The sequence below is a fragment of the Shewanella sp. Isolate13 genome, assembly GCF_022398325.1.
Lineage (GTDB): Bacteria > Pseudomonadota > Gammaproteobacteria > Enterobacterales > Shewanellaceae > Shewanella.
Genome location: NZ_JAKEVD010000019.1, coordinates 1 through 57671, shown reverse-complemented (window position 1 = coordinate 57671; position 57671 = coordinate 1). Strand labels below are relative to the sequence as shown.

At 43.8% G+C, this 57671-nt stretch carries 52 protein-coding genes (1 of these 52 running past the window's edge); 33 read left to right on the top strand and 19 right to left on the bottom strand.

Annotation, left to right across the window (positions count from 1 at the left end; all coding sequences use genetic code 11):
* A protein-coding gene (locus L1D44_RS13215) for a pteridine reductase (protein WP_239891302.1) crosses the window boundary here: on the bottom strand, positions 1–118 show its beginning. 620 nt of this gene lie to the left of the window's left edge; the window shows 118 of its 738 coding nt (coding positions 1–118); the start codon lies at positions 116–118; its stop codon lies off the left edge, out of view.
* A 679-nt stretch (positions 119–797) separates the two neighbouring features.
* Between L1D44_RS13215 and thrS the strand changes: the two genes are divergently transcribed.
* From thrS to rplT, 4 genes are all read left to right on the top strand, one after another.
* Positions 798–2726, top strand: coding sequence for a threonine--tRNA ligase (thrS, locus tag L1D44_RS13210; protein ID WP_239891300.1), 1929 nt, complete (start codon positions 798–800; stop codon positions 2724–2726).
* Positions 2727–2729: 3 nt separating this feature from the next.
* Positions 2730–3272 carry a translation initiation factor IF-3 gene (gene infC / locus L1D44_RS13205; RefSeq protein ID WP_239891350.1) on the top strand — a complete coding sequence of 181 codons (543 nt, stop codon included), beginning with the start codon at positions 2730–2732 and terminating at the stop codon, positions 3270–3272.
* 87 nt (positions 3273–3359) lie between these two features.
* A complete protein-coding gene (rpmI, locus tag L1D44_RS13200) occupies positions 3360–3554 on the top strand; it encodes a 50S ribosomal protein L35 (protein ID WP_011865828.1) in 195 nt (64 codons plus the stop codon).
* 18 nt (positions 3555–3572) lie between these two features.
* On the top strand, positions 3573–3932 hold the full coding sequence (gene rplT, locus L1D44_RS13195) for a 50S ribosomal protein L20 (RefSeq protein WP_012155496.1): 360 nt from the start codon (positions 3573–3575) through the stop codon (positions 3930–3932).
* Between the two features lie 499 nt (positions 3933–4431).
* On the opposite strand, the gene trxB is transcribed toward rplT, so the two are convergent.
* Positions 4432–5385 (bottom strand): thioredoxin-disulfide reductase, encoded by a 954-nt coding sequence (gene trxB, locus L1D44_RS13190; RefSeq protein WP_239891298.1) that lies wholly within the window; start codon positions 5383–5385, stop codon positions 4432–4434.
* Positions 5386–5673: 288 nt separating this feature from the next.
* Here trxB and L1D44_RS13185 point away from each other — a divergent pair, with 288 nt between their 5' ends.
* Genes L1D44_RS13185 through L1D44_RS13175 form a run of 3 tightly spaced genes read left to right on the top strand, consistent with a single transcriptional unit; the run spans position 5674 to position 7439 of the window.
* On the top strand, positions 5674–6801 hold the full coding sequence (locus tag L1D44_RS13185) for a M14-type cytosolic carboxypeptidase (RefSeq protein ID WP_239891297.1): 1128 nt from the start codon (positions 5674–5676) through the stop codon (positions 6799–6801).
* A gap of 42 nt (positions 6802–6843) precedes the next feature.
* Complete coding sequence (locus tag L1D44_RS13180) at positions 6844–7161, top strand: zinc ribbon domain-containing protein (RefSeq protein WP_220770194.1); 318 nt, start codon at positions 6844–6846, stop codon at positions 7159–7161.
* A complete protein-coding gene (locus L1D44_RS13175; protein WP_239891294.1) occupies positions 7158–7439 on the top strand; it encodes a DUF1315 family protein in 282 nt (93 codons plus the stop codon). Before L1D44_RS13180 ends, L1D44_RS13175 begins: the two co-directional genes overlap by 4 nt.
* A gap of 78 nt (positions 7440–7517) precedes the next feature.
* Here the strand turns inward: L1D44_RS13175 and ansA are convergent, their stop codons facing one another.
* Together ansA and sppA are read right to left on the bottom strand one after the other, a co-directional pair.
* The gene (ansA, locus tag L1D44_RS13170; RefSeq protein ID WP_239891293.1) at positions 7518–8534 is read right to left on the bottom strand and encodes an asparaginase; all 1017 of its coding nucleotides are present in this window, start codon (positions 8532–8534) and stop codon (positions 7518–7520) included.
* A gap of 310 nt (positions 8535–8844) precedes the next feature.
* A complete protein-coding gene (sppA, locus tag L1D44_RS13165; RefSeq protein WP_239891291.1) occupies positions 8845–10686 on the bottom strand; it encodes a signal peptide peptidase SppA in 1842 nt (613 codons plus the stop codon).
* A 155-nt stretch (positions 10687–10841) separates the two neighbouring features.
* On the opposite strand from sppA, the gene L1D44_RS13160 reads away from it, so the two are divergent.
* Both L1D44_RS13160 and L1D44_RS13155 read left to right on the top strand, forming a co-directional pair.
* Positions 10842–12857 (top strand): NADPH-dependent 2,4-dienoyl-CoA reductase, encoded by a 2016-nt coding sequence (locus L1D44_RS13160; protein ID WP_239891289.1) that lies wholly within the window; start codon positions 10842–10844, stop codon positions 12855–12857.
* Between the two features lie 293 nt (positions 12858–13150).
* A complete protein-coding gene (locus L1D44_RS13155; protein WP_239891287.1) occupies positions 13151–13513 on the top strand; it encodes a NirD/YgiW/YdeI family stress tolerance protein in 363 nt (120 codons plus the stop codon).
* Positions 13514–13652: 139 nt separating this feature from the next.
* Here the strand turns inward: L1D44_RS13155 and L1D44_RS13150 are convergent, their stop codons facing one another.
* From L1D44_RS13150 to ubiG, 6 genes are all read right to left on the bottom strand, one after another.
* Positions 13653–14525 (bottom strand): hypothetical protein, encoded by an 873-nt coding sequence (locus L1D44_RS13150; RefSeq protein WP_239891285.1) that lies wholly within the window; start codon positions 14523–14525, stop codon positions 13653–13655.
* A 151-nt stretch (positions 14526–14676) separates the two neighbouring features.
* On the bottom strand, positions 14677–15060 hold the full coding sequence (yfaE, locus tag L1D44_RS13145; RefSeq protein WP_239891283.1) for a class I ribonucleotide reductase maintenance protein YfaE: 384 nt from the start codon (positions 15058–15060) through the stop codon (positions 14677–14679).
* Positions 15029–16159 carry a class Ia ribonucleoside-diphosphate reductase subunit beta gene (gene nrdB, locus L1D44_RS13140; protein WP_239891281.1) on the bottom strand — a complete coding sequence of 377 codons (1131 nt, stop codon included), beginning with the start codon at positions 16157–16159 and terminating at the stop codon, positions 15029–15031. The genes yfaE and nrdB overlap by 32 nt, the downstream gene beginning before the upstream one ends.
* Before the next feature lie 72 nt (positions 16160–16231).
* On the bottom strand, positions 16232–18520 hold the full coding sequence (nrdA, locus tag L1D44_RS13135; protein ID WP_239891279.1) for a class 1a ribonucleoside-diphosphate reductase subunit alpha: 2289 nt from the start codon (positions 18518–18520) through the stop codon (positions 16232–16234).
* Between the two features lie 454 nt (positions 18521–18974).
* Positions 18975–19658, bottom strand: coding sequence for an HAD-IA family hydrolase (locus tag L1D44_RS13130; RefSeq protein WP_239891277.1), 684 nt, complete (start codon positions 19656–19658; stop codon positions 18975–18977).
* Entirely contained in the window at positions 19651–20361 is a 711-nt protein-coding gene (gene ubiG / locus L1D44_RS13125; RefSeq protein ID WP_239891276.1) for a bifunctional 2-polyprenyl-6-hydroxyphenol methylase/3-demethylubiquinol 3-O-methyltransferase UbiG, read from the bottom strand. Before ubiG ends, L1D44_RS13130 begins: the two co-directional genes overlap by 8 nt.
* A gap of 280 nt (positions 20362–20641) precedes the next feature.
* Here ubiG and gyrA point away from each other — a divergent pair, with 280 nt between their 5' ends.
* The gene (gene gyrA / locus L1D44_RS13120; RefSeq protein ID WP_239891274.1) at positions 20642–23353 is read left to right on the top strand and encodes a DNA gyrase subunit A; all 2712 of its coding nucleotides are present in this window, start codon (positions 20642–20644) and stop codon (positions 23351–23353) included.
* 140 nt (positions 23354–23493) lie between these two features.
* Here the strand turns inward: gyrA and L1D44_RS13115 are convergent, their stop codons facing one another.
* A complete protein-coding gene (locus L1D44_RS13115) occupies positions 23494–24654 on the bottom strand; it encodes a serine hydrolase domain-containing protein (protein WP_239891273.1) in 1161 nt (386 codons plus the stop codon).
* 363 nt (positions 24655–25017) lie between these two features.
* On the opposite strand from L1D44_RS13115, the gene serC reads away from it, so the two are divergent.
* Positions 25018–26109 (top strand): 3-phosphoserine/phosphohydroxythreonine transaminase, encoded by a 1092-nt coding sequence (gene serC / locus L1D44_RS13110; protein WP_239891271.1) that lies wholly within the window; start codon positions 25018–25020, stop codon positions 26107–26109.
* Positions 26110–26200: 91 nt separating this feature from the next.
* On the opposite strand, the gene L1D44_RS13105 is transcribed toward serC, so the two are convergent.
* Complete coding sequence (locus tag L1D44_RS13105; protein ID WP_239891269.1) at positions 26201–27394, bottom strand: amino acid aminotransferase; 1194 nt, start codon at positions 27392–27394, stop codon at positions 26201–26203.
* Between the two features lie 410 nt (positions 27395–27804).
* On the opposite strand from L1D44_RS13105, the gene aroA reads away from it, so the two are divergent.
* The 14 genes from aroA (at position 27805) to L1D44_RS13035 (ending at position 40109) form a co-directional block, all read left to right on the top strand.
* Positions 27805–29085: a 3-phosphoshikimate 1-carboxyvinyltransferase gene (gene aroA / locus L1D44_RS13100; RefSeq protein ID WP_239891267.1), complete on the top strand. Its 1281-nt coding sequence runs from the start codon at positions 27805–27807 to the stop codon at positions 29083–29085.
* A 180-nt stretch (positions 29086–29265) separates the two neighbouring features.
* Positions 29266–29958, top strand: coding sequence for a (d)CMP kinase (gene cmk / locus L1D44_RS13095; RefSeq protein WP_220770177.1), 693 nt, complete (start codon positions 29266–29268; stop codon positions 29956–29958).
* A 96-nt stretch (positions 29959–30054) separates the two neighbouring features.
* Complete coding sequence (gene rpsA, locus L1D44_RS13090; RefSeq protein ID WP_220770176.1) at positions 30055–31722, top strand: 30S ribosomal protein S1; 1668 nt, start codon at positions 30055–30057, stop codon at positions 31720–31722.
* A gap of 72 nt (positions 31723–31794) precedes the next feature.
* Complete coding sequence (ihfB, locus tag L1D44_RS13085) at positions 31795–32082, top strand: integration host factor subunit beta (protein ID WP_202722230.1); 288 nt, start codon at positions 31795–31797, stop codon at positions 32080–32082.
* 122 nt (positions 32083–32204) lie between these two features.
* Positions 32205–32522, top strand: coding sequence for a lipopolysaccharide assembly protein LapA domain-containing protein (locus L1D44_RS13080; RefSeq protein ID WP_239891265.1), 318 nt, complete (start codon positions 32205–32207; stop codon positions 32520–32522).
* A gap of 1 nt (position 32523) precedes the next feature.
* Complete coding sequence (gene lapB, locus L1D44_RS13075; RefSeq protein WP_239891263.1) at positions 32524–33684, top strand: lipopolysaccharide assembly protein LapB; 1161 nt, start codon at positions 32524–32526, stop codon at positions 33682–33684.
* A gap of 68 nt (positions 33685–33752) precedes the next feature.
* Positions 33753–34448, top strand: coding sequence for an orotidine-5'-phosphate decarboxylase (gene pyrF, locus L1D44_RS13070; RefSeq protein ID WP_239891261.1), 696 nt, complete (start codon positions 33753–33755; stop codon positions 34446–34448).
* A 59-nt stretch (positions 34449–34507) separates the two neighbouring features.
* Entirely contained in the window at positions 34508–35329 is an 822-nt protein-coding gene (locus L1D44_RS13065) for an SDR family oxidoreductase (RefSeq protein ID WP_239891348.1), read from the top strand.
* 39 nt (positions 35330–35368) lie between these two features.
* The gene (locus L1D44_RS13060) at positions 35369–35911 is read left to right on the top strand and encodes a DUF2058 domain-containing protein (RefSeq protein ID WP_239891259.1); all 543 of its coding nucleotides are present in this window, start codon (positions 35369–35371) and stop codon (positions 35909–35911) included.
* A 50-nt stretch (positions 35912–35961) separates the two neighbouring features.
* Positions 35962–36102, top strand: coding sequence for a hypothetical protein (locus L1D44_RS13055; protein ID WP_239891257.1), 141 nt, complete (start codon positions 35962–35964; stop codon positions 36100–36102).
* Between the two features lie 330 nt (positions 36103–36432).
* Complete coding sequence (locus L1D44_RS13050) at positions 36433–37320, top strand: hypothetical protein (protein WP_239891255.1); 888 nt, start codon at positions 36433–36435, stop codon at positions 37318–37320.
* 2 nt (positions 37321–37322) lie between these two features.
* A complete protein-coding gene (locus tag L1D44_RS13045; RefSeq protein WP_239891253.1) occupies positions 37323–38999 on the top strand; it encodes an FAD-binding oxidoreductase in 1677 nt (558 codons plus the stop codon).
* Positions 39000–39167: 168 nt separating this feature from the next.
* On the top strand, positions 39168–39653 hold the full coding sequence (locus tag L1D44_RS13040) for an AAA family ATPase (RefSeq protein ID WP_239891251.1): 486 nt from the start codon (positions 39168–39170) through the stop codon (positions 39651–39653).
* A 105-nt stretch (positions 39654–39758) separates the two neighbouring features.
* A complete protein-coding gene (locus L1D44_RS13035; protein ID WP_202722221.1) occupies positions 39759–40109 on the top strand; it encodes a DMT family protein in 351 nt (116 codons plus the stop codon).
* 107 nt (positions 40110–40216) lie between these two features.
* Here the strand turns inward: L1D44_RS13035 and corA are convergent, their stop codons facing one another.
* Positions 40217–41164 (bottom strand): magnesium/cobalt transporter CorA, encoded by a 948-nt coding sequence (corA, locus tag L1D44_RS13030; RefSeq protein ID WP_239891249.1) that lies wholly within the window; start codon positions 41162–41164, stop codon positions 40217–40219.
* A 326-nt stretch (positions 41165–41490) separates the two neighbouring features.
* Between corA and L1D44_RS13025 the strand changes: the two genes are divergently transcribed.
* Positions 41491–43251 carry an acyl-CoA dehydrogenase family protein gene (locus L1D44_RS13025; RefSeq protein WP_239891247.1) on the top strand — a complete coding sequence of 587 codons (1761 nt, stop codon included), beginning with the start codon at positions 41491–41493 and terminating at the stop codon, positions 43249–43251.
* A gap of 128 nt (positions 43252–43379) precedes the next feature.
* Here L1D44_RS13025 and dacB read toward each other — a convergent pair whose 3' ends face one another.
* Together dacB and L1D44_RS13015 are read right to left on the bottom strand one after the other, a co-directional pair.
* The gene (dacB, locus tag L1D44_RS13020) at positions 43380–44819 is read right to left on the bottom strand and encodes a D-alanyl-D-alanine carboxypeptidase/D-alanyl-D-alanine-endopeptidase (RefSeq protein ID WP_239891245.1); all 1440 of its coding nucleotides are present in this window, start codon (positions 44817–44819) and stop codon (positions 43380–43382) included.
* A gap of 38 nt (positions 44820–44857) precedes the next feature.
* Positions 44858–45034, bottom strand: coding sequence for a hypothetical protein (locus L1D44_RS13015; RefSeq protein WP_220769225.1), 177 nt, complete (start codon positions 45032–45034; stop codon positions 44858–44860).
* Positions 45035–45289: 255 nt separating this feature from the next.
* Here L1D44_RS13015 and L1D44_RS13010 point away from each other — a divergent pair, with 255 nt between their 5' ends.
* From L1D44_RS13010 to L1D44_RS12995, 4 genes are all read left to right on the top strand, one after another.
* Entirely contained in the window at positions 45290–45622 is a 333-nt protein-coding gene (locus L1D44_RS13010) for a DUF1904 family protein (RefSeq protein ID WP_239891243.1), read from the top strand.
* Positions 45623–45632: 10 nt separating this feature from the next.
* Positions 45633–46946 (top strand): CDP-diacylglycerol--serine O-phosphatidyltransferase, encoded by a 1314-nt coding sequence (gene pssA / locus L1D44_RS13005; RefSeq protein ID WP_239891241.1) that lies wholly within the window; start codon positions 45633–45635, stop codon positions 46944–46946.
* Between the two features lie 95 nt (positions 46947–47041).
* A complete protein-coding gene (locus tag L1D44_RS13000) occupies positions 47042–47803 on the top strand; it encodes a DTW domain-containing protein (RefSeq protein ID WP_239891239.1) in 762 nt (253 codons plus the stop codon).
* Positions 47804–47881: 78 nt separating this feature from the next.
* On the top strand, positions 47882–48193 hold the full coding sequence (locus L1D44_RS12995) for a hypothetical protein (protein ID WP_239891237.1): 312 nt from the start codon (positions 47882–47884) through the stop codon (positions 48191–48193).
* Positions 48194–48337: 144 nt separating this feature from the next.
* Here L1D44_RS12995 and L1D44_RS12990 read toward each other — a convergent pair whose 3' ends face one another.
* The 3 genes from L1D44_RS12990 to L1D44_RS12980 all read right to left on the bottom strand — a co-directional run bounded on the left by L1D44_RS12990 (position 48338) and on the right by L1D44_RS12980 (position 52153).
* Entirely contained in the window at positions 48338–48934 is a 597-nt protein-coding gene (locus L1D44_RS12990; protein ID WP_239891235.1) for a response regulator, read from the bottom strand.
* Position 48935: 1 nt separating this feature from the next.
* Complete coding sequence (locus L1D44_RS12985; protein ID WP_239891346.1) at positions 48936–50717, bottom strand: PhnD/SsuA/transferrin family substrate-binding protein; 1782 nt, start codon at positions 50715–50717, stop codon at positions 48936–48938.
* Between the two features lie 212 nt (positions 50718–50929).
* Complete coding sequence (locus L1D44_RS12980; protein ID WP_239891234.1) at positions 50930–52153, bottom strand: FAD:protein FMN transferase; 1224 nt, start codon at positions 52151–52153, stop codon at positions 50930–50932.
* Between the two features lie 403 nt (positions 52154–52556).
* Here L1D44_RS12980 and L1D44_RS12975 point away from each other — a divergent pair, with 403 nt between their 5' ends.
* The 3 genes from L1D44_RS12975 (at position 52557) to L1D44_RS12965 (ending at position 56318) form a co-directional block, all read left to right on the top strand.
* Positions 52557–53900 carry an FMN-binding protein gene (locus L1D44_RS12975; RefSeq protein WP_239891232.1) on the top strand — a complete coding sequence of 448 codons (1344 nt, stop codon included), beginning with the start codon at positions 52557–52559 and terminating at the stop codon, positions 53898–53900.
* Between the two features lie 83 nt (positions 53901–53983).
* Entirely contained in the window at positions 53984–55024 is a 1041-nt protein-coding gene (locus L1D44_RS12970) for a porin (RefSeq protein WP_239891230.1), read from the top strand.
* Positions 55025–55568: 544 nt separating this feature from the next.
* A complete protein-coding gene (locus L1D44_RS12965) occupies positions 55569–56318 on the top strand; it encodes an RluA family pseudouridine synthase (RefSeq protein ID WP_239891344.1) in 750 nt (249 codons plus the stop codon).
* On the opposite strand, the gene L1D44_RS12960 is transcribed toward L1D44_RS12965, so the two are convergent.
* A complete protein-coding gene (locus tag L1D44_RS12960; RefSeq protein ID WP_239891228.1) occupies positions 56315–57427 on the bottom strand; it encodes a tyrosine-type recombinase/integrase in 1113 nt (370 codons plus the stop codon). The genes L1D44_RS12965 and L1D44_RS12960 overlap by 4 nt on opposite strands.
* Positions 57428–57671: the final 244 nt, after the last annotated feature.

Below are 57671 nucleotides of genomic sequence, written 5' to 3'. Positions count from 1 at the left end.
CTTCATCTACAGATTGCCCGTAGTGGATCACGATATTGTAGTCATCCTCATGAAGTTGAGTTGCAATTGCGCGTCCAATCCGTTTCGCTGCGCCCGTAACTAATGCCCACGTTGTCATATTGAAGCCTTTTAGATAGCAGATGAAATGAGGCTAAAATATAACAATTGTTAGCTATTAGCCCAGTATAAATACATCATAGCCAGAGCAAGCAAAGAATAGAAGTCGCAGCAAAATACACTCCTGCTAGGGAGTCGCTTGAGAAGATTTGTTATGACTCAATCGACTGTCTATTGTCGGGGTAAACTCTGCAATCCAAGTGGGGACGCTGTTGGCTTCTAATCTATTACATTCGTTGAGTAAGTCCTGTGTCATCAGCGAGATTGAAGCATCAAGCTGAGACTCTATTTAGGCAACAATGGCTTGTTTGTTCATTATTAGCGTATCTGGCTGCTCTTTGCCTGCGAATTCTGGCTGAAAAAGTGCCGCGGTTAACATCAATGTTTTAATCATCAGGACCTCCTTATTAAGTCGCGGCCATGTTAGGAGTAAAACGTGAACAAACTGTGACATTAACTTGTTAGTTTCATTACATTTGCCCGCGGTTGATCAGGTTCCTTGATAAGAAAAACTAATCGGATGGAAAGCTTGCATCATGCACTCGCTATCAACTAGAATTAGCGGCTTGCACGCTGGAAAACACAGACCACTGTATGGTCTAGTCCCAGTAGTGCGCACCCATACTTAATTTAAAACCAAGTGGCCCTACGTAGGGGTCACCACTGGAAAAGGAATAATCATGCCTGTTATTACACTTCCTGACGGAAGCAAACGTGAGTTTGCTAACCCTGTTTCTACTTTAGATGTTGCTGCTGATATCGGTCCAGGTCTTGCTAAAGCCTGTATCGCGGGTCGCGTGAACGGCGAGCTAAAAGATGCTTGCGATATGATTGAAGCCGACTCAGATCTTTCTATCATCACAGCTAAAGATGAAGAGGGCGTAGAAATTCTTCGTCACTCGTGCGCTCATTTGTTAGGTCATGCGATCAAGCAACTGTTCCCAGAAACTAAGATGGCTATCGGTCCAGTTATCGATAATGGTTTCTACTATGACGTTGACCTAGACCATAAGTTGACTCAGGAAGACATCGATGCGTTAGAAAAGCGCATGACAGAGCTTGCAAAGACTAATTACAACGTCGATAAGCGTGTTGTTAGCTGGCAAGAAGCGCGTGATACCTTCGAAGCCCGTGGCGAAAGCTACAAGATGGCGATTCTTGATGAGAACATCAGCAAGGACTCAACACCTGCGCTTTATCACCATGAAGAATATATCGACATGTGTCGTGGTCCTCACGTACCTAACATGAAATTCTGCCAAAACTTCAAGTTAATGAGTGTTGCAGGTGCCTACTGGCGCGGTAACTCAGACAACAAGATGTTGCAGCGTATTTACGGTACGGCTTGGGCGGATAAGAAAGCACTTAAAGTCCACCTTAACCGTCTTGAAGAAGCGGCTAAGCGTGACCACCGTAAGATTGGTAAGCAGTTAGACCTTTACCATATGCAAGAAGAAGCACCAGGTATGGTGTTCTGGCATAACGACGGTTGGAGCCTGTTCCTAGAACTTGAGAAGTTTATTCGTCAAAAGCTTGGCCAATACACTTATCAAGAAGTAAAAGGTCCATTGATGATGGACAGAGTATTGTGGGAACGCAGTGGTCACTGGGACAAGTACTCAGAAGCCATGTTTACTACGAGCTCTGAAAACCGCGAATACGCAGTTAAGCCAATGAACTGCCCAGGTCATGTACAGATCTTTAACCAAGGTCTTAAGTCTTACCGTGATCTACCACTTCGTATGGCTGAGTTTGGCTGTTGTCACCGTAATGAGCCATCGGGTTCACTACACGGCCTAATGCGTGTACGTGGCTTTACTCAAGATGACGCCCATATCTTCTGTACTGAAGAGCAAGTTCAGCAGGAAGTGAGCGCTTGTATCAAGATGGTTTACGATACATACGCTACATTTGGCTTTAACAGCATCGTGGTTAAGCTATCGACTCGTCCTGAAAAACGTATCGGTGATGATGAGATGTGGGACAGAGCTGAAGAAGCACTTAAACAAGCGCTGAAAGCTAACGACATCGAATTTGAAATTTTACCGGGCGAAGGTGCCTTCTACGGACCTAAGATTGAATTCACATTACATGACTGTCTAGACAGAGCGTGGCAATGTGGTACAGTGCAGCTCGATTACGCTCTACCTGGTCGTTTAGGTGCAACCTATGTTGCTGAAGATAACAGCCGTCAAACACCTGTTATGATCCACCGTGCGATCTTAGGTTCACTAGAGCGCTTCTTGGGTATTCTAATTGAAGAATACGCAGGTAAATTCCCAGCTTGGTTGTCACCAGTTCAAGTTGTTGTAATGAATATTACCGATAAACAGTCTGATTATGTGGACAATGTCGTTAATTTATTCAAAGAACATGGAATTCGTGCAACTAAAGACTTGAGGAATGAGAAGATAGGCTTTAAAATACGCGAACATACCTTAAGGCGTGTGCCTTATCTATTGGTCGTTGGTGACCAAGAGATGGAAAATAAGGAAGTAGCGGTGCGTACCCGTGAAGGCGTTGACTTAGGTAAGATGCAGATCGAAGAATTTGCTACTAAGCTCAAGAACCAGATTTCGCTCCGTAGTCTCAATTTGTTGGAGGATTAGGTCATAAAGATCAAGAAAACAGCAGGGCGCCAGGCGGCCCCGAACAGAATTAACGAACTCATCATTGGTGTGCCAGAAGTCCGTCTAAACGGTCTTGACGGTGAGCAATTGGGAATCATGAGCATTAGAGAAGCTCAAGAGATCGCTGACGAAGCTGGCGTAGATCTTGTAGAAATCAGTCCTAATGCTGAGCCGCCAGTTTGTCGTGTTATGGACTACGGTAAGTTCCTTTTTGACAAAGCCAAAGCTCAAAAAGAACAAAAGAAGAAGCAGAAAATTGTACAGGTGAAGGAAATTAAATTCCGTCCCGGTACAGACGAAAACGATTATCAGGTAAAACTACGCAACCTGACTCGTTTTCTAGAAGACGGCGACAAAGCGAAAGTAACGCTGCGTTTCCGTGGTCGCGAGATGGCTCACCAAAGTTTAGGTATGGATCTTTTGAACCGTATCAAGACTGATTTGGAAGCAATTGCAGTCGTGGAGTCTTTCCCTAAAATGGAAGGTCGCCAAGCTGTTATGGTTCTAGCGCCGAAAAAGAAATAGTAAGGCAACCATAAAAGTAGCAGGGGCCTGTTAAGGTTTCCTGCTCGCCTTGCGTTTTATTAATTGTCCCAATGCGGAGTTTTAGCAATGCCTAAAATGAAAACAGACAAGGGTGTACAAAAGCGTTTTAAGAAAACCGCTAATGGTTTCAAGCGCAAGCAAGCCCATTTACGTCACATTTTGACCAAGAAGAGCACTAAGCGTAAACGTCACTTACGTGCTAAATGTTTAGTAGCTAAGTCTGATGTGCCAGCAATTGCACGTCAACTACCATACGCTTAATTAGAGGAGTAAAGAACAATGCCTAGAGTTAAGCGTGGTGTAACCGCTCGTGCTCGTCACAAGAAAGTACTTAAATTAGCTAAAGGTTATTATGGCGCTCGTAGCCGTACTTACCGCGTTGCTGTTCAAGCAGTAACTAAAGCTGGTCAATATGCTTACCGTGACCGTCGTCAAAAGAAACGTCAATTCCGTCAACTATGGATTGCACGTATCAACGCGGCATCTCGTCAAAATGGCCTATCTTACAGCCGTTTCATTAATGGTTTGAAAAAAGCATCAATCGAAATCGACCGTAAGATCCTAGCTGACATCGCTGTTTTCGATAAAGTTGTATTCGCAACTTTAGTAGAAAAAGCAAAAGACGCTTTAGCTAAGTAATTAGTTTAGAATCTTTTTAGAAAGGGAGCCCTAGGGCTCCCTTTTTTTATATTTCCCCAAAAGCATCAACATTGTAGATAGATTCTTTACTGGGAGATTTGTAGTCTAGCTTCTTATACCAATCTGTATAAAGACTTGCTTGCTCTGCAAGATTTTAGTGCTGCAGAGGCAAGGTCATTAATTTCCCCTTGGTAACTGCGACAGCGTTACTCTCGATAACCGCAGTTGCATTATTTTGCCTTCATTTTTCCTTGTTCTGCTGCCTAATCTATCTGACTTCCAAGGAAAGGAATAAATGTTTTATGTATGTGGGAATGCACAAGAGCGTGTGGCTCGTAACGAGTGAAGCGCAGCGTCATTCTTTCGGCTATTCGCGTGAGCCAGTTTGTCAAAACCGCTCTGTGTAGATCATTTTCTCATACAGATAGGCATTAAACGTACAGGCACAAAAAAGCAGGCTTGACGCCTGCTTAATAATATTCGGTTTAAGAAGTCTTCTTTACTTCTGTGCGTCTAAGTAACGCTCTGCGTCTAATGCAGCCATACAGCCTGTACCTGCAGAGGTAATTGCTTGGCGGTAATGTTGGTCCATCACATCGCCTGCAGCAAACACACCTTCGATACTTGTCTGAGTCGCGTTGCCATCGAGACCGCTTTGGATCTTGATATAGCCATTATTCATCTCTAGTTGGCCTTCAAACATCTCAGTGTTCGGCTTATGACCAATGGCAACAAAGACACCTGCGACCTCTAGATCTTTAATGCTGCCGTCCTTTGTGCTCTTCATCTTAAGACCGGTAACACCCATCTGATCGCCAACCACCTCTTCGAGAGTGTTGTCTAAGTGGAGGATGATATTGCCGTTCTCAACCTTGTCCATTAGGCGCTTAGTTAAGATCTTTTCACTGCGGAAACTATCACGGCGGTGGATCAGGTGAACTTCCGATGCGATGTTGCTCAAATAAAGCGCCTCTTCAACGGCAGTATTACCACCACCGATCACGGCGACCTTTTGATTACGGTAGAAGAAACCATCACAGGTTGCACAGGCCGAAACGCCGCGACCTTTGAAGGCCTCTTCAGACTCAAGCCCTAGGTACATAGCCGATGCACCAGTCGAGATAATAAGTGAGTCACAGGTAAACTCGCCGTTGTCGCCTTTTAGCTGGAAAGGACGAACATTTAAGTTCACTTCATTGATGTGATCGAAAATGATCTCGGTTTCGAACTTTTCAGCGTGTTTTTGCATACGCTCCATAAGTGCAGGACCTGTTAGATCTTCTGCATCGCCAGGCCAGTTTTCAACTTCAGTCGTTGTGGTTAACTGTCCACCTTGCTGCATTCCTGTGATCAATACAGGCTTTAAGTTTGCGCGTGCAGCATAAACTGCAGCAGTGTAGCCTGCTGGGCCAGAACCCAGAATAAGTAGTTCACAATGTCTAGCTTGGGTCATTAGTCTCTCCGTTCTTTAACGAATGCGGTACTGCAAGAGGAATCGTTTCTCTCTTGTTTTAACAATTGCAGCGATTGTAGGGAATTTAACGGGAGGGGTAAAGCTCTGTATTCGGCTTTAGGCTGCTTCTAAGTGAGCATGCTTGTGATATTTGGCGGTTTTTGTTGGGTTTAGGCTGCTCCTTATCACATTTTGGTTTATTCTATAGCGCAAAGATCGACAGTTGGCTTGTTTGCTGCTGCAAACTGTAAGAGTCAAATCGTATAAGCAAAAGTAAAAGGAAGTGTTATGCGTATTACCGCGAATTTTGATAGTGGCAACATTGAAGTTATCAATTTAGATAATAAAGATGACGTGCAGTTAGCGATCCGTCCCGATGAAGGCGGAGAATTTTTTCAGTGGTTTAACTTTAAACTAGAAGGTGTGGTGGGTAACCAGTACACACTTAACATCGTTAATGCAGATAAGGCTTCTTACACTAAAGGTTGGGAAGATTACCAAGCGGTAGCGACTTACGACAGACAAAATTGGTTTAGACTGCCAACGGAATATAAAGATGGCAAATTAACGATTCATGTTGATCTCGATTGTGATGCCATTCAGATTGCCTATTTTGCGCCTTACAGCTACGAGCGTCATCAGGATCTGCTCGCCGCTGTTCAAGTGCATCCACAAGTTAGCCTTGAGCACCTAGGTCTAACGCTAGATGGCCGCGATATGACCTTGGTTAAGATTGGTGACGGCGACGAAGAGAAAGCCAAGATCTGGATCACCGCACGTCAGCATCCAGGCGAAACCATGGCGGAATGGTTGGTTGAAGGCTTGATGAACAATCTACTCGATAGTGACTGTCCTACGGCTAAGGCGCTGTTAGACAAAGCTAACTTCTACATTGTGCCGAACATGAACCCAGATGGAAGTGCCCGTGGTCACCTGCGCACCAATGCCGTTGGAACCAACCTTAACCGCGAATGGAGCACGCCTTCGCTAGAGAAGAGCCCTGAAGTGCTTTATGTGGTTAATAAGATGAAAGAGACCGGCGTGGACCTTTTCTATGACGTACATGGTGATGAAGGTTTGCCATACGTGTTCCTCGCTGGGTGTGAAGGCGTACCAGCCTTTACCAAGAAAGATGCTGAGCGCCAGCAAGCCTTTGTCGATGCACTATTGATGGCGAGTCCTGATTTCCAAGATAAATTTGGTTACGATAAAGATCAACCTGGCCAAGCTAACTTAACCGTTGCTTCAAATTGGGTTGCACATACTTTTGGTTGCCTATCAAACACCCTAGAGATGCCATTTAAAGATAACGCGAATATGCCTGACTTAATGGCGGGTTGGTCACCAGAGCGCTGTATTTATCTTGGCGAAGCGTCATTAATTGCAATGAACGCAGTGGTTGATAAACTTAAGTAAGACATTATTGTGCAACTTAAGGCATAAACTAAGAGGTAGCCAATGGCATTAGTTAATTGTCCTAGCTGTAATAAACGCATTTCGAGTATGGCGAAGGAGTGTTCATATTGTAAGGCGAAGATCTCGTCTGATAATGAGAGCCTAAGAGTCATTAGCCATATCAAGCGTTCGAATCAGTTAATGAATCAGAGCTTTTTAGCGCTGACGCTGTTTATCGCTGGTGTAGTGATTTGGTTTTGGGGAGGCGAGCCCGCTGAAGGCCTGAGAGCAAATATAGCTGTTGGTGCATTTTCACTTGGCTTTGTTGGCTACCTAATTACTCGAATTCAGATAGTTCTGCATAAACGGAAAAAAGTATGACCGATATAAACAAAGTTATCGACGAAATGCCCGATGAAGTTTATCAGCGTCTACTGAGCGCTGTTGAACTGGGTAAGTGGGAAGATGGTACCGTGTTAACGCCTGAGCAACGTGCATCGACTCAACAGGTTGTTATGCTTTATCAAGCTAGAAGACTAAAGCAAACCGATCACTTCACAATAAACAGTGAAGGTCAGGTCAATGAATTATCAAAGTCTGAACTTAAAAGGCAGTTTAGAGGCGAATCTATTGCAGAGTTTAAGCAAGAAGAGCTTTAACTCCTGATAATAAGGTTCGTGAGATGAATAAAAAAGCCCGAAGCGATTAACGTTTCGGGCTTTTTGTTTTTGTGTTGATTAATCTGTTGTTAACTCGCCAGCGATAGATTTTTTCATTGCTGCTCGAATTTCATCTGGACTCATGTCGGTAGACAATAAGTAGTGCAGTTTAGTCAAGGCTGCTTCTGTCGTCATGTCATAGCCACTTATGACACCAGCCTCGGCAAGCGCGTTACCCGTTGCATAGCCGTCCATATTGACTCTACCTTGCATGCACTGTGTTAGGTTAACGAGTACGATGCCCCGTTCGTGTGCATCTTTTAAGGTTTTGAGCAATTCGGGGGTTTGTGGAGCGTTGCCAACACCAAAAGTTAATAAGATTAGTGCTTTGACTGGTTGCTGCAGTACGTTCGCAAAGATCTCGGTGTTGATTCCGGGGTAAAGCGTTACCACACCAATTGGCTGTGGACTGATTTTAGCCACTTTGAGAGGCAAATTAGGATCAATTTTTGCTCGTTGACCTGCATGCCAACGGATCTTAATTCCCGCTTCTAACAGTAGTGGAAAATTGGGCGATGCAAAGGCATTGAAACCATCGGCATGAGCCTTGGTGGTTCGGTTACCTCGAAAGAGTTTGTTATTGAAGAACAAGCAAACCTCGGCTACTGGGTAGTTAGCAGCAATATATAAAGCGTTAAGTAGGTTTGTTTGGCCATCAGATCTAAGCTGAGCGAGAGGGATTTGAGAACCGGTAACGATAACGGGCTTTTGCAGGCCTTGTAGCATGAAGGAGAGGGCTGATGCGGTAAACGCCATGGTGTCGGTACCATGGAGGATCACAAAGCCGTCATACTTATCGTAGTTAGCTTTAATGTCGTCAGCGATCATTTGCCAATGGGTCGGTTTCATATTCGACGAGTCAATCAGCGGAGTATATTCACTAATCACAAAATCTGGCATTTCGTCGTGGTAAAACTCGGGCATTGCTTTAACGCAGCCGGTAAGGAAGTCGGCAACTGGGGCAAAGCCGTGTTCGGTCTTTTGCATACCAATGGTGCCACCAGTGTAGGCTACATAGATAGATCGTTTAGTCATTTGATTTTGTTTTTTAGTTTTAGATTAAATCACGATGCAGGGATTATATACCTAAAGTGGTGATAGATGCAGGCAATAAGACGCAATTATCCTATATAAGACGCACTAAAATACTGTTTCATCAAACGAGTAGGTTAAATCCTATAAAGCTTAGATTAAGGATTTGCAACCATATGTAGCTGAGTTGATACAAAAGGAATGTTTAGTATGAATATAATCTTTAGCTTAAGTATGTCGTTTGTTTTGCGTATAAAAAAGCCCAGCGTGTGCTGGGCTTTATTATTCTGCTAGCTGTTGCTTCAATTGACGATTAGTAATTACAGGTATCGCAATACAGATAAACGCCATTTGGATCGTCGAACGCTTTAAATTCTTCAATCACACCTGACCACTTTGACAGCAGACTTTCAAGTACGCTTGATTGAGTCATGCTCTGGGGCAGGTAGCTTGACGCAGAAGCAAACATCTCTTGGATGAATTGCTCTTGAGGCGATAACTCTCTCTCTATGACCTCAGTATCGAAGGTATCGAGTGACGCCATTTCAGCGGCTTTAGTCACCGCATCTTCAAGTTCACCTAAATCATCGACTAGACCAAGTTCCAGTGCCTTTCGGCCGGTCCAGACGCGACCTTGGGCGATGTTATCAACCTGCTCAAGACTCATATCACGCTCTTTTGCTACAAGCGAGATGAAGTCGAGGTAACCACGTTCGATATGACGCTGGATTATTGCCTTAATTTGAGGTGTTAGGCCTTTAGTCACCGAGAAACCTGCCCAATCAGAGGTGCCCACGCCGTCGGTGTGAACTCCAATGCTCGCTAGTGAGTCTTCAAAAGTGGTGACCATACCGAAGATCCCAATAGACCCTGTAAGGGTCGTAGGCGTTGCGTAGATATAATCGGCGCTGGCGGAGATCCAATAACCACCCGATGCGGCGTAGCTCCCCATACTGACGATCACAGGTTTGTTCGCTGCTTTTAATGCAAGCACTTCTTGCCTGATCTGCTCGGAGGCAAAGGCACTGCCACCAGGGCTGTCGACACGAAGTACAACTGCTTTAACTGAATCATCGAAACGCGCTTTTCTCAGTAGCTCCGAGGTACTCTCGCCGCCAATTTGCCCAGCCGGTTGCGAACCATTGAGGATGTTTCCTTTGGCTACAACGATTCCGACTTTGTCATTGAGTAATAAAGCTGGGTAGGTCTTAGCTACAGATAGATAATCATAGAAGTCGATATGCTTATAGGATTCTCCATCGGCAGACTTACCGACGGCATCAACCATAGATAATCTAAACTCTTCAGCAGATTTAAGGCCATCGACCCATTTCATATTAAGAGCCATTTCTGAAGACTTGCCATCGGCTTTATCGAGCTGAGCCAGATAGTCATCTGCACTTAGCGATAAGCTGTCACTGCCGATACCGCGATTTGCGGCGACGGTGTCGGCGTAGCTTTGCCATAGATCGTTTAATAGGACTAAATTAGCTTCTTTCGCTGCGTCAGACATATCATCACGGATAAAAGGCTCAACCGCAGATTTGAATGTGCCCACTCTAAAGACGTGAGCATTAATCTGAAGTTTCTCTAATGCAGATTTAAAATAGAGGCGATAGCGACCTAGGCCTTCAATCTCGACACTACCTTGCGGATTTAAGTAAATCTTGTCGGCAAAGCTGGCGAGAAAGTATTGGTTTTGCCCATACCAGTTAGCATTGGCAACAACGCTCTTGCCTGTAGCTTTAAAAGACTCAATAGCATTGCCAATAGATTGTAGCTTGCTGATCCCTGTGCCTCTTAACATGCCAAGATCTAATACCATCTGATTGATCCGCTTGTCTGCGGCGGCATTGTTAATCACTAATAGCACGTCTGAAAGTAATATCTCGCCAGTTCCATCGGCCTCTGAACCACTTTTCATCGCAGCTTCAATTGGGTCGACTTGACGTTTCTGATCAACAATAACCCCTGAAAGGTTCAGTACCAGCGCAGCACCATCTTCGACTTCTACACCATCATCTGCGGTTAGGCTAACGATAATAATGGCAATAAGCCCGAAGAAAATAAGATTAAGAAAAAGCTTCCTTAATCCATTGACTGTATTCCATGTAAGTAGGAACATCCTTTTAAATATTGAGGGTTTAGTGGGCATCAGCCACTCCTATATAGCGTAGTTGATATAATGCTAACTGAAATCTTGCCCGAAAGGAAAACTCAATTGTAAAGGAATCTATTCATCCGCTTATTGAGCTTATTGTTTACTCAGGGTATGCTGGATTAAATCACTTGTTTAAAAAGGATGTTTGAATGTCGTTTCCGCATTTATTAGAACCCTTAGATCTGGGATTTACCCAGTTAAAAAACCGAGTATTGATGGGATCGATGCACACAGGTTTAGAAGAAGAAAAGGGCGGCTTTGAGAAACTGGCAGCGTTTTATAAAGAACGTGCACTCGGTGGTGTTGGATTAATCGTTACTGGTGGAATATCGCCTAACCTACGTGGTCGTCTAGCGCCCAATGCCTGCCAACTGAGTTTTCCCTGGCAGGTTAAGAAACACACCATAGTGACCAAGGCGGTACATGAGGCAGGCGGCAAGATCTGTATGCAATTACTGCACGCAGGACGTTACGGTTATCATCCATTCTCTAGTGCACCGAGCAAGATAAAATCCCCAATAACCCCGTTTACCCCGTCGGCGATGTCAACAAGACAGGTCGCTTGCACGATTAAAGACTACGCCACCAGCGCGGCTTTAGCTAAAAAAGCTGGCTATGATGGTGTAGAAGTGATGGGAAGTGAAGGTTATCTGATTAACCAATTTATTAGCTCTCGTACCAATAAGCGAACCGATAAGTGGGGCGGAGCATTTGAGAATCGCGCCCAGTTTCCACTTGAAATTGTAAAACAAATCCGAGCTAAGGTCGGTACTGATTTTATTATCATCTTTAGATTATCTATGCTGGATCTTGTCGATAATGGATCAACGTGGGAAGAGGTTGTTCAACTCGCTAAGTGGCTAGAGCAAGCCGGCGTGACGATAATCAATACCGGTATTGGCTGGCATGAAGCCCGCGTACCAACGATTGCGACTAGCGTACCGCGTGGTGCCTTTGCTTGGGTGACCGAGCGCCTGATGAAAGAGATGTCTATTCCGCTTATTGCCACTAACCGTATTAACACTCCTGAAATAGCCGAGCACATTATCTCATCGGGTCAGGCGGATATGGTGTCCATGGCACGCCCATTCCTCGCCGACTCTGAGTTTGTTAATAAGGCTGCGGCTAATACGCCGGAGCTAATCAACACCTGTATAGGCTGTAACCAGGCATGTCTTGACCATACCTTTTCACTAAAACGCGCTACTTGCCTCGTTAATCCTCGGGCGTGTTATGAAACTGAGCTTAACTTCACTCCGGTACAAAAGAAGAAGCGCATTGCGGTGATGGGGGCGGGTCCTGCTGGCATGGCATTCTCTATTTATGCCGCGAGTCGCGGCCATGAAGTGGTGTTATTTGAGGCTAAATCGGAAGTGGGTGGTCAGTTTAATCTTGCCCGTAAGATCCCCGGCAAAGAAGAATTTAATGAAACTATCCGTTACTTTCTGAATCAGATGAAGCTTCATAAGGTGGAGCTACGTCTAAACACTCGCCTCGATGCCAGTGTTGTCCGTGATGAGAAATTTGATGAGATTGTTATGTCGAGTGGCGTTAAGCCAAGGCCAATTAATCTACCCGGTTTCGATAGCCCTAAAGTCGTCGATTATCAGCAAGTACTCAATGGCGAGGCCGAAATTGGCCAAAAGGTGGCACTCATAGGTGCCGGTGGAATTGGGTTCGATATGGCCCATTTCCTGTGTGAGTCTGAGTCTTCAACACTTGATCTAAACCGTTGGTTAAAACAGTGGGGTATCGATAAGGACTATAAAGAGGCTGGCGGTTTGACTGAGCCTGTGCCTGAAGATAAGCATCGTGAAGTGTACTTGCTACAACGCAAAACGACTAAGATGGGTAAAGGCTTAGGTAAGACAACGGGCTGGATCCATCGGTCAGTACTTAAACAGCATCAGGTTTCGATGAAAACGGGCGTCAGTTACGAAAAGTTTGACGAACAAGGGCTACACATTAGTGTGGAAGGCGACAAATCGGTATTGGATGTTGATAATGTCATCTTGTGCGCTGGCCAAGTATCAAATACTGAGCTTGTGGATGAGATGAAATCAACTGGCATACCTGTTCACCTTATCGGCGGCGTCGATGTCGCGGCCGAGCTTGATGCTAAGCGAGCTATTAGGCAAGGTGCAGAGTTAGCTATCGCACTTTAATCTGTTGTAGCTTCCAAATAAAACCTGCTTCTGCTTCATGCTTTAGCAGGTCTTTTTATTGTTGCTTAAAGGTGCAGCATGGAGAGCAAGAGGCAAATAGATACCATTGTTGTGGCTGTTACAAGGGATTGTATCGCTTCCTTATGCTGTTTTACTCCTAAGACCAAATTTTACCTTTTAATTCTCTCGTTATTTCACGCTTTTTTCACGAGTTATCAACTATGGTATTTAGAGAAATATGAGCATTGAAGTTCGCATGTACTACAGTATGAATTTTTAAAGGAAATAATGGCATGAACAAAGTCTTATTAGTAAGTGTATTGGTACTCGCATCATCTAGTGTATTCGCAGATCAAACGACTGAAAAGAAGGGCGGATTTATAGGCCCTAGTAACGTAAAGGTTCAGACGGTTGCTGTGGCTTTAGAAGCGAAAGATGACACGCAAGTTATGCTAACCGGTTACATTGATGCGAGCTTAGGCGACGAAGAATATAAATTCAGAGATGATACCGGTGAGATTATTATTGAGATTGACGATCGCGATTGGAATGGCGTAGAGGCAACACCTGAAACCAAAATAGTTATTCAGGGTGAAGTCGATAGCGGCTGGTCATACACAACTATCGATGTTGATACGGTGCGATTGGCGAAATAGCGTTATATCTGTCCTGAGCTAACGCGTATAGACGCGACTAGACCAGTAGCATTCGCTGCTGGTCTTTTTTGCTTTATATCGCTTAGGGTATAGCCGGCTGGCCTGTTTGGCAGAGAAATAGCGGGTCTAACGTGTGTTGTTAAAACCGGTTTTGCTTTGCGGGGCTCATTTGTTGACAATACGCTAGTCGATATCGAATGCCATCTAAATATTGAGAGGCGTGATTATTATTTAAATACCAGAAACCTGAATTCTTATCAGGTGTTTGATTAAAAAATATCTGCTCGCTAGCTAATAACTTTTGCTGACTAGAATGCTGTAACCAGCTTTCAATGGGGCTTGTTGCTAGATAAATTAGGATCGCCAACATCTCCTGCGGTGAAGCTGTTTTATCTAAAGTTTGCTGACGTAATTTAGCAAGCGATTCAAAAGGGCAATGGGGGAGCAAGTCTGCCGTATTAGATGTGGTATGGGGATCTATACCTGTGTCTGATGAAGGCGGATCTAAATATAATTCTGGCCAGTTAAGGTTAGCTTCTAAATCTAATGCAATTCGACGTTCACCAAGCCAATTGTGCACTATGCAAGGTAAGTGCGCATCACTCGCCATGGTGAGATCACGCTTAAGGCTTGGCAATAGTGACATACGTTTTACATCTAATTGGGCCGCAAGTCTTGCCATCAATACTGTGGTTACCAAGCCTGTAGAAGGCCAACAATGAAGCTGTTTTTCTAATGACTCTGCTACCTCAATAAGTTGCAGGGTTAATGACTCTAGTTCATTTTTAGCAAATGGCCCTGACACAACAAAAGGACAGTTTGAGCCTGCAAATGGGCCATTACTTATGTTGATGAGTGCACTGTTTTTTGAGTTCGGTTGGTTGGGAGATTTTGTGCCGTTAAAAATGAAGGTGGCGCCGTCCGTTGGAACTTGCCATTCTCCATTCGCGTTACCTATGATGGTCACTTTCGTTAATATTGATAATAGTTGGGGTTTGCTGTCTGCTTGCATGCTAACCTTTAGAGTGAGTTCCTTTCGTCGGTCATTATACCCAGTAGAGCAAAAAATGCTCGTCACAACTGTCTTGTACTAATTTAGCGGTAGTTTTTATAGTATTAAATACACCACGCAAGGGCGTAGCCAATATTATAAGCGAGCAGAGTTAAATGCCTTTTGTAACAGCTGATTTATCGCTGGGCATACGTACAACCATCTCAGCCCCCTCGGCTGAAAGGGCCAAATCGATGTCGCCGTCAGGGGCGCAGCAGCAGGGCAGGCATTCATCTGCTTCTAACGATACAAGTGGTTCACGGATATAAGTTACTTTTCCGCTTTTGATCTTAGTTTTGCACTGGCCACAATAGCCACTTCGACACTCGGAGAATATCTTTACTCGTTTTTGTTCCAGTGCTTCAAGCAAGGTTAAGTGTTGCTGATTAAACAGCAACACAGGCATGCCCTGAAGGCTCACGATAGGAGCCTTCTTAAAGCTTGCTTGACTAAAGTTAACAGGCTTAAAGGTCAAAGTCTGAGAACTCATCATCATCGATAGAAGAGTCGATTTGACCCACTAGGTAAGATGAGACTTCTACCTCTTGTGGGGCAACTTGCACGGAATCGCTCTCTAACCAGTTTTTCATCCAAGGAAGCGGGTTGCTTTTCTCTTCATAAGGAGAGGCAAGGTTAACCGCTTTCATGCGCTCGTTAGTGATGTACTCAACATATTGGCAAAGAATGTGTTCGTTAAGACCGATCATAGAGCCGTCTTTAAACAGATATTTTGCCCACTCTTTTTCTTGTTCCGCTGCTTTAACAAAGATATCTATGGCTGTTTGTTCACACTCTTTAGCAATCTCAGCCATTTCTGGGTCGTCTTTGCCGCCTTGCATGATCTTCAAAATATGCTGGGTGCTGTTAAGGTGTAGCGCTTCATCACGTGCGATCAGACGAATAATTTTCGCATTGCCTTCCATTACCTTACGCTCTGCAAATGCAAATGAGCAGGCGAAGCTGACGTAAAAACGGATCGCTTCTAGGACGTTAACCGACATCATACATAGGTAAAGGGCTTTTTTGATTTCACGTTTAGTGACTTCAACCACTTCACCTTCGATCTCATGCTTGCCTTCACCATGTAGGTGGTAAGCTTGGCTTAATTTGATCAAGTCATCGTAGTAATTAGCAATGTCACTTGCGCGCTTTAAAATCTCTTCGTTTTGTACGATGTCATCAAATACGATTGAAGGATCGTTAACAATATTACGAATAATATGGGTGTATGAGCGCGAGTGAATCGTCTCTGAGAAGGACCATGTTTCAATCCAGGTCTCAAGCTCTGGTAGCGATACCAAAGGTAAGAACGCCACGTTTGGTGAACGGCCTTGAATTGAATCGAGTAGCGTTTGATACTTAAGGTTTGAGATGAAGATGTGCTTTTCATGCTCTGGCAGGGCAGCGTAATCGATTTTATCGCGGCTAACATCAACCTCTTCTGGACGCCAGAAGAAGGAAAGCTGTTTTTCGATCAGCTTTTCGAATACTTCATATTTTTGTTGATCATAACGCGCTACGTTAACTGATTGCCCAAGAAACATAGGCTCTAGCATTGCGTTGTTTGGAGTTTGACAAAATGTTGAATAGGCCATTTTTCTATCTTCCGATAATGGGGGCTAGGCCCCCTTAAATTAACGTTTAATACTAATGATTAAAATCTTGGGTTAGATCTTACATGCGCCGCCAGCGCAACTGTCATCTTCTTTCTCGACGGCAGTGATATCGTCATGACTATCTGAAGCTCCATCACGAGTATTGTGATAGTAAAGTGTCTTCACACCATATTTGTAAGCGGTTAATAAGTCTTTTAACAGTACCTTCATCGGTACGCGGCCACCCTCAAAACGAGTTGGGTCGTAGTTGGTGTTCGCCGAAATAGACTGATCGACGAATTTCTGCATAAGACCAACTAACTGTAAGTAACCATCGTTATTTGGCATTTGCCATAGTAGCTCATAGCTGTACTGGTACTTTTCAAAGTCAGGTACCACTTGCTTTAGCTGACCATCTTTACTGGCTTTAACACTGATTAAGCCACGTGGTGGCTCGATACCGTTAGTCGCGTTTGAGATCTGCGAAGAGGTCTCTGATGGCATTAATGCTGACAGAGTAGAGTTACGTAGACCGTGAGTCTTGATCTCTTCACGCAGTGTTTCCCAGTCTAGGTGCAACGGCTCATCACAGATCTTGTCTAGATCGCGCTTGTAGGTATCAATTGGCAAAATACCTTTAGCGTAAGTTGTCTCGTGGAATGCAGGGCATGCGCCTTGTTCTTGAGCCAGCTTCATCGATGCCTTCAATAGATAGAATTGAATCGCTTCAAATGTCTTGTGGGTAATGCCGTTAGCAGAACCGTCAGAGTAACGCACGCCTTCCTTCGCTAAGTAGTTAGCAAAGTTAATCACACCTATACCAAGCGTACGGCGGTTCATCGATGCTTTCTTAGCAGAGATGATTGGGTAGTCTTGATAATCTAATAAGTTGTCTAGCGCACGCACTGCCAGATCGGCCAATGGCTCTAGCTCTTCAAGTTTCTTAATCGCGCCTAAGTTCAATGCCGACAGCGTACAAAGTGCAATTTCACCATCTGGGTCGTTAATGTTATTTAACGGCTTAGTTGGCAGGGCAATTTCTAAACATAAGTTAGACTGGCGAACTGGTGCAACCTTAGAGTCAAATGGACTGTGGGTATTACAGTGATCAACGTTTTGAATGTAGATCCGGCCAGTAGAGGCACGCTCTTGCATCATCAATGAGAACAACTCAACCGCTTTGATCTGCTTTTTGCGGATGCTAGGGTCGGCCTCATATTTAAGATATAGACGCTCAAACTCTTGTTGATCTTCAAAGAATGCATCGTACATACCAGGCACATCAGATGGGCTGAACAAACTGATCATGCCGCCTTGAATAAGACGTTGATACATTACCTTGTTGATCTGTACGCCGTAGTCCAAGTGACGGATACGGTTATCATCCACACCACGGTTGTTTTTAAGTACTAATAGCGATTCAACCTCTAAGTGCCACATAGGGTAGAAGAGGGTCGCTGCACCACCACGTACGCCACCTTGAGAGCATGACTTAACCGCCGTTTGGAAGTACTTGTAAAATGGTAAGCAACCCGTATGGAATGCTTCACCACCGCGAATAGGGCTACCAAGTGCACGGATACGGCCCGCGTTGACCCCGATACCTGCGCGCTGAGATACGTACTTAACGATTGAAGAAGAGGTCGCGTTAATTGAGTCTAAGCTGTCGCCACATTCAATCAATACACATGAGCTGAATTGGCGTGTAGGCGTACGCACACCGGCCATGATTGGTGTTGGCAGTGAGATCTTGAATGTTGAGGTCGCGTCATAGAAATCTTTTACATACTGAAGACGAGTCTCTTTTGGATACTTGGCAAATAGGCAAGCAGCAACCAAGATATAAAGGAACTGGGCACTTTCGTAGATCTCGTGGCTAACACGGTTTTGAACCAGATACTTACCTTCTAGCTGTTTTACTGCGGCGTAAGAGAAATTCATATCACGCCAGTGATCGATATAGCTATCTAGGGTATCGAGCTCTTCACGGCTATAATCTTCAAGAATATGCGTGTCGTACTTGCCTAGTTCAACCAGCTTAACCACATGATCGTATAGCTTAGGCGGTTCAAATTGACCGAAAGCTTTTTTACGTAAGTGGAAAATAGCTAAGCGCGCAGACAGAAACTGGTAGTCTGGTGACTCTGGTGAGATCAGATCTGCAGCCGCTTTAATGATAGTCTCATGGATGGCTTCTGTTGCAATGCCGTCGAAAAACTGCAGATGAGAGCGCAGCTCTACTTCAGAAACAGAGACATTGTTAAGTCCTTTTGCCGCCCATTCAATAACGCGATGGATCTTTTCGAGATCGATAGTCTCACGTTCGCCACTACGCTTGGTGACTGTCATATTGCTATTCATTAACGATAAACCTTGGTTTTTATATTTATGAAAGTGACCTGTGTAGGCGCACCGTACGTTTCCCTGTAAACAAACAGATTTTAACCGAAAATCGGGGAGTTCCTTTTTGTTGACACAAACGACTAAATAGTGCCTACCTCTATCACTCACACACTATATATGGTGTTTTGAGATTCAATAGCTACAAGATAGTGAGGTTGTTGGTTTTTTGCAAGTGGGAATTTAGGGGACAAGTTGTGGATATCTTGAGGATAATCGAACCTGTTAGTAACGGCTAACCGTTAAAGCTTGTTTTGGTTTGATTTCCTTTTAAAAGGTTAACAATTAAACAAATAAAAATGTTCTGTCAGATCGCCACTTACTTGAGCGATCTAAGCAGACCATTTTGGCGACTTTTCTTATCACGCCTTGAGATTTAATTACTCAAACAAAAAATGCAAGGCTAATAGAGAAGTTACCTTGGCTGAATAACACTGAAAAAGTCAGCTAGATGATCACCCGTTTCGAAGCTAAGATCCGCAGGCCAGCTTGAAATATCGTCATCATGGCTGATATAACCCCAAAGGGCGAGGCCTGAGATCATGTTTGCAGCCTTAGCGGCAACCAGATCGCGTTCAGCGTCACCTAAATAGAGAATATGTTCGGGTAACACGTTCATCTGCTGTGCGGCCAAACGCATCGGGGCCGTGTGGGGTTTAGCATGTAGCGTGGTATCGCCACTGATCACTGTGGGCATTTTGGCCGTTAAGCCCAAACGATTCAGAAGTGGCCGTGAAAACCGTGCAGGCTTATTGGTAACGACCCCATAGGGGATTGAAAGCTGGCTCAAGGTATCGAGTAACCTATCTAAGCCTTGAAACAAATTGCAGTCGTCACCGTTTATCCGTTCATAGTTGTCAAACAGTAATTGTTGAAGCTCGGGAACGCCTTGCTCATCTATCAAAGGTAATGCGGCCTTGATCATGGCAATACTGCCATGGGAGGCACTGGCACGGATCTGATCGAAGGGCACCCGTGGATGGCCGCGAGACTCCAAACTGATATTGAGCGCCTCAACCATGTCTGGTGCGGTATCGGCAAGAGTGCCATCGAGATCGAATAGCACGCCTCTTATACAGAGTGCTTCGGCTTTAGTCATTTTTCACCGTAGCAATCATATAGTTCACATCAAGGCTCTTGGTATAGCGAAAGATATCTGTAATAGGGTTGTAGGTGATCCCCACTGCATCAGTACAGAAAAGTTCTGCATTTTCGGCAAGCTCGATAAGCTCTGATGGTCTAATAAATTTATTATGGTCATGGGTGCCGATAGGCAGCATCTTTAATAGATACTCCGCCCCTAAAACCGTTTCGATGTATGCACGAAGGTTACGGTTAATTGTAGAGAAGAAGACATAACCACCAGGTTTGACCATATCGGCGCAGGCCTGAATAACCGAACTCGGGTTAGGGACATGCTCAAGCATCTCCATACAAGTCACTACATCATAATGACCACGATGTTCGTTGCGATGTGCTTCGGCAGTGTTCTTTATGTAGTTTATCTCTACACCAGTTTCTAAGGCGTGAAGTCTAGCAACATCTAACGGCTCTTCTCCCATATCGAGTCCTGTTACGTGGGCGCCGATTCTTGCCATGCTTTCAGATAAAATACCGCCGCCACAGCCCACATCTAGGACTTGCTTTCCAAAGATGCCTCCAGCTGTTTGGTCTATATAGTTAAGACGCAATGGATTTAAGTTGTGTAGAGGCTTAAATTCGCCCTTAGGATCCCACCAAGTTGCGGCCATCTTTTCAAACTTCGCGATCTCTTGTGGATCAACATTGTTATGTGTTTGCACTTAAATTACCTCACAGTGACAAATCCGTATTTAGCTCAGATTATAATGAATAATGGCAAGAAACAAACAAGTTATGATTTTGTGGGACAAACTGGTGAATTATTGCTCCTATGCCTTGATTTTAATCAAGTGAATTGAGTTTATCTGGTTATTTAAAATGAATCGATATTTGGGTCTAGCGCCATTAAATATCTGTGTTAGAATGCCAAATCACGTTTTCAAGCTTAGCTATTTTAGGAAATAAAAATAGCTCGCTAAATTTCAGGGGATCGAGCAGTTTATGACTGATCTGGCTTCATCTATAACACCAATTAATATTGAAGACGAATTAAAGAATTCATACTTAGATTACGCCATGAGCGTAATCGTTGGTCGCGCACTGCCTGACGTTCGAGACGGCCTTAAGCCTGTACATCGCCGCGTGCTATTCGCGATGAATGAATTGAAGAACGACTGGAACAAGCCTTATAAAAAGTCTGCCCGTGTCGTTGGTGACGTAATCGGTAAATATCACCCACACGGTGATACAGCTGTTTATGACACGATTGTTCGTTTGGCTCAGCCATTTTCCATGCGTTATCCGTTAATCGACGGTCAAGGTAACTTCGGTTCCGTTGATGGCGATGCGGCAGCGGCGATGCGTTATACCGAAATCCGTATGGACAAGTTAGCGCACCAGCTATTGGCTGACTTAGATAAAGAGACGGTTGATTTCGTCCCTAACTACGACGGCACAGAATTTATTCCAGCGGTATTACCGACCCGAATCCCGGCACTGTTAGTCAATGGTTCATCAGGTATTGCGGTTGGTATGGCGACTAACATTCCGCCACACAACTTAAATGAAGTGATTAGTGGCTGTTTAGCACTTATCGAAGACCCTGCACTGTCAATTGAACAGTTGATGGAGCATATCCCTGGTCCAGACTTCCCAACAGCAGCAATTATCAACGGCCGTAAAGGCATCATCGATGCTTATAAGACTGGTCGTGGTCGCGCCGTTATGCGTGCTCGCGCTGAAATTGAGGAAGAGAATGGTCGTGAGCGTATTATCGTTCATGAGATCCCTTATCAAGTAAACAAGGCGCGTCTGATCGAAAAGATCGCCGAGTTGGTAAAAGATAAGAAGATCGAAGGCATTAGCGGTCTACGCGACGAGTCTGATAAAGACGGTATGCGTATCGTTGTCGAGATCAAGCGTGGCGAAGTGGGTGAGGTTGTACTTAATAACCTTTATGCACAAACTCAAATGCAGTGCTCTTTCGGTATTAACATGGTTGCACTGACCAATGGTCAGCCAAAACTGTTTAACCTTAAAGAGATGCTAGAGTGCTTTATCCTTCACCGCCGTGAAGTTGTCACACGTCGTACCGTATTTGAACTGCGTAAGGCCCGTGAAAGAGCACACATTCTAGAAGCATTAGCGGTCGCACTCGCTAACATCGATCCGATCATCGCCTTGATCAAAGCCTCTCCAACTCCTGCTGAAGCAAAAGTTAAGTTGGTTGCACAGGGCTGGGAGCTTGGCCACGTTAAAGGCATGCTTGAGAAAGCTGGCGATGATGCAGCGCGTCCAGAGTGGTTAGAACCAGAGTACGGTATTCGTGATGGTCAGTACTACCTGACTGAGCAGCAAGCTCAAGCGATTCTAGAACTTCGTTTACACCGTCTCACGGGTCTAGAGCATGACAAGATCATTGCTGAGTACGAAGAACTGCTAGAAGTTATCGCAGCATTACTACTTATCTTAAGCAGCCCACAGCGCTTGATGGAAGTGATCAAAGAAGAGCTAGAAGAAGTTCTAACTAACTTTGGTGACGAGCGTCGCACTGTGATCAACGCTAACGAAGTTGATATGAGTCTTGAAGATCTTATTAACGAAGAAGACGTGGTCGTGACATTGTCTCACTTAGGCTACGCTAAGTACCAAGCACTTTCAGATTACCAAGCACAGCGCCGTGGTGGTAAGGGTAAAGCCGCAACTAAGGTGAAAGACGAAGATTTCGTTGAGAAACTATTGGTTGCCAATACCCACGACACCATCTTGTGTTTCTCTGACTTTGGTAAGATGTACTGGTTGAAGGTATATCAATTACCATTGGCGAGCCGTACTGCCCGTGGTCGCCCGATTGTTAACTTACTGCCATTGGCAGAAGGTGAGCGTATTACGGCGATTCTACCTGTACGTGAATATGCTGAAGACAAGTACATCATCATGGCAACGTCTCACGGTACCGTGAAGAAGACGGCCTTGACTGCTTATAGCAACCCTCGTGCAAACGGTATTATTGCGGTTAACCTTAAAGATGGCGATCAGCTAATTGGTGTTGATATTACTGATGGTAATGACGATATCATGCTGTTCTCTAATGAAGGTAAAGTGGTTCGATTTAACGAAAAAGCGCGTAGTTCTGAGACGGGTGAAGTGAAGATCGATCCAGAGACTGGCGAAGAAGTGATTGCTCTGCGTGCCATGGGACGTACTGCAACCGGTGTTCGCGGTATTAAGCTTGAAGACGGCCAAACTGTTGTTTCGCTAATCGTACCTAAGGGTGATGGCGCGATCTTAACTGTAACCGAAAACGGATACGGTAAGCGTACTGAACTGTCTGAGTATCCAGCTAAGAGTCGTGGTACTAAAGGTGTGGTTTCTATCAAGGTTAGCGAGCGTAATGGCGCGGTAGTTGGCGCCGTTCAAGTTGGCAGCAACGATGAAATCATGTTGATCAGCAACAAGGGTACCTTGGTTAGAACACCTGCTGAGGGCGTTTCGACAATCGGTCGTAACACTCAAGGTGTGACCATTATCCGTACTGCTGAAGATGAAAAAGTAGTTGGCCTACAGCGCATCGATGAGATTCAGGCGCCAGAAGTTGAGCTAGATGAAGAGGGTAACCCAATCATCGTCGAAGGCTCTGCTGAAACTGAAGTTCAAGCCGATGCAGTCAACAGCGAAGCCGATAGCACTGAAGCACCAAAAACTGAAGATTAATCATCAAGCTTGATGATTAATTAATATGACTAAAAAGGATGCCATTGGCATCCTTTTTTGTTTTTAGTGACCCATCTTAAATAACGTTGACACTTTTCAAACCTTAGAAGGTGGTCTATTACTGTGATCCGTCTTTAACGTTAATTAATACCGCTCTTATCTGCTTGTTTAAATGCATCACGCCAAAATTCGGCACTTAATTTAGCAATCACTCTGGATTCGCCATTGAGTAACATGGCCATGCCAATATTGAGTTCTGGAGAGTAGGAGACTTCTGCTACATAACCTGCCACCCAACCTGCGTGGTAGATGAGCGGGTGGCCATTAAACTCATAGACTCGCCAGCCTTTACCGTAATATGCACTATCAAGGTAAGGGCGCCAATCTCTGCGCCGCAGTTCTTTAGTGGTCTTTACCCCTGGCGTGGTTAAGTCTTCAATTATATTGGCAGAAATGACCTCAGGGTTTTGCCCTAAATTGGCCATCAGCCATTTTGAAAGATCGTTAATACTTGCATTAACCCCAGCTGCAGGGGCTAGCTGATAATAATTGGGTTTAACTTTTACCTGTTTATATCCGGACTTTGTTTTAACGTGGGGTTCTGCTCGATTACTGGTATTAAGAAAAGCATCGAAGCCAACAGAGGCTGTGCTCATACTTAATGGATAGAAGATCCGCTTTTGTATGAAATTAGCGTAGGTAAAAGATGATTCTTTTTCTATCGCTTCTTGAATAAATGAAAACGCGATATTTTGATAGCCATAACATACACCGGGTTGACAGATAGGGGTCAGTTCATCGAATTTACTGACGATTTTTGTCATATCAACATTAGCGTTGATGAGGTTATCGTAGCTGTTGGGCATTAAGCCAGTGCTATGACCGATAATATGGCCGAGATTGATATCAGCTACATTGCGCTGCTCGGCTAAAGTAAACTCAGGCAAATAGTCTACAATCGGTTGTTGCCAGCTCAGCTTACCTTCTTCAACCAGCATAGAGGCGAGTGTGCCAGCAAAGGTTTTTGAGACCGATGCAAGTCGAAATACAGTATCAGGGTTAACGTTTTGGTTGCCGCCTTTGACTCTTTTGCCGTAGGTGCCCAGTTTTAAAACGTTATCGGCTTCGACAATCACAAAGGCGCCACCGGGAACTTTGCTCATTTTTAATTCGTGGTTAAAGCGGTTTTTGAAAGTATTAGAAAGCGCGGTATATTGCGACTCTGTTGCGTAAAGTTGCTTTAGTGGAAAGAAAGACCCGATAGATAAGGAGCCAGCCAAGAATATAAATTTTAAACGCATGTACAGATCCAATGTGCCGTTAAAACGGTCTGTTTAGTATGTTTTTAAGACTTCCACTACTGAGAATGCTATTTATGTCAGTCGTGTTTGGTAATACGAACTACCCAGTCTAGATCTCGAGTGACGCAATGTATTAAATGCGCTGAAGTACAACATATCGCGACTCACTCTAACCTGAGTGGTATTCTAACCATAACGCTAACAAAAGCAGATACTAAAATTAAAAAATAGTGACCAGCTTAGATCATAACTGATCACGGTTATTCGATATTTTCATGTTAGCTGCCAATGAGTTGGGATATACTGCTGTAAAGAATACTAATACCCTAATATTTCTACTGAATATAATAGAAGGACAATACTGTGAGCGCGATTTTCAACTTCTGTGCAGGCCCAGCCATGTTGCCAACCGCTGTAATGCAAAAGGCTCAGAAAGAACTACTAAACTGGAATGACCAAGGTGTTTCCGTAATGGAAGTGAGTCATCGCAGTAAAGAATTTATCGCGTTAACCGAGCAAGCAGAAACTGACTTACGTCAGTTAATGGATATTCCGAGTAATTACCACGTGTTATTTATGCACGGCGGTGGTCGAGGGCAATTCTCTGCTGTTGTGAATAATTTTCTCGGCAACAACGGTAAGGCCCTTTATTTGGTAGACGGTAGCTGGTCAAAAGCGGCGGCAGAAGAAGCCGAAAAGTTGGCTGGTAAACAAAACATTGATACCTTAGAAATTGTAGAAAATGTAGGCGGCCTGAATCAAGTTAACCTGCCTGATTTAAATCTAATAGACAAAGATTATCGCTATGTACATTACTGCCCAAACGAGACAGTAGATGGTATCGAAATTTTTGAAAGCATAGATGGCCCATGGCCTGTCATTGCCGATATGTCGTCGAATATCTTGTCGCGTAAAATTGATGTTAGTCAGTTCGGGCTAATCTATGCGGGCGCGCAAAAGAATATTGGGCCATCGGGTTTAAGTATTGTCATCGTCCGTGATGATCTGCTGGCATTGCCGACGCTGCCACAATCATCAATTATGGATTACCGATTAGCAGTAGAAAACGATTCTATGTACAACACACCACCAACCTTTGCTTGGTACTTAGCGGCTGAAGTATTTAGCTGGCTGAAGCAGGTAGGGGGTGTTGCCGAAATGGAGAAACTCAATATTGAGAAAGCGAATCGACTCTATCAATGTATCGATGAGCTAGATTTCTACGTGAGTGGTGTGGCTAAAGAAAATCGTAGCCGTATGAATGTAACATTCCAGCTAACTAATTCTGAGCTGGATAGCCAATTCTTGGCAGAGGCTCAAGCGGCTGGTCTTGTTGCGCTTAAAGGCCACCGCAGTGTGGGTGGGATGCGCGCCAGTATCTACAACGCTATGCCATTAGAAGGGGTGGATACCCTAGTTGAGTTTATGAAGGCGTTTGCTGCAAAACATAGCTAATCCCATCACTTCTTTGACGAAAAAGCCGATAATATTTCTATTATCGGCTTTTTAATTGTCATTGCTTTAAAGCTTATTAAGTCGCTGAACCTTAAGAGATCACTTTAGCAATCGACTCTGCTAGGTAATCGACATTACCAGTGCCGATCCCCGCGATACTGATGCGACTCGAATCAACCATATACACGCTGTAATGCTCTTGAAGCTCAGTAACTTGTGCTGGCGTTATCCCAAGGAAGGAGAACATGCCTTTCTGCTCTGCAATAAAATCAAAGTTACCTTGCACACCTTTTTCTTTTAATTTGCTCACTAGCATGGCGCGGTTGCCATTAATACGCTCACGCATCACCTTAAGCTCATCTAACCATTCCTGCTTTAGCTCTTCTGAACCAAGTATGGTTTCAACAATGGCGGCACCGTGTGCCGGTGGCATTGAGTAGATACAACGTACTACATATAACAGCACAGAGAAGGCGATATCTGCACGTGTCGCATCCCTACCAATAATCGTGCAGGCACCGATGCGCTCGCGATATAAGCCGAAATTTTTCGAACATGAGCTGCAAAGGATCATGTTCTCTACCATTGACGCCATCTTACGTACGCCGTAGGCATCTTCATCTACGCCGTCCCCAAACCCTTGATAAGCCATATCGATGAGCGGGGTAAAGCCTTTATCGACAGTGAGACCGATAATCTCATCCCATTGCGCTGGAGATAAGTCGGCACCGCTTGGATTATGGCAACATGCGTGTAGCAGCACGACATCGTCCGAGCTCACATGCGATAGCGCTGCTTTCATCTCATCAAACTTTATTGATTTGGTTTCGTAGTCGTAATAAGGATAGGTTTTTACGGTTATGCCAGCAGCTTCAAATAATCCGGTGTGATTGGCCCAAGTTGGATCGCTAACCCAGAGGACTGCATTTGGGTTACAACGCTTGATAAAGTCCGCCGCAACCCTTAATGCTCCGGTGCCACCTGGCGTTGAAACCGTTCGAACGCGATTGGCGATAATGGCAGGGTGATCCGCGCCAAAAGCGAGTTCTGACATTAAGCGATTAAAGTCAGCCGAACCGGTTGGGCCTATGTAAACTTTGGTTGACTCTGTATCTAATCGGAACTTCTCGGCTTTTTTCACACAAGTAAGAATAGGCGTGTGCCCAGCTTCATCTTTATAGACGCCAACGCCTAAATCGACTTTTTGAGGGTGAGTGTCTTCACGGTATTTAGTCAGCAAACCTAATATGGGATCGGCTGGCATAGCGGTCAATTTGTTGAACATTTCAGAGTTTACCTTTTCTATGAGCGGCACGTTTAAAGCCGTTTATCGTTATAGCGTTAGAGTAACGTAAAAAAGGCAATAGTGAACAGCACTCAAGGATTTTTTGATTATGAATTATTTTGGAAAATAATCATTCCACTTGGGTTAACCACCGAAGTTAACCGCCTATATTGGCGCGCGAAACTGCTAATTTTTACTACTTGAGTAGAATTTAACTATTAAAGGGGGATTTTACTAAAAAAACGGTTGAATCCTTCGCTGCAATGAGTAATTTTATAGCTACGAAGTTCAAACAAACGCATAGAAGACTGTCATTTTGTCGTGGTGACCGCATAAAGTCCGCTAGCATGAACATCTACTGTTAACCCGCAGGCGAGTTTGACACCTGCAGCAATAATAAGAAGTATGCAATGAATCAATTACGTTTAGAGCCGATCAAAAAAGTATCAGGAACCATTAATATTCCAGGTTCAAAAAGCATTTCAAATCGTGCTTTATTATTGGCGACCCTCGCAAGAGGGACCACGACACTCACCAACTTACTCGACTCCGATGATATCCGATACATGTTGGCATCGCTGAAGCAGTTAGGCGTTAGCTATCGCCTGTCAGATAACAACGCGGTTTGTGAATTAGAGGGCATAGGCGGTCCTTTAGATGCCGCAGAACCACAGACACTATTTTTGGGCAATGCTGGAACAGCAATGCGCCCCTTATGTGCGGCGCTAACATTAGGCCGAGGCGAGTTTACATTGACCGGTGAGCCCCGCATGGAAGAGCGCCCGATCGGTGATTTGGTCGATGCATTACGTCAACTCGGAGCCGAAGTGACGTACTTAAAAAATGATGGTTTTCCACCACTCAATATTACCTCGACTGGGCTTAATGGGGGGGATGTTGAAATAGCGGGCGACCTATCGAGCCAATTTCTAACGGCGTTGCTCATGGTTGCGCCTTTAGCCAAGGGCGATGTCAACATTAAAATTAAGGGGGAGTTAGTCTCTAAGCCTTACATAGATATTACGATCGCCCTAATGGCGCAGTTTGGCGTTGAAGTTCAAAATAATGATTATGCCTCGTTTGTGATTAAAGCCGGCCAGAGTTACGTGTCGCCGGGTAAAGTGTTAGTTGAAGGGGATGCTTCATCGGCATCGTACTTCCTCGCTGCGGGTGCCATTCAAGGCGGCGAAGTCAAAGTCACTGGTGTAGGTAAGCTCAGTATTCAAGGCGATGTAAAGTTTGCTGATGTACTGGAAAAGATGGGTGCAGAGATAGAGTGGGGTGATGATTATATTATCTCACGCGGCGCGAAACTTAATGCCGTCGATTTGGATATGAACCATATTCCCGATGCGGCCATGACGATTGCCACTACGGCGCTATTTGCATCGGGCACCACCCATATTCGCAATATCTATAACTGGCGCATTAAAGAAACTGATCGCCTAGCTGCCATGGCAACAGAACTTCGAAAAGTGGGGGCGATTGTCGATGAAGGCCATGATTACATCAGTGTCACCCCACCAGCAAAGTTGACTACTGCAGCCATAGATACCTATAACGACCATCGTATGGCGATGTGTTTTTCTATGTTGGCGTTCGCAGATTGCGGGATCACCATCAACGAACCTGAGTGCACCTCCAAAACATTCCCCGATTATTTCAATCAATTTAATGCGCTTGCTAATTAAGCCATTACCTAAACAAGCCGGGTTAAGCTTCGGGTGTTGTTTGCATAAACCTGAAGCTTAACTGAACCAAGTTCCCGAATATTTGAAGTTTTTGCCGCTTTCTTAAGTTACATGGTTTATAATGCGCGCGCTCATTTTTCGGTTATATCAAGGAAGATGGAATTTCTTGTGGAGGATTTTATGTCAGAAAGGGCGCCTGTTGTCACTGTTGACGGCCCGAGCGGTGCGGGAAAAGGTACTATTAGTCAGTTACTTGCCAAGCGATTAGGCTACAAGTTACTCGATAGTGGTGCGATCTACCGTGTATTAGCGTTAGCGGCTATTCATCACAATGTAGAACTAGATAATGAAGAAGCGCTAACCTTACTAGCAGCACATTTGGATGTGCAGTTTGTAACTGGTAATGAAAGTAAAGGTATTAAAGTTGTATTAGAGGGCGAGGATGTATCGACAACGATACGTAGCCAAGAGTGTTCTAATGCGGCATCGAAAGTAGCGGCATTTCCACGGGTTAGGGAAGCGTTACTGCGTCGTCAGCGTGCATTTGCAGAAGCCCCAGGCTTGATCGCCGATGGTCGTGATATGGGCACGGTTGTATTTCCTGCTACGCCAGCCAAATTGTTTTTAACGGCAACGGCGGAAGAAAGGGCTCAAAGACGCTATAATCAGTTGCAGGACAAGGGCTTCGATGTTAATATCGATCAGCTTTTGTCAGAGATAAAAGAGCGTGACGACCGCGATATGAATCGTAGTGTCGCCCCTTTGGTGCCTGCCGAAGATGCTCTGGTTATCGATACGACGAACATAAACATTGAAGATGTGTTGGACATGGCGCTAACGCATATTCACCAAAAGCTCCAAGTTCCGGCGTAAGCAGGAACTTAACTATTCGTCACACGGATGAGACGAATTATTAATCTGACTCCACGTCCAGGATGGTCCGTGGTTTATAAAGAAAGTAACTTAAACATGACTGAATCTTTTGCTGATCTATTTGAACAATCCCTTAATGAACTTGAGTTCCGTCCTGGTTCTATCGTACGTGGTGTAGTTGTAGCCATCGAAAACGGTATGGTACTAGTTGACGCTGGTCTTAAGTCTGAAAGCCCAATCCCAGCTGAACAGTTCAAGAACGCTCAAGGCGCTCTAGAAATCGCAGTTGGCGATGAAGTTGACGTAGCTCTTGACTCTGTAGAAGATGGTTTCGGTGAAACTCAACTTTCTCGTGAGAAAGCTAAGCGTCACGAAGCTTGGATCGTTCTAGAAAAAGCGTACGAAGATGCTGAAACTGTAATCGGTATCATCAATGGTAAGGTTAAAGGCGGTTTCACTGTTGAATTAAACGGTATCCGTGCATTCCTACCAGGTTCTCTAGTTGACGTTCGCCCAGTTCGCGACACAGCTCACCTAGAAAACAAAGAATTAGAATTCAAAGTTATCAAGCTTGACCAGAAGCGCAACAACGTTGTTGTTTCTCGTCGTGCAGTTATCGAATCTGAAAGCAGCGCAGAGCGTGATGCTCTTCTTGAGAACCTTCAAGAAGGTCAATCAGTTAAGGGTATCGTTAAGAACCTTACTGACTACGGTGCATTCGTTGATCTTGGTGGTGTTGACGGTCTTCTACATATCACTGATATGGCTTGGAAGCGTGTTAAGCACCCATCTGAAATCGTTAATGTTGGTGACGAAATCAACGTTAAAGTTCTTAAGTATGACCGTGAGCGTACACGCGTATCACTAGGTCTTAAGCAACTTGGCGAAGATCCATGGTTAGAAATCAGCAAGCGCTACCCAGAAAACACTAAGTTAACTGGTCGCGTAACTAACCTAACTGACTACGGTTGTTTCGTTGAAATCGAAGAAGGCGTTGAAGGTCTTGTTCACGTTTCTGAAATGGATTGGACTAACAAGAACATCCACCCATCTAAGGTTGTTAACCTAGGTGATGAAGTTGAAGTTCTAGTTCTAGACATCGATGAAGAGCGTCGTCGTATCTCTCTAGGTCTTAAGCAATGTAAGACTAACCCATGGGATGATTTCGCAGAGCGTTTCAACAAGGGCGACAAGGTTTCTGGTAAGATCAAGTCAATCACTGACTTCGGTATCTTCATCGGTCTTGACGGCGGCATCGACGGTCTAGTTCACCTTTCTGACATTTCTTGGAACGGTACTGGCGAAGACGCAGTTGCTGAATACAAGAAAGGCGACGAAATCCACGCTGTAGTTCTTTCTGTTGACCCAGAGCGTGAGCGCATCAGCTTAGGCGTTAAGCAAACTGAAGACGATCCATTCAATGCATACCTTGCTGACAAGAAGAAAGGTGTTGTAGTTTCTGGTGTTGTTACAGCAGTTGACGCAAAAGGTGTTACAATTGAACTAGCTGAGACTGTTGAAGGTTACCTTCGCGTTTCAGATATCTCTCGTGAGCGCATCGAAGATGCATCTACAGTTTACTCTGTAGGTGACAAAGTAGAATCTAAGTTCATGGGTGTTGATCGTAAGAACCGCACCATCAGCCTATCTATCCGTGCTAAGGATGAAGCTGAAGAGAAAGAAGCAATGGCTAGCTTGAACAAGCAAGATGACGTTGCTATGAGCAGCGCAATGGCTGAAGCGTTCAAAGCAGCTCGTAAATAATCGCCTTGAAGTTCAGGGGTGCTTGCACCCCTAAAAGGTGACTGTGTTTGGCTTGATAATAGAGGGTATAGGATGACTAAATCCGAACTGATCGAAAAACTTGCCACTAGGCAGTCGCAGCTGTCTGCGAAAGAAGTGGAAGCCGCTATCAAAGAGATGTTGGAGCAAATGGCCGAGACATTGGAATCAGGTGATCGTATTGAGATCCGTGGTTTTGGTAGTTTCTCACTTCATTATCGTGCACCACGCACTGGCCGTAATCCAAAGACTGGTACTTCAGTTGAATTGGAAGGTAAGTACGTACCGCACTTTAAGCCAGGCAAAGAACTGCGCGAACGTGTTGATGCTATTAACGCGTAATTTACATTGTATTAAAAGCCTCCATTAGGAGGCTTTTTTATACCTAAAACTTAGGTATCACTAGCTAGTTAACTCTTTTTCTTAGATAATTAAAGCTCACATACGCGTTCATGGAGCAAAACGTGAAGTCATTTATCATTGCTTTTCTAGTCGCTGCGTTTTTTTTCTTAGCGCTTATCTTCGGTGCCCGTAACGAGCAGGTCGTGACGATTAGTTACTTCGTTGCACAAGGTGAGTTTAGGCTGCCCGTTGTCTTAGCATTTGTTTTCTTAGCGGGTTTTTTAGTGAGTTGGATATTTGCCATGTACCATATCGCAGGACTTAAGCTGTCTTTGCGCCGTGCGAATAAGAAACTTGCTGTCTATGAAGATAAACAAATGGCACAAGAACAGTCAAAATCAATGACAGTAAAAAGCACTGAAAAAGAAGTAGACGCGTAATATGTTAGAAATCCTGTTTCTGCTTCTTCCTATAGCAGCCGGTTACGGTTGGTATATGGGTCGCAGAAGTGTCAGACAAAAACAGACAAATCAGCGCAAACAGCTAAGTAGAGACTACTTCACTGGGCTGAATTTTCTATTGTCTAACGAGTCTGATAAAGCCGTCGACCTGTTTATCAGTATGCTTGACGTCGATGATGATACAATCGACACACACCTCTCATTAGGCTCACTGTTTCGTAAGCGCGGCGAAGTCGACCGTTCAATTCGCATTCACCAAAACTTAATTGCAAGACCTAGCCTCACCACAGAGCAAAGAGATATCGCTATGATGGAACTAGGCAAAGATTATCTCGCAGCTGGTTTTTATGACCGCGCTGAAGAGATCTTCATTAACTTGGTTAACCAAGAAGATCACAGTGAAGAAGCTGAGACTCAGCTGATCGCCATCTATCAAGTGACTAAAGAGTGGCAGAAAGCCATAGACATCATTAAAAAGCTCAAACGCAAGCGCCAGCAGGAACTCAAGCACGATAGCGCCCATTTTTATTGTGAATTGGCGAACGAAGCCCAAGATGATGCGATGAAATTGAAAAATCTGCAGTCAGCGATTAAACAAGACAATCAGTGTGGCCGTGCATTATTAACGCTCGCAGAGCTGTACTTAAAGCAAGAAGAGTTTAAAGCCTGTAAGCAAGCAATTGAGAAATTGCTAAATACTGATCTAGATCTACTGCCCGATGCCTTAGCCATCGCGAAAGAAGCGTACCTATTAACCAACGATAGCGTCGGGTATCAAGAGTTACTGAGAGAGGCGATCGAAAAGGGCGCCGGTGCGAGTATCGCCATCACGCTTGCTCAACATATGATAGAGCAAGGTCACCCTAAAGATGCAGAAAAGCTAATTATGGAAGGTCTTATCAGACATCCAACCATGAAAAGTTTCCAGCATTTGATGAAGATTCATCTACAGCAAGCTGAAGAGGGACAGGCAAAGAAAAGTTTGTCTATGCTAGAACAGCTTGTAGAGCAGCAGATAAAATACCGTCCCGGTTATCGCTGCCGAGAATGTGGCTTCCCTTCACACAGATTATATTGGCATTGCCCCTCCTGTAAACATTGGGGCAGCATCAAAAGGATTAGAGGACTCGATGGAGAGTAACCGTTCGTACCTCTGATTTATCAACAAAAAAACTGTAAAACCTACACCGCAAAGCGATTGGAGAAAGAATGACTGACAAGCCTATTTTAGTTGCCCTAGACTATGATAATAAAAATGATGCTTTGCAGCTTATTGATCAATTAGATCCAGATATGTGTCGATTGAAAGTCGGCAAAGAGATGTTCACTCTGTTTGGCCCGCAGTTGGTAACAGATATTCATAGCCGAGGATTTGACCTTTTCCTCGATCTGAAATTCCACGATATTCCCAACACTGTTGCTAAAGCCGTTACAGCAGCAGCTGAACTCGGAGTATGGATGACCAATATCCATGCCTCTGGCGGACTGGCGATGATGGAAGCGGCTAAGCGCGCACTTGAACCCTATGGTGACCAAGCGCCATTGCTTATTGCCGTAACTGTACTGACATCAATGAGCGATGACGAGCTTAAACTGCTTGGTATCAATGTACCGGCATCGGAACATGTTCTTCGTTTAGCCGCTCTGACAAAACAAGCAGGTTTAGATGGGGTAGTATGTTCGGCGCAAGAGTCTACGCTTCTCAAAACCAAGTTTGGCCAAGACTTTAAATTAATCACACCTGGTATTCGTCCTGTTGGCAGCGACAAAGGTGACCAACATCGTGTGATGACGCCTCCTGAAGCATTGGCAGCAGGTTCTGATTACCTGGTGATTGGCCGTCCTATTACTAAAGCGGCCGATCCGTTAAAAGCACTGCAGGCGATCCACCAAACGATTGCTTAATTGGGCCCTGCCTAGTAGGTTATATTGGAACTTGGCATTTATTGCCTTAAAATATGACTATAGGGAGAGTTACAATGTTTAGCTACCAAGGAAAGAACGTTGTCGTTGTTGGTGGCACTAGCGGGATTAATCTTGCTATTGCCGTTCGCTTCTCTCAAGCTGGCGCCAATGTTGCGGTAGCCAGTCGTAGTGCCGATAAGGTCGATGCAGCTGTCTCACAGTTAAAGCATGCAAATCCTAAAGGGAAGCATTTAGGTGTTTGTTTTGATGTCAGAGATCTTGAGGCATTATCACAAGGTTTTGCCGTAATAGGTGATGCTATGGGACAGATTGATGTCTTAGTCAGTGGCGCGGCCGGAAACTTTCCTGCACCCGCCGAAAAGCTCTCTGAAAACGGTTTTAAATCGGTAATGGATATCGATCTGTTAGGCAGCTTCCAAGTGCTTAAGCAAGCGTACCCACTCATGAAGGAGCATGGTGGGGCGATTATACAGATCTCGGCGCCGCAAGCCTTTGTTCCAATGCCTATGCAAGTGCATGTTTGTGCTGCTAAAGCGGGTGTCGACATGTTGACTAAAACACTGGCGATAGAGTGGGGAACTAAAGGGATTCGCATTAACTCTATTGTGCCCGGCCCCATTGCAGGAACGGAAGGTTTTAATCGGTTAGCGCCGTCTGAAGAGCTACAGGCTCACGTTGCACAAGGTGTACCTTTGAAGCGTAACGGCAGTTGTGAGGATATAGCTAATGCCGCACTGTTTTTAGCCTCAGATATGGCTTCATATATTACAGGTACGGTATTACCAGTAGATGGTGGCTGGTCACTTGGCGGTGCAGGCTCTGCAATTGCCGAGATTGGGCAATTATCAAGACGCAGTTAAGTTGAGAATTAAAGTAAAAGTTAACTAGAGATATAGGATATGGCAAACCCATTTCAAGAGCAGCTTCTCAAAGCTGGTTTAGTAAGTAAGCAGAAAGTACGCGATACTAAAACGCAAAAGCGTCGCGATAGAAAAGCTAAGGTCGATGACGGCTCAGAGGCGCTTAAGCAAGAGATCGCCGCCAAGAAACAAGCACAGGCAGACAAAGACAAGCAATTAAACGAGCAACGCTTTGCTGAGGCTTCAGAAAAAGGTTTGGTTCGTGGTCTAGTTACTGAATTCAAGAAGCTTGCGATCTCTACACCGAAAGATGCAGAGATTAAGTTTAACTTCACTTTTGAAAATAAAATTTATTCACTATACGTGGATGAAAAAATGCAGAGTCAGCTGTTAAATGGCCATCTAGGCATTATCAGACATGAAGAGAATAGCTATTTGGTTCCCCATAAGTTAGTAGAACGAGTTAACTTACTCGTTCCAGCTTGGGTAGGCTATCTTTGGTCTCAAGAAGACAATAGTGATGTTGTTGAGGAAGATGATCCATATGCAGATTATGTCATTCCAGACGATCTAATGTGGTAATTGTTATTTTCTCTGCTAAAGCAGTGAAGTCATGAAGTATTAAAGCCGTAATGAATCGTCGTTACGGCTTTTTTTATATCGGTTATTACCAGAAGAGTGAAGCCATCTTCCTATCTGATACACCACTGGGCTTCTACACCTCAGAATTTCAAATTACCAGTCTTAATATCTTTGCTATCACTAAAAAATAACTTTCTTCACCTCGCTGCAATTAAAGTGACTACTAATTTAAAAATTTAATTTGTTAGCTTTCGCTCTTATTTACTTTTCTTACTATTGTGTATTTTTATTTTAATTAAGTAACCGCTAAATAAAATCCTATTAATTTCACTATTCATCTCGGTATTTGAATCGCACATAAATTCTTTAGACTCGAGTTTAATAATCAAGAGCTTATTTGGTTTTGATTATTGGGAGGAGTGTCAGCTGAGTTCAAGTTTCGCTTCTCACACTCACTCCAATCGAGGCTGTTTTCAAGGAGCAGTAAGGTTGGAAAGTCGTCTGATAAAAAAGGATTTTTTATGAGTTTAAGCAATAGAGTTACTGCCTATTATGGCGAGAACACAAGTGTGTTGAATGAGTTCGAAATAGAAGAAATTAACAACCCATCTTCTAAAGATCCGCTCATTAATGCCGCAATCGTGACCGATCTTCAGAAGTTAGTTTTAGATATCTATGCTAGAGATGAAGAGCATAGGTTAATTTTAAAGGAAAGTACTTTCTCTAAAGTTAATGTGCGTCGTTCGGCAATAAATTCGGATCATTTGTGGCTGATATCTAAGCAGGGTAATTTAGTCGCTTATCTTTCAGGTAGTCACATTTATAATGTCTTTAAAGCATGTATGGTGGCTGTTGAGGTCGATAATAAAGGTGAACTGTTTTCGCAATTATATGCACGCCAGATCATACGCGGGGTTCTCTCTTACTGGAATAGTGCGAATAACTTGGGTAAGCCTATGCCTTTTATTACTAGGACATTAAACCCTATCGTTGCACAAACGGTTTATAGTTTGGGAACGAATATGTATCCATGCCTTGATGGATTACCGATTAATGACCGAGTGAGGGATCGGCATCGCGCGTTCGAGAAAGTCATCAACGAGTCAATTGGAGATGATGGCATATTAGTTAACTCTTTTATGAAGCACAGTGATTATAAATTAAGGCCAACTAAAGGTAAGTCTAAGAGGTCAAAGATCTACTCCTTTTGCCGAAGCTTAGGCGAAACGGACGGCGCGGTGCTTACCGGTGAGTTGGTGTTTGGAGACGATTTTATTCATCATTTGCAGGAGAAGATCTCAGGCGATCACATATCTATGAGAGATCTTGGTTTAGTCAATCTCCTTAGAGACTTGGCGCAACTGCAAGCCCTAAGCATGTCTGATACTCATAGCTTCGGAGGCTGTTAATTATGATTTGTAATGATAATCGCGTGGCTAAACTCGGGTTAAAGGCTAAGTCGTTTAGCGATCACGTTTTACGGTCTACGGCTGGTCAGGTCGTTTGCTATGATTCGCTACAGGCAAAATCTACTTATGGTGCCAATACCATTGCCGCAGAAAGAGAAATTACTGGTGCGTTTAAGGTATTGCCTGTTGAGGGAGAGGAGGGGCGATACGCTGATGAGCTTAATATCAGTACTATTGTAAGGCTCGCTGGCGAGTATCAGATTGCTCTTTATCCTATAAGCAGTGGCAACAACTGGGGTTATGGATCAGCTAATCCAGTGGATGACGCAGAACCTTGTTTTATCTTGGATTTATCTCGCCTTAAGCGAATAGAGATTAACGCGGAACAGGGGATTGTACGACTCCAGCCCGGTGTGACACAACAAGAACTGCGGGATAGGTTAGATAGTGATAATTTGCGATTGATGGTTCCGGTTACCGGTGCCGGCCCGACTTGCAGCTTGGTTGGTAACGCTATCGAGCGCGGCTATGGCATCACCCCACACACAGATCATTTTGCTGCTGTAACCAGCTTAACTGCTGTACTTGCGGATGGTTCCGTGTATCGCTCCGCTGTTCACTCTTTAGATCAATCATCTGAGAAAACCGTAGACAGTTCTTATAAGTGGGGACTGGGTCCTTACCTTGATGGACTCTTTTCTCAAAGTAACTTGGGAATAGTGACTGATATGACCATTAGCTTGGCTCCCTTGCCAGAGTGCGTCGAATCTTTTTACTTTTTTTGTCATGAGGACAAAGCCCTTGAGCCTTTAGCGAGTCTAGTGAGGGAGATCTTAAAAGATTTTCCAGGCGTTATCGGTTCGATTAACCTGTTAGATTGTAGGCGGATGTTATCTATGGTCGTTCAGCCCTCTAACGATAATGATATGAATGATTTAGAGTATGTTGAACGGTTACAAGCTTCCCATAAGGTTTACAAATGGACATGTATTGGAAGCCTTTATGGAAATCATGAAGTGGTTCAAGTAGCAAAACGACAGATCAAAAAACGCATTAATAAGACGAGATGCGTTAATCGTACTTTATTCATTAGTGCGAAAAGGTTGCAACTGGCTACTAAAGTTTTCGATCTTTTACCTCCGCAACTATTTAGTGGTTTGCGAAAGCAGGTTGCCGCCTTGCAAAAGAGTACGTTGATAATGCGGGGGATCCCAAGTGAAGTCGCTTTACCCTTAGCCTACTGGCGTAATGACCAAACGCCCACTTCGGCCACAGCTCTCAATCCTGCACGTGATAATTGTGGTTTGCTTTGGTATGCGCCCTTAATACCCGTATCAAACTCGAAAATAAGGGAATTTGTGGACATGGTGAGAACTGTCTGCCCTAAATATGGCATAGAGCCACTGATCACCATGACGGCACTGAGGCACGATTGCATCGACAGTACTATCCCACTACTGTTTAATCGCAGCGATGCTAAAGCGGTTAAAAGTGCCAGACGTTGCCTCGATGAGCTGTTCATCCGAGGTTGTGAGCGAGGCTTTGTTCCTTACCGTCTCAATATCGAGCAGCAGCGGCGATTTTTGTCTGCAGACGATCCCCATTGGGCGTTAGTGAATAAAATCAAACAAACTATCGATCCAAAAAATATTATTGCACCTAAACGCTATAATCCATAAGGAGTCAAGTTTGGGTCTTTTGGCAGTGACGCAGCCAAAAGACCCATCTGTTAAATGCCTGTATTATCGAGTAACTTAAGGGGCTATCAAATTAGAGTGTTTAAGGTTGCGAACTCTATTGAGGATAAAAGGCATATTCAAGACCAGACTGAATAAGGAAATTAGCGTTTGAAGAGAGTCGTAATTTTTGGAAACTCAGGTTCCGGTAAATCCACATTAGCAAGACAGTTGGCCGAGGCTTATGGGCTTGCGCACCTTGACTTAGATTTAATCGCTTGGTTACCTCAAACACCTCCCGAGCGAACCCCCTTACAACAAGCCTCTCTGGAGATTGCTCGTTTTATTGATAACAATAATGCTTGGGTCATCGAAGGTTGTTATTCTGATCTGCTGAAGATGGTCATGTCCAAAGCGAGTGAGATTATCTTCTTAAACTTACCGATAGACGCTTGTGTCACTAATGCTCGAAATCGTCCTTGGGAGCCCCATAAGTATGCGTCTAAAGCTGAGCAAGATAACAACTTGTCCATGCTAGTTGACTGGATTATGCAATACGAAAGTAGGCGAGATACCTTTTCATTGGCGGCCCATCAAGCCCTATTTGACGAGTTTGATGGTAAAAAAACCATGCTTTGCAGTAATGAGTCCAGATAAATACTTGTTTACGGAAAATAGGGCTAACAGTAAAATGCGCCAACATTTTCAGCCCTCCTCATCAACGTTTGGTTTGACGAGTATATAAGGTGAGTCTAATCGGTGATGAACCCGATATTTATCAGTATCTCTTTGCTTGTATGTAGTAACATTTTTATGACCTTTGCTTGGTATGCCCATTTAAAGGAACTCAATAATAAGCCTTGGATTATCGCTGCATTAATTAGCTGGGGCATCGCACTTTTTGAATACCTATTACAAGTCCCCGCCAATAGAATAGGCTATACAGAACTCAATGTTGGTCAGTTAAAGATCCTCCAAGAAGTGATCACCTTGATGGTGTTCGTACCATTTTCAGTTTTCTATCTAAGGGAGCCGCTCAAGCTTGATTACCTCTGGGCGGGACTGTGCTTAGTCGGCGCGGTGTATTTTGCTTTTAGAAGTAAGTTTGCCTAACGGTCGCCAATATTTGCAATACGCTTCAGTTTAAGCGGAAGGTATTGCTCAATTAAAATGCCACGTTTATAGCGTGGCATTTTTGTACCTAAGAAACTCATCTCCTCTTATAGCCAACGCTTTATTTTGAAGAACCAGTAGGTCGCTGCAGCACTTAGAAGCATGAGCACCAAAGACCAAGGATAGCCATACTGCCAATGTATCTCGGGTATCAGGTCGAAGTTCATGCCATATGTGCTGGCGATTAATGTTGGAGGAAGAAATACGACGGCAGCAACTGAGAAGATTTTGCTTATTTTATTTTGCTGTAAACTGGTGAATCCCATCGCGGCATCCATCAAGAAATTTAGCTTCTCAAACAGAAACTGACTATGGGGTATTAACGATTCAGTATCTGATAGCATGTTATTGATCTCTTTAATCTCGGCACCTGACAACTTATCGTAATAATCTCGCTGCATATATTTCAGTGCTCTTTGTGTATCGAGCAAATTTAAGCGAATCTTCCCGTTTGAATCCTCTTTTATGGTGATCAGTTTAAACACCTCATCTATGCAGTCTTTATCAAAAACTTCATGGCCAACGTTTTCCAAAGCACTGTAGATCTCCTCAATAAGATCGGCTAAATGGTCGACCTTCATTTTAAAAAGCTGAATAAACAACTGCTGTGGTGTACACAAAGGGGCGCGGACTTTTTCAATTTCTTTTAATAATGAAATGATTAACTGCTCATCATCATCTCGCATAGTGATCAATAGCGTTTCCCTGAGATTAAAATACACATTTACAGAGGTGATCGTTGTCCCTGATCTTTGATTGAATAGCGCATTTATATGCAAACCATCGCTATTTATATAAAAACGAGAAGAGGCTTCGATTTCATTCCTATCTTCCCGATTAGGCACGTCCTCGATGGAAAAGCTTGATAGCCATAGCCTTTCAGCTTCGGTAGGTTGATAAAGGTCTAACCAAATACTTGCGTCCGGTATAGGGTCATCAACCGTAAGAACCCTAGATGTGATTAGGTGATTTTTATAGCAATAGGCAGTGATCATGTTGACCCCATAGCAAAAGAGTAAGTGTTAGTTCGAGTCGATTACTAAAATATTAGTCCATGATTGCAAAGGTAAAGCGCCTAAATAGCCAATTGATTTTGAGCCAAACAAAGCGCGGCCATGCTTTACTGTTGAAATAAGTTGATGGCGCAAAATGAGCTGTACGTTAAATGCGACAAATTGAGTTATGACAAAATGGCTAGGATGATTAGAAGTGAAACGCTAAAAATGATTCTGCAAAAGATTTCGCTGCAAAAGGGTGTCTTTTGTGGCTACATCTGATAGATTTGAAACAACTGTTTAAATCTAATGTTTAAGAGCCCTATATGAACCCTTATAACGCCCCATTAGCCGAGATGCGCTTCTTGCTTGAAAAAGTGTTTGATGCCCCACAAACTTGGTCTGAAATGCCTGCAATGGCTGAGTCTGTTGATATGGATACAGCCGCGGCTATTTTGGATGAAGCAGACAAGATTAGCCGAGAACTGATTCATCCTATTAACCGCAGTGGCGATGAGCAAGGCGTTCGTCATGAAGCTGATAAGGTGATCACACCTGATGGCTATAAAGCGGTATATGACCAGTATGCTGAAGGGGGCTGGGTAGGGTTATGTGGTGATCCTGAGTTCGGAGGCATGGGAATGCCAAAGATGCTCGGAGTGCTTGTCGATGAGATGGCCTATAGTGCATGTAATGCCTTTACCCTTTATGGCTCATTAACCGCAGGTGCTGCGCTTGCTATCCATGCCCATGGCAGCGATGAAATTAAAGAGCAATATTTGCCAATGATGTACAGCGGCCAGTGGGCTGGTGCTATGGATATGACTGAGCCACAAGCGGGTTCAGATCTGCGTAACATTCGCACTAAGGCTGTACCGAACGAAGATGGCAGTTATAAGATCTCCGGCAGCAAGATTTTCATTACCGGTGGCGATCATGACTTAACTGAAAACGTGATCCATCTGGTATTAGCTAAGCTACCGAACACCTCTGGGATCTCGCTGTTTTTAGTGCCGAAAATAAAAGTTAACCCAGACAATAGCCTAGGCGAAACAAACGGCGTCACAGTTGGCTCTATTGAGCATAAGATGGGACTAAAAGGCTCGGCAACGTGCGTGATGAACTTCGATGACGCTGAAGGGTATCTCATCGGTAAGCCAAACCGTGGCCTAGTTTGTATGTTTACCATGATGAATTACGAACGTTTAGCCATTGGTATTCAAGGCTTAGGTACCTCACAAGCGGCCTATCAAATGGCGGCTGACTACGCTAAAGAGCGAGTGCAGGGCGTAGCTGCAGGTGGTTCTCCTACGGGTGCAAGTAGCGATCCCATCTTAGTTCATGGTGATGTCAGACGTATGTTGCTGACCATTAGAAGCTTGACTGAAGCTGGCCGCGCATTATCGGTTTATACCGGACAGCAATTGGATCTAGCCAAATATTCACAGGATGCGGAGCTAAAGGCTAAGGCTAGTCGTTACATGGGGCTGCTAACCCCTGTATCAAAAGCTTTCCTAAGCGACCGAGGTTTAGATGCGGCGATTATGGCACAACAAGTATTTGGTGGTCATGGCTATATTCGTGAAACCGGTATCGAGCAATTGGTACGCGATACCCGAATTGCACAGATCTATGAAGGTACTAATGGTATTCAGGCGATAGACTTCTTAGGCCGTAAAGTGACAGGCGATAACCTAGCCGCCCTTTCTGAGTTTGTTGCCGAGCAAGTGGCCAATATTAATTCTTACAGCCATGTTAGTGAAGCAGATAAGGCTAGAGTGCTGGGCTTACTAGAGCAGTTACTGGTTGTGGCTAAACAGATCAACGATAACAAGCTCACACAACCCGCGCTTATTAATGCTTGTGCGGTCGATTATCTCGACGCATTCGGTTATAGCCTATATGGCTGTTTCTGGTTAGCTATGTGTGATGCCGCCCATGACCATGAAGATGACAATTTTAAGCAACAAAAAGCGCACCTGAGTCGTTTCTACTTTGATAAGCTCATTGCCAAAGCGGATTATCATCTCTCTCAGGTTAGCAAAGGGGATGGCTGCATCATGCAGATGGATGCGAGTCTGTTCTAAACCACTCCTAGCGCTTAGTCGTAAAAAAACGCCACTTTATAAAAAGTGGCGTTTTTATTTATGCCGCTAAAATAGGGGCTGAGTTTGTATGGCGGCGCTCATCAGCCCAAATCAGGTTGCGATGTTAACTAAGGTTGAGCCTTTTGAATCATAGATTGTAAGAACAACACATTAAACGGCGATAACTCACTCTTTTTTACCGCAGGGCTATGACCGTTTTCTAAGATCACAAATGATTTGCTAAGCTCGCTACCTTCTTTAATGAAGCCTGCTAAGTTGGCAACCCCCATCATAGAACCTGTTTTAGCGAGTACCGCGCCTTTAAGGGGAGGCGTTGTATAACCACTGCGATATTCTAAGGTACCGCTATGGCCAGCAACAGGGAGTTGTTCGATTAAGAAGTTTAGCTCTTTATGTTGCTTGATAAGTAACAGAACTTGGGTTAACTGCTCGGCACTCAACAAGTTGTAGCGCGACAGACCTGAACCATCGACGATATTTGCGCTTTCAAGCTCAACGCCAAGCTCCATTAAAATCTGCTTCATCGCAGCGCTGCCATTGATAAATGAACCAGGCACGCCATAAATTTGTTGGCCTAGGCGCTTTAGCAGGCTATCTGCAATTAAGTTATCAGATTTTAGTAACATAGTGTCAGTTAGAGCTGAAAGCGGCTTAGACTCATGTTCAGCAAGCAGTAGTGTATTTGCTGGTCGCTTACTGGTTAATAGCACCTTACCTTTAATAGTAATCCCCAAATTAGCCAGCATATTGGTTACGCTGTTTTGGGCGTAAAGAGCTGGATCAGAGATGGCGATCGCAAGTTTTAATGGTTTCTGTCCGGCGTGACATCCCGATAGTAAAAACTGGTTATTAGATTGGCGTTGTAGGCTTAATTCACAAAAAGGGATATCACCTGTCTTGTCGAATACGGCGGTATTGGAAATAGTGACCGGTTCAAACTGGCTGAAGGAGAGTTTGGTCTTATTATTGGCTAGTGTCGGTGAAAGCTTAGCTTTAACGCAGTTTTGGTTAAGAATATAGCGAGAAACAGGGGCGGCATAACAGATCCCTAAATCATCCCAAACCCAGCCTGGCGCTTGAAGTGTCTCTTGCTGATCGCCAACCAAGTAAACGTTACCATCGATATGCTCAAGACCTTGCTTTTGCAACTGCTTAAATAGTTGCCTAAGGTCGCTTACTGTCAGCGTGGGGTCACCATCGAATCGAACAAATAGATCGCCCTCAATGCGCCTGTTTTGAATACCGACAAATGCATCGATCTGAGTGCTGAACTTAAAGTCTCTTCCTAGTGCGGTTGTCGCTGCTACGGCGGTCAATAGTTTCATTGTGCTGGCAGGGACGAATAATCGTTCCGCATCTTTACGGTATTCGTTATCTGTGGCCGGCTTGGCTTGCCCCTCGATCCCTAGTGCTCTGACCACAATGCCTGTCTGGGAAGTCTTAGGCTCGATGACTTTGACGATGTTGGCCAAGTAGTCATTAGACTGAGCCGAAGCCGAAAAGATCAGTAAACCAAGCGAGAGAGTGGTAATCAAACGTTTATGCAAAAGTGTGTCCTTATATCCTTGTAATAGTTAACGCCATATTAATCTTTACCATTAGGCTCATCTTTTTCCATCAAGCGATATAGCCTTAATGTCACAAATAGCACTAAACCAAAAAACAGCGGTAACACCAGCATGCCTAACTGAGCTTTAAAGTGAAAAATACTCCATGCGCCTAGGAGCACAACCAATAGGGTAACTAGCGTCTTAATATTCATCAATATCATCCAAAACGTAAAAAATCTGGCTCATTTTACCAAAACTCGACCACTTTTTCAGTGACAATAGCGACAAACCAAGGCGCCGTTATGGGGAAAAAGCGTGATTGATTATCTAGGTTTGAGTGATTAAATATTTGGCTAACAGGGCAAGAAGCCAGCTAAAACTGGCTCTAGAGACCGTTATTAACAGAAAAACCTTGCTCAAACTGACTTAAATCGGTAATTTCTATGCCCTTATCTAGGAGGATCTTTATGCCACATATAAGAGTCAGCGGGTTACCAGAAACGGCGGTTGCCACACTGAGTAGCAGTTTACTTGAGGCATTAGCCGATATCTGTCAGGCAAAACCAGAGTCTTTCATCCTCGATTGGATAAACAGCAATAGCTATCGTGATGGTGAACAGATCAAAGATATTGCTCAGGTCGAGGTGTTATGGTTTCCAAAAGATCCTGAAACACACCATCGTGCACAGCAGGTTATCCGTGAAGCCTTATTAAAGGTTTATCCGGGGCTACAACATGTAATTGTCATGTTTAGAGAGCTTGAACCTAGCACTTATTACAAAGATGGTCAGCACTATTAAGGAGAGAGCCTTGCTGAGTAAGCTAGGTGGCATACCGCTACAACCAGATTCGCTTTCTTGGCTATTAACGCCGAAAGCGTTAAAAGCTGAATTGTTATCTCGAATTGCAAGCGCAACGCATTCTATTTATATCGCAGCACTCTATTTAGAAGATGATGAAGCAGGTAGAGAAATTCTAGCTGCATTAATAGAGGCTAAAAACCAGAATCCACAGCTCGATGTTAAAGTCCTTGTGGATTTTCACCGCGCTCGTCGTGGTCTTATCGGCCATAAAGGCGACAGTGGTAATTACTTTATGTATCGCAAAGTTATCGAGGCTGCAGAGCATCCCATCGATATCTTAGGCGTGCCAGTTAAGTCACGCGAATTTATGGGCGTGTTACACCTTAAGGGCTTCGTTATTGATGATAGCGTGATCTTTAGTGGTGCGAGCTTAAACAACATCTATTTGCACCAAGATGATAAGTATCGTTTCGACCGTTACCATGTGATTGAGTCAGCCGAGCTTGCCCAAAGCATGCGCGAAATGATCCAGCAGTATCTTGTGAATGACGTCGCCGTTACATCATTAACACAACCGAAAGAAACCGAACGTCTGCCGGCCAAAATTGAGATCACTGGCCTTAAACATCGTTTATCTAAGGCTGAGTATAAGTTTCAAGAGACTCGGTTCGGTAATCGTGTCACGCCATTAATGGGGCTTGGGCGTAAGAAGAACAAGTTAAACAAGGTGATCGTTGCTATGGTTGAGGAGTCACAAGACTCACTCTTTATCTGCACTCCCTATTTTAACCCGCCTTATATCTTGGTTCGAGCGTTAACTAAGCATCTTCGTAAGGGCAAGAAGATAGATATCGTTGTTGGCGATAAAACGTCAAACGACTTTTATATTCCACCAGAGGAAGAGTTTTCAACCATTGGTGCGCTCCCATATATGTATGAGCAGTCGTTAAGAAAATTTGCTAAGCGTCAGCAGTGGGCGATTGAAAATGGCCAGTTAAATATTCACCTGTGGAAAGATGGCCGTAATAGTTTCCATTTGAAAGGGATCAGTGCCGATAGTAATCGCCATTTGATCACAGGTAGTAACTTGAATCCTAGAGCCTGGGCACTGGATTTAGAAAACGGGTTATTGCTTCAAGATGAAAGCGAATGCTGGAAAGAGCAGTTTGAGCACGAGCAGGCGCATATTCTCGAGCACACCGAACGCTTGTATCATTATAGTCAGATCGAGACCTTACAAAACTATCCTGCGCCGGTACGTAAGCTTATGAAGCGTATTAAGCGTTTGAAAGCAGACTTTCTGTTAAGACGTATACTTTAAGTCTGTCGATTGACTAACGATTAAAAGCCTACCGATGAGTAGGCTTTTTCTTTAACTGGCTCAGCCAGCGTAGATATTATTAGGTTTTAGCCAAAATGACTTTGCCAAAGCACGCGGTTCACCGCTTGTATGAATATAGAAAAGCCATCTCCTCACGCCCCTTCACGGCAAGAGGTAAGAATGTGATCCGCTGTCAGTCTTGCTTATTGGCGGAAAAATTCTGTACCTGTAGTTATCGTAAGCCAAACGAGAGTAACTTGGCGTTTATGTTGATCATGTATGACGATGAGGTATTAAAGCCCAGTAATAGCGGCCGCCTAATTGCTGATGTTGTGCCTGACACCCACGCCTTTATCTGGTCTCGCAGCGAGCCTAATCGTAAAATGCTGGAGATCATCAAGGATCCACGCTATCAGCCCTATGTGATTTTTCCGTCTGAGTATGCCGTTGAGGGCCAAGCTGTCGTTGAACGTATCGAACCATCGATGATTACACAGGGCAAGACGCCTCTGCTTATCGTACTCGATGGCAGCTGGCGTGAAGCGATTAAGATGTTTAAAAAGAGCGAATACCTGCATGGGTTTCCACTGTTTTCTTTCTCGCCTGAGTCGACAGCTTCCTATGCCTTAAGAAAAGGTGCTCGAGATTTTCAACTCGGCACGGCCGAGGTGGCGGCATTAGCTTTAGCTGCAGCTGGAGAGATGAAAAACGCCGAGGTGTTAGAGGCCTGGTTTGCACTTTTTGTCGAGTCTTCCTTACATGGCCGTAGCCGTAATAATCGTGAAGAGTCGGCGTTGCAGCGGTTAAAGCAAGAGTACTTCGATGCCTGTAAAAAGCCATCAGATAGCACGAGTTAATCTAATAAATCAAAGCGTTGAATCTGCTGTTATTTGCGTTATGCTTAATATTCGTAATCGAATGGATAGGGGTAGCGGATGGGATCAGCAAAGGTATTACTTTATTTAGGTAAGCCTCATCGCTTTGTCTTTGCCTCTACACTTGGCTTGGTTTGCTTGTCTAATATGATGATACAACACGCTAATACGAGTCCAGATGAGATAGGCTCTGGCATAGCCGAGATAAGTTTACCTAGCGCCCAATTAGGCTCAATTGTTGATGTTTTAACCAGCTCACTTCTACTGGCAAAAAGCCGTTATCACGCTGGGCTTGTCTGCCAAGAGAAAGGTTGGGAGTTCTGTGCGCGCTGGGCGCAATCGAGACGCAGCCCCAGAAGCCGGATAGCCTAGCTATCTGTTTGCCCCCTTTTTATTTGCAAACGCGTACTCAGTCATTTACCTAAGGTGCGCTTGGTTTAAATGTTCGTCGTTAGTGAGTCGAAGCCAGTGGAGGCTCGCGCCTCCATGTGACCCGTCTCTATAACAGGTTGTCTATCAGGTACTTTTACCCATTAAAAACGCCAGTTCTGCAACATTATTCACCTGCATCTTTTGCATCACTTTTTGACGGTGTAACTCTAATGTTCGTTGGGCGATGTTAAGTTCGGCGGCAATCACTTTATTGAGCTTGCCTTCCAAGACCTTTTCCATCACCTCATACTCTCTTGGTGTGAGTGTTTTGAGTTTTTCACTTAACGCTTCGCGCTCGACTTTACGCTGCATATTGAGCTTTGTCTGTATTTCCGCCTGTTCAAGCAGGGCTACTAGCTTGTCTCCGTCTACCGGTTTCTCAAGAAAGTCTAAAGCGCCTTTCTGTATCGCCTGCACGGCCATGGCAATGTTTCCGTGGCCGCTTAACATGATGATGGCAATAGGGCTGTTGGTTTTAGTCAGGTGGCTGAGTAGGGCGCTGCCATCCATGCCGGGCATCTGCACATCCAAAATCGCAATACCTTCACTTTGAAGTTCAGCTTGATTTAAAAAACTATCTGCGGACAAAAAGCCCTGTGGCTGATAGCCAAGACCGTTTAGCATCCAGGTTAACGAGTCTAAAACCGCTTGGTCATCGTCAACTAGATATAGATTACTCAATTTATGTCTCCTTTATCGGTAAGGTGATCGTGATTGTTAAGCCCGTTTTGCTTGCATCACTATCGCGATTATTTCTCGCAACGATTTCACCATTATGCTCTTCGATGATCCTCTTACAGATAATCATTCCAAGGCCTAAGCCATGTTCTTTAGACGTTTCAAACGGGAAGAATAACCGCTCCAATGCAGTTTCACTTAAGCCTGTGCCATTGTCTGTAAATACAATAGAAGCCTGCTGTGCTTGCTTTGAGAGCGTTATAGATAGGCTAGGAACAGGGCTCTTATCCATAGCATCAATGGCGTTACGTATGATATTAACAAACACCTGCTGAAGAAGGCTCGGATCCGCGGTTAACTTAACCGTTTCGCTGGTAAAGATAGGCGTGAGTTGCATACGTGCAAACTCAGCCCCCATGAGGGCCAATGTTTCTTCTAAAACCTGATTTAAACTACACTCGCTCATCACGCTGGGCTGTTGGCAGAAGTGTCTAAAGCGTTTAATGGTTGATTGCGCGCGGTCAACTTGTTGAATTGCTTTGTTCATAGCATCCTTTAAGTCGCTCTGTTCTTCGGACAGGCGATAGATACACCCTTGAGTTAGATAGCGGATCCCTGCTAAAGGTTGGTTTAGCTCGTGGGCGATACCAGATGCCATCTCACCGGTTAACAATACTCGCTGAGCCTTATAGAACTGTTTTGTCTGTTCCAGTAACGCTTTTTGTGTTTGGGTGTGCTCAAGGACTTCCGCTTGCAGAGCGCGTGTGCGTAGTACCACTAGGCGCTTTACTCTTAGGTGGTGGATATACCCCAGCAACAAGAAGATGGCTATGGCCACGCCCCAAGGTAGTGCGGTTCGAAAAATCGAGGTCCAGTTAGTAACAAATGGCCATCGGCGTAACTGTTTTAGTAACTTAAATACATGACTGTCGTTAACCGTTGCCGACCAAGAGTCGTAGCGGCCGATAATTGCTGCCTGTTCTGAAGGTTTGATGCTTAAGAGAGAGCGGATAACATCGGTAGCGACTCGGTGGTCTGTTTTACCAAGCTTGGAGAATGAGTAATAGGGATAGAGCTGGCTAGAGGTTTGACAGTGGAATGTCTCATTTGGCTTAGTTAACACGACCTTTAAGCTGTTTGGGGCGATATCGCCATTATTTATCGCATTCTCAAGGACACAAGTTGGCAGTATTGCGATGTCGGCATCGCCATTAACAACCAGCGATAGCAGCTTTTGCTGGGGGAAGCCAACAAACGAGATCGTTTTAAAATCATTAAAGGGGTTTAAATCGTTATGAGCCATTTCGCCGGCAAAAATTTGAAAACCACCGAACGCTTGCTTATCGGTGGAAACGGCTCTGAGTGCTTTTAAATCATCGAAACTATTTACCTGTTGTTCTTGGCGAGTGATTAAAGCCGAACCTACTGCATGGGTTGGTTGGTTGTTTCCCTTTGGCACGAGTGTCAGTAGGCTGGTGGTACCAAAATCTTTCTTATAACTCACACCTGTTAGCGCATTGGTAATTAAAAAGTCTAACTTGCCCTGGGCTACCTTAGAGTCGAGTTCACTTGGCGTTAAGGCAATGAGCTCGAAGGGTCTATTGAGATCGGCAGAAATTTTATCGATCGTTGGTTGCCAACGTTTAGCGACGTTGTCGGGGTGGGTAAAGGCAAGTACTCCCACTCGAATGGTTTCAAGTTGTTGTGCATAGCTATAACAAGCTATAAAGCAAGAGAGTATAAGGCAGCTAATGGTGGTTAACGGGCGAAGTTTGGCTATCATCATCGAGTACAAGAAAGAAACACCTTGATATTATGACTCCATTATAGATAAAAGTAGTGGTAAACACAGGTGCTCAGTGAAGCGTGTCACAGATTTTTTAGTCCTGCGGAAAACCACTACATCATAAGTAATTAATGCTCGTTTATAATAAATAAGCAGTAGCTATATATTACCACTAGCTGTTAACTCAATAATTAATTAACTACCCATTCCTTTTAATTAAATGCCTTTCTATATTTGTTAAAGTCATTACTCTCTACTTTGTCTCCTTGCTCATTTAAAAACCAAGTTGCTTCTACATCGTCATGACTATTTGCATACGCCATAGCCTTATCTAAAGGCATCAGAAACAGAGCCGTCGAAATAATATCTGCGTAGAGTTGATTATTATTCATCACTATCGTTGTCGATATACCTTTATCCTTTGGGTACAGGGTTTTGGGGTTAATTATATGGTGGTACTCTTTACCATTGACGCGGTAATATCTTAGGTAGTTACCACTCGATACCACAGTAATATCTTTTCCCGTTATTACTTCATGGTATTGCTCTTCAAAGGTCTGGCATCGGCTAAGTGAATTTTGATATTTTTTACAGATGGGGTCTTCAACGGCCGTCACAAACGTTCGCCCTTGTGGATGAATGCCATAATGGCGAATATTTCCACCAGCATTGATCATAAAGTTTTTTATGCCATCTTTTTTTAACTGCATGTACACTTTTTCAGCCATCCAGCCCTTGGCTATCCCACCGAGATCTATACTCATCCCCTCCTGCATCTGTATCGTGTTTCGCTCTGTATCTAGTTTGATATTGTTTATATTAATTAATGACTTAGCCTTGTTCAATTCAGCGGCGCTTGGAATGTCGCATCTGTCTTGGAGCTTACGTTCTCCAACGCATTGTGCTCTGTAACCGCGCCAAAGTTGTATTACCGGCGACAGAGCGATATTAAAATAGCCATCGGTTTTGTCATGCCAATCTATGCTCTGTTTGATTAATTGGGTCAGTTTTGGATCGATGTCGTGTTGCTTCTGTGGCGCATTATTAATGCTTTTGATATTTGTAACATGGGGGTAAGTACTGTAGTTTGACGCAAGATAATGGTACTCCTGTATAACATTTAGTGCGTTACAAAGCGCCAATTTTAAATTGATATTGTCTGTATCATAAACATCAATACTAATAGAAGTACCAAAGTATTTAAGAGTGGTTAAGTTTGTTACATCCTTGCTTGTGGTAATAATGGCATTCCCTTCGCATTGGTATGGGTTACCTTTGGTATCAACATTAATAACTTTAAAGTCGGGTGCTGGTGGTAGGTTTGTTAAAAGTTCTGACGCAGCTTGCGGTGAGTTGTTATTTACGAAGTTTATCGTTTCTGCGCTAGTGGCATTGGTTGCTGTTAGTAAAAATAATATTGGGTAAATTCGTTTCATAATAATATATGGTCATCGCGTTATTTTTAAANATTGGTATGTGTTACCTTTGGTATCAACATTAATAACTTTAAAGTCGGGTGCTGGTGGTAGGTTTGTTAAAAGTTCTGACGCAGCTTGCGGTGAGTTGTTATTTACGAAGTTTATCGTTTCTGCGCTAGTGGCATTGGTTGCTGTTAGTAAAAATAATATTGGGTAAATTCGTTTCATAATAATATATGGTCATCGCGTTATTTTTAAATAAATAACATAATCAGGTGAATTCGTAATAATTTGCGGTTATTTGTGTTAACTGCGTCAAATTAATTAAAACTCCATTACGGCATTGCGGTTTTCCGCAATTGTTAAGAATTTAAAACCTTTTATTCTGGCTTCAATGAAAAAAAACGTGAAGGCAGACATTATGAAACGCTTAAAAATCTTCAATAAAACGCTAGTAAGTAGCGCAGTACTATTTGCGACAATGACCTTAGCAGGTTGTTCAACCACGGTAGAGCAGGGTAAATATACAGACGGCATTCATGACGTCTCAGCTAAAGGTAAGAAGGGACTAATTACGCTAACGGTAGAGGTTAAAAATGGTCATATTGTTGATATTAAGACCAAATCTCATAATGAAACCGAGTCTCTGTATCTAAACGCCGAGCGTTTACTTTCAAAGATCGTTGCGAATAACGGCCACGAAGGTATTGACGCCGTATCGGGTGCAACTTTCTCATCTAACGGTATTTTAGAGGCGGTTAATAGCGTTCCTCGCCGAGACGGAAGTCAGCCTGCCTATGTCGCAGTAGGCTCAAAGGAGGAATCCGGCGATGAAGACTTCAAGCTTAAGTGGTCAATTCAACCTCAGCTAGGTTTGCTTAAGGGAGATTACTACTACGAGGAGGCTCGATTCCGTCAGGGCCATATGGGAAGTGTCGCCATTGTTACCGATAGCAATAACGCCGAAGACGTGATTTTTGCAGAGTTTAACGAAAGCGGGCGCCCAAACTACTATACCCGTCTTTACCAAGACGTGCCTAAGCGCATGTCTGAATACAATTTTTCAATGGGCAAGAAGAAAGGCACTGCTTGGGTACAATCATCCTTGACCATGGAAAAGCTTATGGTTGAGCAAGACAAGTTGACGTTTGACTTAAATCCGGATTATGACCCATCGCTACGCAATAAGTTAAAAGAACCGAATAGATTGAAGTATGCCGGTATCGACGTGGTTGCAGGTGCATCTAACAGTATCCAGCAATCTATGGTTCCGCTGACAGCTAAAATACATGCCCAGATTAATGGTGATGGTACAAAACAAAGATTCTATCAGAACGCTGAAAAGCTGGTTGATGCAAAAGGTAACTGGACTGGTATCACTGCCATGCTGCGAATCGTCGTGGATACCGAGACCAAGCAAATAGTAAAAGCTCATTATGATGAGATCTTTGCCGATGAGAAGGCTCAGATTAAGGATGCATCCTTAAAGAAATTCTATCGCCAGTCTAAGTATGAATCTATCAACTATGTTGAGCCTTCACGAATTGGTTTCAATGTGATGATCGATGGCTTGAATACCCACCTACAACAGGGCGGCTCGCTATTTATCATCGATGATCTGCCAGCCACCGGTGATACCGGAAGCTATGCAGCGACAGGTTTCACTAAGCGTTCAAACTCTTGGGATAACTACTTGAAGCAAGCGGAAATCTTGTATCAAGAGATGCGTCAAGACGGAATGATCAACGAACACAAGAAAAAGTAATCCTGCTCTAGCGGCCGACTCCCTATCGCCATAGAGCGCCGGAGTCGTCTGCCTTTCAAATTATTAAAGTATTAAGAGAGAAGATGATGAAAACAATTAAATTAACTTTGCTCGCTGCGGCCGTATTAGCTTCACCAAGTGTAATGGCTGATGCCTATAAATTCTATGGTCGCATTGATTATTCTGTTACTCACTCAGATAGCGGTAGCGCTACCCATAGCGGTAAAAGTGGCACTATTTTAGAAAATAACTGGAGTCGTTTAGGTGTCAAAGGTAATGCGGCGCTTAATGAAGACTTCACTGTTTTCTATCAAATCGAAGTGGGAGTTAATGGCGCGACGGAAGGTAAGAATAATAATCCTTTTTCTGCTCGTCCTACCTTCTTAGGTATTAAGCACTCTACTGTAGGTCAACTTGCAGCGGGCCGTATCGACCCAGTGTTTAAGATGGCTAAGGGTACATCTGATGCGATGGATATGTACTCAATGAAACACGATCGTCTATTTGCTGGTGATAAGCGTTGGGGCGACTCTTTAGAATATAAAACCGTTAAATGGAACAAGCTACAATTTGGCGCAAGTTACATTTTAGAAGATAACTACTACGGTGAAGACGATGCGCGCCGTGATAACGGAAACTACCAGGTTGCATTAACCTATGGCGATAAGTTATTCAAAACGGGTGATCTGTATCTAGCGGCTGCTTACACCGATGGTGTTGAAGATATCAAAGGTGTGCGCCTCGTTGCTCAATACAAATATAACAACTTAATGCTTGGTTCTATGTACCAAAGCTCGGAAATTGTTAATCCAAACTTAGACAACTGGCAGCAACGTGATGGTGATGGTTTTATCGTGAGCGCTAAGTATCAGATCGATAAGCTAACACTAAAGGCTCAATACGGTCAGGATGATTCAGGCACAGGTAAAATTGCTGGCCGAGTTTATGACAAATTAGGCGCAGCGGCGACAGAGGTTCCTGAGGTATCGCAGTGGGCAATTGGCGCTGAATATCGCCTGTCAAAATCCACTCGTATACATACAGAGTTAGGCCAGTTTGATGTAAAACAATACTCAGATTTTGATGATACGATTGCGAGTATTGGCTTCAGAATCGACTTCTAACCAGCGTTTAAACCTCTATTTTCATTTCTAGTTTTACGATTTGCCCCCTAGGAGCGTATAAGGATATACGCTCTGCCCAATTCAGAATTATCTATTAATTTATTCATACACTCTCGTTTTATCTATTCACTATTTTGATTGGATAAGCAGTTTGGTTAAAAATATCTCGGGATTATATTTTAAAATATGCATTTTTATGCGAAATAGTGCGTACGTATGTTGTCACTAAAATTGGTACATCTACGAATAATTTAAACACTATTGGTATAAATGAATGGTTAAAAATTGATAATTTCTAAAGCCGATTTAAAGGCACTAAAGATTGTTTAAGACCCTATATGAGAGCTAGGAAGGAGAGCCTCTGTGTGAACTTAATACAAGAGATCGGCTCTGTATTATGGCGTAGCCTTATAGTAGATAAGCGAGTTGCAATGGTGCAAAGTATAACGATTTTTACGTTTATATCATCTCAACACTCTTCTGAATCTAGTCGTTGTTTAATGCAAACTCCTGTATCATAGGCCGTCATTTATCTCTTTAGAGCATTAGCGCATTGCAAGTTTCCCCATCATCGGCAGACGATTTCATCGCGCCTCCCTGTCTTGAAGAGATCACCATACTGTTTCAAGATGAACACCTTTTGTTGATCAATAAGCCATCAGGTCTACTTTCTTTATCGGGAAAAAATCCTGCAAATCTTGATTCCGTTCATTACCGTCTTGTTAAGGATTTCCCCGGTTGTACCTTAGTTCATCGCTTAGATTTGGGGACTTCCGGCATTATGGTGATAGCGAGAAACAAACAAATTAATGCGCTCTTGTGTAAGCAATTTAGTGAACGTACGGTATTAAAAACCTATACTGCGTTATTACTTGGTAAGCTTAGCAAAGATGACGGATTTATCGATGCGCCGATTGCGAAAGATAAGCCCAACTTTCCGTTGATGAAGATCTGTGAAAAAGAGGGCAAAGCAGCCCGCTCTTTGTACCGTGTTTTAGCTTTAGAATCTTATTCTGGCCTTGACGATAATGCTGCGCTTTCTAGCTCGAATGAAAAAGCGAATGACCATTTGCTAGCAGTTACTAGAGTCGAGTTTGTTCCAGAAACAGGCCGAACCCATCAACTACGGATCCATAGTGATTACTTCGGCCATCCGATTATTGGCTGTGATCTTTATGGCTCCGAGATCTCTTACCGACTCGCACCAAGATTGATGTTACATGCGACTCGGCTTGAATTTGATCATCCCATCACTGGAGAGAGAGTCTTTGCAAATAGCCTCTGTCCCTTTTAATCCTTTGGCTTTAAGTAATGCCTCAATGATCTCGGATCTGTATGCCCGGTTCTTGCCATGATATAGAGATGGTCTTTATCATTTTCATGGAGCTGGGTGACGCATCCACTTCGTAAACTGTGCGCACCATAGAATCGGGAGTTGAGTCCTGCCTTGTAACAGTATTTTTTTATCATCTGATAAATGTCGTCACCCTTTAAGAAACCTTTGCCCATTTTGGCTTGAGTGATCTGGTAATCCCGAATCGAATTCCCATCTCGACTCAGGGAACGGAAGAGGTGACCCTGTTTTATCTTAGTGGCATCGAGCCATTGTTGAACCGCTTCATAGGCAGAAAATAGCTCCTGTTTAGGAAGATCTTTCCATTCTCTTTGCCCTTGTTGATTACTTTTAGAATAGGGCACACGTACTTTTAGCTTCTCTCTCAAGAAACTAATATGTTCGACTCTTATCTCTGCCAATTCTGAACGTCGAAAACCACCTTGTAATCCGAGCTGTAAAATGGCTTTGTCTCGTAATCGGGTTAACTCTTGTGGTTGTTGATCGACCACTGCCAGTAACATTTCCAACTCATCATAGGTGATCGGTTGCTGATCATAGTCGGAGATCTGACGGTATTGATTACGCATAAGGCCGCGCATCACCCTGATCACATGGGGGTGTTCAGTTGGCGAATGATATCCAGCTTGGATATGGAAAAAACGTATTGCTGCCAAACGGGTATTAATAGTTTGTTTAGATAGCTGGTGGCCACTTTTCTCCTGATAGATTTCTTTTTGATGACCGATAAAAGAAATAACGCTTCTAGGATCGGCGGGCAGGGCACTGAGATTATGTTGTTCACAATAACTGCTAAATATAGAGAAACTGGAACGATAGACTCGGCGGGTGTTGTTTGAGATCTCATATTGAGTCTCGCTAGCAGCACTCTTGTAGTCATCCAAGATCGAGATGGGAAGTTGCTGTTCTTGGAAAAATTTTTCGTTGGGGTTATTCGGATCGCGTTGTCCATTATGACCATTTGATAAGCCGGCGCTAAATTGACCTAAAGCCTGCTCTTGTTCATTACAAGCACCTACTGGCTTAGGAAATTGTTGTTCCGAGTTCATTGATCCTCACTAGCCTATAATCTACAAAAGTGACGTTAAATCCATCATTTAATGCCGAGTATTCTACTTAAAAACCCTTATCGCTACCAGTGATAATCGTCATTATCACTGGTAGCGATGTTCTTTGATAGTGTTGATGATTTTACGAACACTATTTGAGCGCAGAGCTTGCTAGTTGCTTTAGTATTAAGCAAAATTAACATGTTGAATATTAGTGCTATTTTTAAATTAAACAGTACAAAGC

Bases quoted from the DNA above. Each gene is read 5' to 3' on its own strand.
- L1D44_RS12985 (WP_239891346.1), bottom strand. From the start codon at position 50,717: ATGATGATAGCCAAACTTCGCCCGTTAACCACCATTAGCTGCCTTATA.
- ihfB (WP_202722230.1), top strand. From the start codon at position 31,795: ATGACTAAATCCGAACTGATCGAAAAACTTGCCACTAGGCAGTCGCAG.
- gyrA (WP_239891274.1), top strand. From the start codon at position 20,642: ATGACTGATCTGGCTTCATCTATAACACCAATTAATATTGAAGACGAA.
- rpsA (WP_220770176.1), top strand. From the start codon at position 30,055: ATGACTGAATCTTTTGCTGATCTATTTGAACAATCCCTTAATGAACTT.
- L1D44_RS13015 (WP_220769225.1), bottom strand. From the start codon at position 45,034: ATGAATATTAAGACGCTAGTTACCCTATTGGTTGTGCTCCTAGGCGCA.
- L1D44_RS13180 (WP_220770194.1), top strand. From the start codon at position 6,844: ATGGCATTAGTTAATTGTCCTAGCTGTAATAAACGCATTTCGAGTATG.
- L1D44_RS12995 (WP_239891237.1), top strand. From the start codon at position 47,882: ATGGGATCAGCAAAGGTATTACTTTATTTAGGTAAGCCTCATCGCTTT.
- L1D44_RS13155 (WP_239891287.1), top strand. From the start codon at position 13,151: ATGAACAAAGTCTTATTAGTAAGTGTATTGGTACTCGCATCATCTAGT.
- aroA (WP_239891267.1), top strand. From the start codon at position 27,805: ATGAATCAATTACGTTTAGAGCCGATCAAAAAAGTATCAGGAACCATT.
- L1D44_RS12960 (WP_239891228.1), bottom strand. From the start codon at position 57,427: ATGAACTCGGAACAACAATTTCCTAAGCCAGTAGGTGCTTGTAATGAA.
- L1D44_RS13025 (WP_239891247.1), top strand. From the start codon at position 41,491: ATGAACCCTTATAACGCCCCATTAGCCGAGATGCGCTTCTTGCTTGAA.
- nrdB (WP_239891281.1), bottom strand. From the start codon at position 16,159: ATGGCCTATTCAACATTTTGTCAAACTCCAAACAACGCAATGCTAGAG.
- L1D44_RS12970 (WP_239891230.1), top strand. From the start codon at position 53,984: ATGATGAAAACAATTAAATTAACTTTGCTCGCTGCGGCCGTATTAGCT.
- L1D44_RS13150 (WP_239891285.1), bottom strand. From the start codon at position 14,525: ATGCAAGCAGACAGCAAACCCCAACTATTATCAATATTAACGAAAGTG.
- pyrF (WP_239891261.1), top strand. From the start codon at position 33,753: ATGACTGACAAGCCTATTTTAGTTGCCCTAGACTATGATAATAAAAAT.
- L1D44_RS13105 (WP_239891269.1), bottom strand. From the start codon at position 27,394: ATGTTCAACAAATTGACCGCTATGCCAGCCGATCCCATATTAGGTTTG.
- L1D44_RS13060 (WP_239891259.1), top strand. From the start codon at position 35,369: ATGGCAAACCCATTTCAAGAGCAGCTTCTCAAAGCTGGTTTAGTAAGT.
- ansA (WP_239891293.1), bottom strand. From the start codon at position 8,534: ATGACTAAACGATCTATCTATGTAGCCTACACTGGTGGCACCATTGGT.
- L1D44_RS13055 (WP_239891257.1), top strand. From the start codon at position 35,962: ATGAATCGTCGTTACGGCTTTTTTTATATCGGTTATTACCAGAAGAGT.
- L1D44_RS13010 (WP_239891243.1), top strand. From the start codon at position 45,290: ATGCCACATATAAGAGTCAGCGGGTTACCAGAAACGGCGGTTGCCACA.
- L1D44_RS13115 (WP_239891273.1), bottom strand. From the start codon at position 24,654: ATGCGTTTAAAATTTATATTCTTGGCTGGCTCCTTATCTATCGGGTCT.
- L1D44_RS13130 (WP_239891277.1), bottom strand. From the start codon at position 19,658: ATGACTAAAGCCGAAGCACTCTGTATAAGAGGCGTGCTATTCGATCTC.
- thrS (WP_239891300.1), top strand. From the start codon at position 798: ATGCCTGTTATTACACTTCCTGACGGAAGCAAACGTGAGTTTGCTAAC.
- nrdA (WP_239891279.1), bottom strand. From the start codon at position 18,520: ATGAATAGCAATATGACAGTCACCAAGCGTAGTGGCGAACGTGAGACT.
- L1D44_RS13185 (WP_239891297.1), top strand. From the start codon at position 5,674: ATGCGTATTACCGCGAATTTTGATAGTGGCAACATTGAAGTTATCAAT.
- cmk (WP_220770177.1), top strand. From the start codon at position 29,266: ATGTCAGAAAGGGCGCCTGTTGTCACTGTTGACGGCCCGAGCGGTGCG.
- yfaE (WP_239891283.1), bottom strand. From the start codon at position 15,060: ATGATGATGAGTTCTCAGACTTTGACCTTTAAGCCTGTTAACTTTAGT.
- L1D44_RS13175 (WP_239891294.1), top strand. From the start codon at position 7,158: ATGACCGATATAAACAAAGTTATCGACGAAATGCCCGATGAAGTTTAT.
- L1D44_RS13160 (WP_239891289.1), top strand. From the start codon at position 10,842: ATGTCGTTTCCGCATTTATTAGAACCCTTAGATCTGGGATTTACCCAG.
- L1D44_RS12980 (WP_239891234.1), bottom strand. From the start codon at position 52,153: ATGAAACGAATTTACCCAATATTATTTTTACTAACAGCAACCAATGCC.
- L1D44_RS13045 (WP_239891253.1), top strand. From the start codon at position 37,323: ATGATTTGTAATGATAATCGCGTGGCTAAACTCGGGTTAAAGGCTAAG.
- L1D44_RS13050 (WP_239891255.1), top strand. From the start codon at position 36,433: ATGAGTTTAAGCAATAGAGTTACTGCCTATTATGGCGAGAACACAAGT.
- rplT (WP_012155496.1), top strand. From the start codon at position 3,573: ATGCCTAGAGTTAAGCGTGGTGTAACCGCTCGTGCTCGTCACAAGAAA.
- sppA (WP_239891291.1), bottom strand. From the start codon at position 10,686: ATGCCCACTAAACCCTCAATATTTAAAAGGATGTTCCTACTTACATGG.
- L1D44_RS13035 (WP_202722221.1), top strand. From the start codon at position 39,759: ATGAACCCGATATTTATCAGTATCTCTTTGCTTGTATGTAGTAACATT.
- lapB (WP_239891263.1), top strand. From the start codon at position 32,524: ATGTTAGAAATCCTGTTTCTGCTTCTTCCTATAGCAGCCGGTTACGGT.
- rpmI (WP_011865828.1), top strand. From the start codon at position 3,360: ATGCCTAAAATGAAAACAGACAAGGGTGTACAAAAGCGTTTTAAGAAA.
- L1D44_RS13000 (WP_239891239.1), top strand. From the start codon at position 47,042: ATGACTTTGCCAAAGCACGCGGTTCACCGCTTGTATGAATATAGAAAA.
- trxB (WP_239891298.1), bottom strand. From the start codon at position 5,385: ATGACCCAAGCTAGACATTGTGAACTACTTATTCTGGGTTCTGGCCCA.
- corA (WP_239891249.1), bottom strand. From the start codon at position 41,164: ATGATCACTGCCTATTGCTATAAAAATCACCTAATCACATCTAGGGTT.
- L1D44_RS12975 (WP_239891232.1), top strand. From the start codon at position 52,557: ATGAAACGCTTAAAAATCTTCAATAAAACGCTAGTAAGTAGCGCAGTA.